Origin of the sequence: Mixta sp. Marseille-Q2659 (assembly GCF_940807255.1) — a bacterium.
Classification (GTDB): Bacteria; Pseudomonadota; Gammaproteobacteria; order Enterobacterales; family Enterobacteriaceae; genus Mixta.
In genome coordinates this window covers 1-57,671 of the sequence record NZ_CALNWY010000022.1, presented here as the reverse complement: position 1 = coordinate 57,671, position 57,671 = coordinate 1, and the positions used below count along the sequence as shown (strand labels likewise).

50 protein-coding genes and 7 pseudogenes (1 of these 57 running past the window's edge) are annotated in these 57,671 nt (G+C 52.1%); 33 read left to right on the top strand and 24 right to left on the bottom strand.

Going from position 1 to position 57,671, the window contains the following annotated elements; genetic code table 11:
* The 13 genes and pseudogenes from traU to P3C52_RS15035 all read left to right on the top strand — a co-directional run.
* On the top strand, positions 1-696 hold the 3' portion of the coding sequence (gene traU / locus P3C52_RS15095; protein WP_249894778.1) for a conjugal transfer pilus assembly protein TraU. Its footprint begins 312 nt before the window's first position; 696 of the gene's 1,008 nt are visible here — the last part of the coding sequence; the start codon falls outside the window, past its left edge; it ends in the stop codon at positions 694-696.
* 10 nt (positions 697-706) lie between these two features.
* Positions 707-1,147: a type-F conjugative transfer system pilin assembly protein TrbC gene (gene trbC, locus P3C52_RS15090; protein WP_275555787.1), complete on the top strand. Its 441-nt coding sequence runs from the start codon at positions 707-709 to the stop codon at positions 1,145-1,147.
* A 55-nt stretch (positions 1,148-1,202) separates the two neighbouring features.
* Positions 1,203-3,047: a conjugal transfer protein TraN gene (locus P3C52_RS15085; RefSeq protein WP_275555786.1), complete on the top strand. Its 1,845-nt coding sequence runs from the start codon at positions 1,203-1,205 to the stop codon at positions 3,045-3,047.
* Positions 3,048-3,049: 2 nt separating this feature from the next.
* Entirely contained in the window at positions 3,050-3,823 is a 774-nt protein-coding gene (traF, locus tag P3C52_RS15080; protein ID WP_275555785.1) for a type-F conjugative transfer system pilin assembly protein TraF, read from the top strand.
* A 3-nt stretch (positions 3,824-3,826) separates the two neighbouring features.
* The gene (gene trbB, locus P3C52_RS15075; RefSeq protein WP_275555784.1) at positions 3,827-4,393 is read left to right on the top strand and encodes a type-F conjugative transfer system pilin assembly thiol-disulfide isomerase TrbB; all 567 of its coding nucleotides are present in this window, start codon (positions 3,827-3,829) and stop codon (positions 4,391-4,393) included.
* The gene (locus tag P3C52_RS15070) at positions 4,393-5,760 is read left to right on the top strand and encodes a conjugal transfer protein TraH (RefSeq protein ID WP_275555796.1); all 1,368 of its coding nucleotides are present in this window, start codon (positions 4,393-4,395) and stop codon (positions 5,758-5,760) included. Before trbB ends, P3C52_RS15070 begins: the two co-directional genes overlap by 1 nt.
* Complete coding sequence (gene traG, locus P3C52_RS15065; RefSeq protein WP_275555783.1) at positions 5,760-8,600, top strand: conjugal transfer mating-pair stabilization protein TraG; 2,841 nt, start codon at positions 5,760-5,762, stop codon at positions 8,598-8,600. The genes P3C52_RS15070 and traG overlap by 1 nt, the downstream gene beginning before the upstream one ends.
* A gap of 18 nt (positions 8,601-8,618) precedes the next feature.
* Entirely contained in the window at positions 8,619-9,146 is a 528-nt protein-coding gene (locus P3C52_RS15060; protein WP_275555782.1) for a hypothetical protein, read from the top strand.
* 68 nt (positions 9,147-9,214) lie between these two features.
* Positions 9,215-10,126, top strand: a pseudogene (locus P3C52_RS15055) (DUF6012 family protein).
* Positions 10,127-10,299: 173 nt separating this feature from the next.
* Positions 10,300-12,459, top strand: a complete 2,160-nt coding sequence (gene traD / locus P3C52_RS15050) for a type IV conjugative transfer system coupling protein TraD (protein WP_275555781.1) — start codon at positions 10,300-10,302, stop codon at positions 12,457-12,459.
* A gap of 8 nt (positions 12,460-12,467) precedes the next feature.
* Positions 12,468-17,582: a MobF family relaxase gene (gene mobF / locus P3C52_RS15045; protein ID WP_275555780.1), complete on the top strand. Its 5,115-nt coding sequence runs from the start codon at positions 12,468-12,470 to the stop codon at positions 17,580-17,582.
* A gap of 5 nt (positions 17,583-17,587) precedes the next feature.
* The gene (locus P3C52_RS15040) at positions 17,588-18,100 is read left to right on the top strand and encodes a hypothetical protein (protein ID WP_275555779.1); all 513 of its coding nucleotides are present in this window, start codon (positions 17,588-17,590) and stop codon (positions 18,098-18,100) included.
* Between the two features lie 378 nt (positions 18,101-18,478).
* Positions 18,479-18,808, top strand: a complete 330-nt coding sequence (locus P3C52_RS15035; protein ID WP_275555778.1) for a hypothetical protein — start codon at positions 18,479-18,481, stop codon at positions 18,806-18,808.
* Here the strand turns inward: P3C52_RS15035 and P3C52_RS15030 are convergent.
* On the bottom strand, positions 18,786-19,604 hold the full coding sequence (locus P3C52_RS15030; RefSeq protein WP_275555777.1) for a DUF4225 domain-containing protein: 819 nt from the start codon (positions 19,602-19,604) through the stop codon (positions 18,786-18,788). The genes P3C52_RS15035 and P3C52_RS15030 overlap by 23 nt on opposite strands.
* Before the next feature lie 374 nt (positions 19,605-19,978).
* Here P3C52_RS15030 and P3C52_RS15025 point away from each other — a divergent pair, with 374 nt between their 5' ends.
* The 3 genes from P3C52_RS15025 (at position 19,979) to P3C52_RS15015 (ending at position 23,059) form a co-directional block, all read left to right on the top strand.
* Positions 19,979-20,233, top strand: a complete 255-nt coding sequence (locus tag P3C52_RS15025) for a RepB family protein (RefSeq protein WP_275555776.1) — start codon at positions 19,979-19,981, stop codon at positions 20,231-20,233.
* A gap of 285 nt (positions 20,234-20,518) precedes the next feature.
* Positions 20,519-21,451, top strand: coding sequence for a plasmid replication initiator RepA (gene repA / locus P3C52_RS15020; protein ID WP_275555775.1), 933 nt, complete (start codon positions 20,519-20,521; stop codon positions 21,449-21,451).
* A 1,071-nt stretch (positions 21,452-22,522) separates the two neighbouring features.
* Positions 22,523-23,059, top strand: coding sequence for a hypothetical protein (locus tag P3C52_RS15015; protein ID WP_275555774.1), 537 nt, complete (start codon positions 22,523-22,525; stop codon positions 23,057-23,059).
* A 99-nt stretch (positions 23,060-23,158) separates the two neighbouring features.
* Here P3C52_RS15015 and P3C52_RS15010 read toward each other — a convergent pair whose 3' ends face one another.
* The gene (locus P3C52_RS15010) at positions 23,159-25,774 is read right to left on the bottom strand and encodes a TrlF family AAA-like ATPase (protein ID WP_275555773.1); all 2,616 of its coding nucleotides are present in this window, start codon (positions 25,772-25,774) and stop codon (positions 23,159-23,161) included.
* A 725-nt stretch (positions 25,775-26,499) separates the two neighbouring features.
* Here P3C52_RS15010 and P3C52_RS15005 point away from each other — a divergent pair.
* A complete protein-coding gene (locus P3C52_RS15005; RefSeq protein WP_275555772.1) occupies positions 26,500-27,489 on the top strand; it encodes a tyrosine-type recombinase/integrase in 990 nt (329 codons plus the stop codon).
* A gap of 54 nt (positions 27,490-27,543) precedes the next feature.
* On the opposite strand, the pseudogene P3C52_RS15000 reads toward P3C52_RS15005, so the two are convergent.
* Positions 27,544-27,946 (bottom strand): annotated as a pseudogene (locus P3C52_RS15000) (Rpn family recombination-promoting nuclease/putative transposase); the annotation flags it as partial.
* 369 nt (positions 27,947-28,315) lie between these two features.
* Between P3C52_RS15000 and P3C52_RS14995 the strand changes: the two are divergent.
* The 7 genes from P3C52_RS14995 (at position 28,316) to P3C52_RS14965 (ending at position 32,796) form a co-directional block, all read left to right on the top strand.
* Positions 28,316-29,182, top strand: coding sequence for a ParA family protein (locus tag P3C52_RS14995; protein ID WP_343252024.1), 867 nt, complete (start codon positions 28,316-28,318; stop codon positions 29,180-29,182).
* Positions 29,182-30,210 (top strand): ParB/RepB/Spo0J family partition protein, encoded by a 1,029-nt coding sequence (locus tag P3C52_RS14990; protein ID WP_275555770.1) that lies wholly within the window; start codon positions 29,182-29,184, stop codon positions 30,208-30,210. The genes P3C52_RS14995 and P3C52_RS14990 overlap by 1 nt, the downstream gene beginning before the upstream one ends.
* 278 nt (positions 30,211-30,488) lie before the next feature.
* Positions 30,489-30,644, top strand: a complete 156-nt coding sequence (locus P3C52_RS14985; RefSeq protein ID WP_275555769.1) for a hypothetical protein — start codon at positions 30,489-30,491, stop codon at positions 30,642-30,644.
* Positions 30,641-30,979, top strand: coding sequence for a hypothetical protein (locus P3C52_RS14980; protein ID WP_275555768.1), 339 nt, complete (start codon positions 30,641-30,643; stop codon positions 30,977-30,979). The genes P3C52_RS14985 and P3C52_RS14980 overlap by 4 nt, the downstream gene beginning before the upstream one ends.
* An 817-nt stretch (positions 30,980-31,796) precedes the next feature.
* Positions 31,797-32,048 carry an antitoxin MazE gene (locus tag P3C52_RS14975; RefSeq protein WP_275555767.1) on the top strand — a complete coding sequence of 84 codons (252 nt, stop codon included), beginning with the start codon at positions 31,797-31,799 and terminating at the stop codon, positions 32,046-32,048.
* On the top strand, positions 32,042-32,374 hold the full coding sequence (gene mazF, locus P3C52_RS14970) for an endoribonuclease MazF (RefSeq protein ID WP_275555766.1): 333 nt from the start codon (positions 32,042-32,044) through the stop codon (positions 32,372-32,374). Before P3C52_RS14975 ends, mazF begins: the two co-directional genes overlap by 7 nt.
* Positions 32,375-32,418: 44 nt before the next feature.
* On the top strand, positions 32,419-32,796 hold the full coding sequence (locus P3C52_RS14965) for a hypothetical protein (RefSeq protein WP_275555765.1): 378 nt from the start codon (positions 32,419-32,421) through the stop codon (positions 32,794-32,796).
* 132 nt (positions 32,797-32,928) lie between these two features.
* On the opposite strand, the gene P3C52_RS14960 is transcribed toward P3C52_RS14965, so the two are convergent.
* The 4 genes and pseudogenes from P3C52_RS14960 to P3C52_RS14945 form a co-directional block, all read right to left on the bottom strand.
* Positions 32,929-33,129, bottom strand: coding sequence for a hypothetical protein (locus tag P3C52_RS14960; RefSeq protein WP_275555764.1), 201 nt, complete (start codon positions 33,127-33,129; stop codon positions 32,929-32,931).
* A gap of 36 nt (positions 33,130-33,165) precedes the next feature.
* Positions 33,166-33,390 carry a hypothetical protein gene (locus P3C52_RS14955; protein ID WP_275555763.1) on the bottom strand — a complete coding sequence of 75 codons (225 nt, stop codon included), beginning with the start codon at positions 33,388-33,390 and terminating at the stop codon, positions 33,166-33,168.
* Positions 33,391-33,781: 391 nt separating this feature from the next.
* Positions 33,782-34,460, bottom strand: a pseudogene (locus tag P3C52_RS14950) (integrase core domain-containing protein).
* A gap of 616 nt (positions 34,461-35,076) precedes the next feature.
* Positions 35,077-35,943 (bottom strand): RepB family plasmid replication initiator protein, encoded by an 867-nt coding sequence (locus tag P3C52_RS14945; protein ID WP_275555762.1) that lies wholly within the window; start codon positions 35,941-35,943, stop codon positions 35,077-35,079.
* Positions 35,944-36,366: 423 nt separating this feature from the next.
* Here P3C52_RS14945 and P3C52_RS14940 point away from each other — a divergent pair, with 423 nt between their 5' ends.
* Together P3C52_RS14940 and P3C52_RS14935 are read left to right on the top strand one after the other, a co-directional pair.
* Positions 36,367-36,738 carry a peptidase gene (locus P3C52_RS14940; RefSeq protein WP_275555761.1) on the top strand — a complete coding sequence of 124 codons (372 nt, stop codon included), beginning with the start codon at positions 36,367-36,369 and terminating at the stop codon, positions 36,736-36,738.
* A 412-nt stretch (positions 36,739-37,150) separates the two neighbouring features.
* Positions 37,151-38,029, top strand: a complete 879-nt coding sequence (locus tag P3C52_RS14935; protein ID WP_275555760.1) for a restriction endonuclease — start codon at positions 37,151-37,153, stop codon at positions 38,027-38,029.
* 41 nt (positions 38,030-38,070) lie between these two features.
* Here P3C52_RS14935 and P3C52_RS14930 read toward each other — a convergent pair whose 3' ends face one another.
* The 6 genes and pseudogenes from P3C52_RS14930 to P3C52_RS14905 all read right to left on the bottom strand — a co-directional run bounded on the left by P3C52_RS14930 (position 38,071) and on the right by P3C52_RS14905 (position 41,126).
* The gene (locus P3C52_RS14930) at positions 38,071-38,487 is read right to left on the bottom strand and encodes a type II toxin-antitoxin system VapC family toxin (protein WP_275555759.1); all 417 of its coding nucleotides are present in this window, start codon (positions 38,485-38,487) and stop codon (positions 38,071-38,073) included.
* Positions 38,484-38,690 (bottom strand): annotated as a pseudogene (locus tag P3C52_RS14925) (AbrB/MazE/SpoVT family DNA-binding domain-containing protein). Before P3C52_RS14925 ends, P3C52_RS14930 begins: the two are co-directional and overlap by 4 nt.
* Positions 38,644-38,889, bottom strand: coding sequence for a hypothetical protein (locus P3C52_RS14920; RefSeq protein WP_275555797.1), 246 nt, complete (start codon positions 38,887-38,889; stop codon positions 38,644-38,646). Before P3C52_RS14920 ends, P3C52_RS14925 begins: the two are co-directional and overlap by 47 nt.
* Positions 38,890-39,761: 872 nt before the next feature.
* A complete protein-coding gene (locus P3C52_RS14915) occupies positions 39,762-40,355 on the bottom strand; it encodes a serine acetyltransferase (RefSeq protein WP_275555758.1) in 594 nt (197 codons plus the stop codon).
* A 186-nt stretch (positions 40,356-40,541) separates the two neighbouring features.
* On the bottom strand, positions 40,542-40,832 hold the full coding sequence (locus P3C52_RS14910) for a helix-turn-helix transcriptional regulator (RefSeq protein WP_275555757.1): 291 nt from the start codon (positions 40,830-40,832) through the stop codon (positions 40,542-40,544).
* Positions 40,833-40,847: 15 nt separating this feature from the next.
* Positions 40,848-41,126: a type II toxin-antitoxin system RelE/ParE family toxin gene (locus P3C52_RS14905; protein ID WP_343252023.1), complete on the bottom strand. Its 279-nt coding sequence runs from the start codon at positions 41,124-41,126 to the stop codon at positions 40,848-40,850.
* Positions 41,127-41,669: 543 nt separating this feature from the next.
* On the opposite strand from P3C52_RS14905, the gene P3C52_RS14900 reads away from it, so the two are divergent.
* Together P3C52_RS14900 and P3C52_RS14895 are read left to right on the top strand one after the other, a co-directional pair.
* Complete coding sequence (locus tag P3C52_RS14900; protein ID WP_275555756.1) at positions 41,670-42,647, top strand: plasmid segregation protein ParM; 978 nt, start codon at positions 41,670-41,672, stop codon at positions 42,645-42,647.
* Positions 42,640-43,059: a plasmid partitioning/stability family protein gene (locus P3C52_RS14895; RefSeq protein WP_275555755.1), complete on the top strand. Its 420-nt coding sequence runs from the start codon at positions 42,640-42,642 to the stop codon at positions 43,057-43,059. Before P3C52_RS14900 ends, P3C52_RS14895 begins: the two co-directional genes overlap by 8 nt.
* Before the next feature lie 153 nt (positions 43,060-43,212).
* Here the strand turns inward: P3C52_RS14895 and P3C52_RS14890 are convergent.
* The 4 genes and pseudogenes from P3C52_RS14890 to P3C52_RS14875 all read right to left on the bottom strand — a co-directional run.
* A pseudogene (locus P3C52_RS14890) lies at positions 43,213-43,983 on the bottom strand (DUF4113 domain-containing protein); the annotation flags it as partial.
* A gap of 37 nt (positions 43,984-44,020) precedes the next feature.
* Positions 44,021-46,246 (bottom strand): P-loop NTPase fold protein, encoded by a 2,226-nt coding sequence (locus tag P3C52_RS14885; RefSeq protein ID WP_275555754.1) that lies wholly within the window; start codon positions 46,244-46,246, stop codon positions 44,021-44,023.
* A 1-nt stretch (position 46,247) separates the two neighbouring features.
* Positions 46,248-46,526 carry a hypothetical protein gene (locus P3C52_RS14880; RefSeq protein WP_275555753.1) on the bottom strand — a complete coding sequence of 93 codons (279 nt, stop codon included), beginning with the start codon at positions 46,524-46,526 and terminating at the stop codon, positions 46,248-46,250.
* A 45-nt stretch (positions 46,527-46,571) separates the two neighbouring features.
* Positions 46,572-47,192, bottom strand: coding sequence for a DNA-binding protein (locus P3C52_RS14875; protein WP_343252022.1), 621 nt, complete (start codon positions 47,190-47,192; stop codon positions 46,572-46,574).
* A gap of 664 nt (positions 47,193-47,856) precedes the next feature.
* Between P3C52_RS14875 and P3C52_RS14870 the strand changes: the two genes are divergently transcribed.
* Together P3C52_RS14870 and arsH are read left to right on the top strand one after the other, a co-directional pair.
* Positions 47,857-48,192, top strand: a complete 336-nt coding sequence (locus P3C52_RS14870; RefSeq protein WP_275555752.1) for a helix-turn-helix domain-containing protein — start codon at positions 47,857-47,859, stop codon at positions 48,190-48,192.
* Positions 48,189-48,911 (top strand): arsenical resistance protein ArsH, encoded by a 723-nt coding sequence (gene arsH / locus P3C52_RS14865; RefSeq protein WP_275555751.1) that lies wholly within the window; start codon positions 48,189-48,191, stop codon positions 48,909-48,911. The genes P3C52_RS14870 and arsH overlap by 4 nt, the downstream gene beginning before the upstream one ends.
* Before the next feature lie 63 nt (positions 48,912-48,974).
* Here the strand turns inward: arsH and arsC are convergent, their stop codons facing one another.
* The 3 genes from arsC to P3C52_RS14850 all read right to left on the bottom strand — a co-directional run bounded on the left by arsC (position 48,975) and on the right by P3C52_RS14850 (position 51,181).
* A complete protein-coding gene (arsC, locus tag P3C52_RS14860; RefSeq protein ID WP_275555750.1) occupies positions 48,975-49,403 on the bottom strand; it encodes a glutaredoxin-dependent arsenate reductase in 429 nt (142 codons plus the stop codon).
* 49 nt (positions 49,404-49,452) lie between these two features.
* Complete coding sequence (locus P3C52_RS14855) at positions 49,453-50,736, bottom strand: arsenic transporter (RefSeq protein WP_275555749.1); 1,284 nt, start codon at positions 50,734-50,736, stop codon at positions 49,453-49,455.
* A gap of 91 nt (positions 50,737-50,827) precedes the next feature.
* A complete protein-coding gene (locus P3C52_RS14850; RefSeq protein ID WP_275555748.1) occupies positions 50,828-51,181 on the bottom strand; it encodes a metalloregulator ArsR/SmtB family transcription factor in 354 nt (117 codons plus the stop codon).
* Between the two features lie 224 nt (positions 51,182-51,405).
* Between P3C52_RS14850 and P3C52_RS14845 the strand changes: the two genes are divergently transcribed.
* A complete protein-coding gene (locus P3C52_RS14845) occupies positions 51,406-51,903 on the top strand; it encodes a GNAT family N-acetyltransferase (RefSeq protein WP_275555747.1) in 498 nt (165 codons plus the stop codon).
* Between the two features lie 33 nt (positions 51,904-51,936).
* On the opposite strand, the pseudogene P3C52_RS14840 reads toward P3C52_RS14845, so the two are convergent.
* Positions 51,937-52,119 (bottom strand): annotated as a pseudogene (locus P3C52_RS14840) (aquaporin); the annotation flags it as partial.
* A 72-nt stretch (positions 52,120-52,191) separates the two neighbouring features.
* Here P3C52_RS14840 and P3C52_RS14835 point away from each other — a divergent pair.
* Positions 52,192-53,360, top strand: a protein-coding gene (locus P3C52_RS14835; protein ID WP_275555746.1) for an IS3 family transposase whose coding sequence is annotated in 2 segments (ribosomal slippage) — positions 52,192-52,441 and positions 52,441-53,360 — 1,170 coding nt in all. Because the reading frame shifts where the segments join, the coding sequence is not laid out codon by codon here.
* Between the two features lie 10 nt (positions 53,361-53,370).
* Here the strand turns inward: P3C52_RS14835 and P3C52_RS14830 are convergent.
* Together P3C52_RS14830 and P3C52_RS14825 are read right to left on the bottom strand one after the other, a co-directional pair.
* Positions 53,371-53,649: pseudogene (locus P3C52_RS14830) on the bottom strand (carboxymuconolactone decarboxylase family protein); the annotation flags it as partial.
* A 20-nt stretch (positions 53,650-53,669) separates the two neighbouring features.
* Entirely contained in the window at positions 53,670-54,479 is an 810-nt protein-coding gene (locus P3C52_RS14825; protein WP_275555745.1) for an SDR family oxidoreductase, read from the bottom strand.
* Positions 54,480-54,789: 310 nt separating this feature from the next.
* Here P3C52_RS14825 and P3C52_RS14820 point away from each other — a divergent pair, with 310 nt between their 5' ends.
* Positions 54,790-55,740: a GlxA family transcriptional regulator gene (locus P3C52_RS14820; RefSeq protein ID WP_275555744.1), complete on the top strand. Its 951-nt coding sequence runs from the start codon at positions 54,790-54,792 to the stop codon at positions 55,738-55,740.
* Between the two features lie 490 nt (positions 55,741-56,230).
* On the opposite strand, the gene P3C52_RS14815 is transcribed toward P3C52_RS14820, so the two are convergent.
* Positions 56,231-57,121, bottom strand: a complete 891-nt coding sequence (locus tag P3C52_RS14815) for a YfjP family GTPase (RefSeq protein ID WP_275555743.1) — start codon at positions 57,119-57,121, stop codon at positions 56,231-56,233.
* Positions 57,122-57,671: the final 550 nt, after the last annotated feature.

Here is a 57,671-nt window from a genome sequence, read left to right as displayed (position 1 = left end):
GGCTGCATGGTGAACATGGGCGGCTTTAACATCAATATCCCGAACACCGGCACAGGCACCGGCACGAAAACAGCGAATGAGCACCCGGGCACGTTCTATCACGTTCACTGGTACAAGTACCCGCTGATCTCCTGGCTCAACATCATTACCTCTGAGATGTGTATGCAGGGCGGGGAGTATGACATCGGCTACCTCTCGGAGCTGGACCCGACCTGGCAGAACGACAACCTGGCGCTGTTTCTGAACCCGGAGGTAATGCTGTTTGCCAACCCGATTGCGCAGATGGCCTGCGCGGCGGACGCGGTGGCGGCCGGGGTGAGCAAGCCAATTGATGCGCTGTTCTGGTGTGCCGGCTCGCACGGCTCGATGTACCCGTTTACCGGCAACATTGTGAACGAGTCCAGCGGGCTTAACAGCGGGGCGCTGCTCTCTGAGCGCATGGATTTCAAGCTGCACCGCGAGGGACTCATCCTCGATACCGTGCCCTATAACACGGCCGTCTGCTACGAGTACCCGTCTGCGATCATGCCGAAAAGCCGCTACCGCTATCAGATGGTGAACACCATCCCGGACGTGGCGGCGTGTCATCCGTTCGGGCGCAACGTGATGCTGTGGCAGACCGGCAAGGAAATGCCGAACAGCAAAAAGAACTACGGCTATCTCATCTGGAAAAAGCGCAACTGCGTCGTGCTTTAAGCGAGGACATATGAGGAAAACACGCAACACGCTGCTGCTTGTCGCCGGTCTTACGGTGGCGCTGGCCGCCCGGGCCGAAGACGCGCCGCAGGGCACGCAGGTCGGCAGCACAGAGAATGAGACAGCCTACTTTCTGTCCGCTTCAGTGCCGGAAAAAGAGCTGGCCATTCTGATGAAGGCGGCCGAAGCGCGGGACATCCCGGTGTACTTCCGGGGGCTGGTCGGCGACAGCATGGAGCAGACCGCGAAGTACATGATGTACATGGTCACCACCTACCGGGTTCGTGGCGTGCAGATTGACCCGGTTCGCTTTGACCGCTACGGCGTAAAGAAGGTGCCGGCGCTGGTGAAGAAGTGTGGCGAGCACTTCGACATCGTGTACGGCAACGTGGCGCTGAACCAGGCACTGGGCATGATCAATGAACGCGGTGATTGCCGTAACAAGTCCTGACCGATCCCACTGCCCGCTGCGGCGGGCAGTTATCACCCCATTACCGGAAATCCAGATGAAAAAAGCAACCCGCACCCTGCTGCAGGGCCTGCTGCTGACCTGCCTGTCTGCCGGCGCACTGGCGGCGTCGATGGATGCCTCAAATCAGGAAGGCATTAACGCCGGCAGGGCCGCTAATGGCACAACCAGCGCCGACCCGAACAGTTATTTCGAGAATTACAGCGCAGACGCGCCGCAGCGCGCCCTGTATAGCGACCCGACGCAGATGTCCACAAACATCGACGTGAAGGGACAGACGGAACTGAGTGAGTCCGACCTCGGACAAACCGCGCGCGAATCCTATGTGAACAACCCGGCGGACACGCTCAGCTACGACTCTGACATGATGAAGTACAGCGACGAAATTCGCGAAAACGCCAATGCCATTACCGGCGTGAACGGCAGCCAGTGCGTGGCCCAGGAGCTGAACAAAACCACGTACACCACACACCGTTGTGAAATGGCCAATAACCTGACACAGGCCTGTACACGTAAGGCAACCATCGTGACAACCGGTTCACGCGAGACGTACAGCACGAAACTGGTGCTGAATGCCGGCAGCGTAACCGGCAAACGGATGAGTGATTACTGGGTGCAGTACGACGTCACGGTGCCTGAAAGCGGCACCGTGAGCAGCGGGACATGGGAACTGTTATATCCGAGAAGCAGCAGCTGGCACGGCGATCGCCTTGATTATTCTTTCCAGGTCATGGGAAAAACGGTCCGCACAAAGATTAACAATTCCGGCACCTTCAGCATCGCCGCTCAGCAGGTGAAGGCAGGTCAGGTTATCAGCATGCGGATACGCTACAACACCGACGGGCATTACGATGAGGGCCGGGAGGGAATGATACAGCTGATAACAAAGGGCTGGATTGTTCTGCGCATTACCCTGCCGATGGAGGCTGTCAGGGATACGGTTGTACCGACGCTTCAGTGGACCAGCAGCTGCCCGGCAGATATGGGGGATGCCGTGAAGATGAGTGAGGTCTGCAGCGACCCGGGCGGCACCCGCTCTGTGACCGTTGGCGGCAAGGCCTACAGCCTTTACAGCGACTGCTGGGGCTACACCACGCAGTGGAACGTTTTTGAAGACGACACCAATACCTGTCAGGCGTACATCAACGATCCGAACTGCAGTGAAGGTACACGCACCTGTACCCGGAAAATCGGCAACCTCTGTGTTTACAGCAAACTGACTTACCAGTGCGCGCACACCGTAAAGAGCACCGGCTACATCTGCGGCTCGGAGTTTTACTGCTCTGACGGCAGCTGCTCGGCGATGCAGGCGGGCCAGAACCAGAACTTTGAGGCTGCTGTGTCGCAGCTGGCTGCGCTCGCAGCGGCAGGCAAAGACTTCGCGGGCATGGACCCCAATTCGGTGACGGCCTTTACGGGCAAGGCAATGGCATGTCGCAAGAGCGCGGCCGGCTTCAGTAACTGCTGCAAAAGCGGGGGCTGGGGTCAGGACGTGGGACTTGCGCACTGCAATACCGAGGAAAAAGAGATTGGTACCGGCAAGGAGAAAAAGCTGGTCGTGAAGGTGGGCTCTTACTGCTCGAAAAAGGTATTCGGGGTCTGCCTGCAGAAGAAAGAGGGCTACTGCGTCTTCGACAGCAAGCTCGCCCGCATTGTGCAGGAGCAGGGGCGCCGTGACCAGCTGGGTATCAGCTTCGGTTCAGGTGAAAACCCGGACTGCCGGGGAATAAAAGTGGCTGAGTTGCAGGGCATTAAGTTTGACCACATCGATTTCAGCGAATTTTACGACGATCTCAACAGCAACATCAAACTGCCCGATCAGGACGCACTGAATCAGCGCATTACCTCTGACATCCGGAACAGCCTCAAATCAGGAGACTAAGCGTGAGAAAACTTATCGGCCTGACGCTGCTGCTTGCGGTACTTCCGCTGCACGCAGCAGAGGAAAAAAAGCCCGACGGCTACCACTACGACCCGGCAGTCGGCTGGTACTGGTACAACGAGCCGGTAAAAAAGGATGAGGAACAGCCGCCTGTGCCGCCCCCCGCGCCGCCGCAGGAGACGCCCACGCAGAAGATGAAGCGCCTGCAGGCGTTTCGCGACAACCTGATGAATGAGGCGATGCTGCACCCCTCCACCGAGAACATCCGGCGCTACAAAATCGTGCAGGACTGGATGGTGAATCAGGCCAGCATGTTCGCCTCGCGCTGGGAAAAGGTGCTGCTGGATAACCCCGAGCTCGACTACAGCCTGAAGCACCCGTTCTACAACGGCACTGCCAATATCCAGTACACCGAGCGTCGTCAAAAGCAGCAGGCGGCCATCCGCTACGTGAACCAGCGCTACGGCGTGTTTTTCTTCTATCGCGGCAACGAGCCGCTGGATAACCGGCTCGGCGGGGTGGTGAAAGAGTTCAGCGAGCAGTACGGCCTGACCGTTATCCCCGTCACCGTGGACGGGCGCGCGAGCCCCGACCTGCCGGATACCCGGCAGAACAACGGGCAGGCGGAGAAGATGAAGATCGAACACTTCCCGGCCATTTACCTGGTCGAGCCGCGCACGAAGAAATACCAGCCGCTGGCGTACGGTTTCATCACCCAGGATGACCTGGCCAGGCGCATGCTCAACATCGTTACCGATTTCCAGCCCGAGGACTGAACCATGATTTCGAAACTCTTTGCCGTACTGCTGATGCTTACGCCGGTACTGGCGGCGGCCAGCACGATTGATGACATTGCCCGCCTGGAGCAGGCGAAAGAGGGCGCGGACGCGCCGGCGGAAAGGCAGCCACAAAGAGAGGCGTCTGCAAATAAGGCGCAGGGCGCGCAGCAGCAAGCGCCCACGAAGCCGGTGTGGTATCACCTGAGCGACGGGCGCAGTGTGGATGTGGGGCACTGGCAGATCGTGCATTTTGTCCGATCTGACTGCCCTTACTGCCACCGTTTCAACCCGACCCTGAAGTCAGTGTCTGAGCAGACCGGCATCGGCGTGTTCGTCTACAGCTTTGACGGTAAGGGCGACGCGGTGTTCCCGAACGTGATGCCGGTAAACGACGCTATTCTGAAGGACTTCTTCGCCGAACTGCCACAGGCAACCCCCACCGACTTCATTATCAACACGCAGTCGCTGGTGACCATCCCGCTGTCACAGGGGGAAATGAGTGAGGATGCGCTGAAGCAGCGCCTGGATGAATCCTTTGCGCTGGCCGTGCGTCTGGGGGTGCTGTGATGAACAAATTTACGCTGAATGCCGGCATCGTGGCCGGTCTGCTGTTCTCCGCTGCGGCGGGTGCGGACGTGCAGAACGACATCAACAAGTTCTTTAACGAGATGGGCGGTGGCGGAGGAAACTACACGCAGGCGGCCGCGTGGCAGGGGCAGTCGGCGGGCTACCTTACCGGTGGCAACCTGTTCATCCGCACGCCGGTGCGTAACATCCAGCTGATTTCTGTGACGCTTCCGGATATCAAGTCGGGCTGCGGCGGCATCGACGCCTATCTCGGCTCGTTCAGTTTCATCAATGGCGACCAGATTAAAATCATGGGCAAGCAGATACTCAGCAACGCTGCCGGCTACGCCTTTGACCTCGGGCTCGAAACCATCTGCCCGCAGTGTAAGGCGGTGAAGGACTACCTGCAGAAGCTTGCGGCGGACACCAACAACATGAACATTTCCACCTGTCAGGCTGCGCAGTCCATCGTCGGCGGCCTGTGGCCAAAGACGCAGGCGGCCAGCGCGCAAATCTGCCAGGACCTCGGCACCAAGCACGACGTGTTCTCCGACTGGGCGGCGTCCCGTCAGGGCTGCGGTGTCGGTGGAGAAACCAACAGCGTGTTCAGCAAGGCGACTGAGGAAGAGAAGAAACGCATCCCGCGCAACCGCAACCTGACATGGGAAACGTTCACAAAACTGAACCAGTTCTTCAGCAACGACCGCGCGCTCAAGGAATTCATTATGTCGATGGTCGGCACGGTGATTTATGACGCGAACGGTAACCCGACGTTCCTGCAGCCGCGCGGCGGCAGTGAGTCGATGTTCAACACGCTGCTGAACGGTGGCACCGAGAAAATCTACCGCTGCAACGATAACACCACCTGCCTGTCACCGACTATCGCGGATCTGACCCTGTCGGAAGACGAGGGCATGACCGGCCGGGTGCGGGACATGCTCAATGACATTTTTGATAAGGCCCGCAGCGATACGGCGCTGACCGAAAGCGAGAAGGCGCTCATCAGCAGCACCCGCGTGCGTATCCTGCGCTACACCATCGATTCCGCGTCGGTGGGCATGGATCAGAGCGTGGTCAGCAGCCTGGCGGAGTACATCGCGGCCGACATGGTGATGTCCTACATAAACGGCCTGATTGACGTGGCCGCGAGCGGCGCTGCCGGCACGCTCGATACTGAAGAAGAGAACAAGCATTTTCGCGAGAACCTGCGTCAGGTGCGTAACGAGCTGAGCCAGCGCGTCACGCGTATTCAGGTGCAACAGAACGGACTGGCTGAGTACGATCGCAGCCTGTCCGAGACGCGCCAGCAGCTTTCTTCATCCGTCTCTGACAGCGTGCTGTCGAACTATCAATTCGGGAGTAACTGATGGCACTTGATATCTGGGTGGTGAGTTCCGGTGGAATGATCACGATGGGCCTTAACGCCGTGGCGACCATGATGGAAAATGAGGGCTGGCACAGCACAATTTGGGTGGCGGAGATGCTGGGCATCGCTTTTTGCGTAATGACCTATCTGCGCACGCACAACATGACCGCTATGTTCGGGTGGGGAATGACGTTTGTGATGGTGACTGCGTTGCTGCTGACGCCGAAGGTGACAGTGGTTGTGAATGATCTGACCGCGCCCGAAAACATCGGGCGGGTGGATAACGTGCCGGCGGGACTTGCAATGCCGCTGAGTATTATTACCGGGGTCGGGTACACGTTAACGACCTCGTATGAAGATATCTTTCACTTCCCGGACGAGCGGGCCTACACCAAAACCGGGATGCTGTTTGCCAGCAAGCTGCTACAGGACAGCTTCACCATCGACAGCCGCAACCCGGTGCTGGCCTATAACATGGGCGAGTACACCAAAAACTGCGTGGTACCGGACATCATGCTGAACCACAAGTACAGCATGCAGGACGTGATGGAATCTGAGGACGTGCAGGCACAGATTTTCAGTAACCCCAGCCCGCTGCGCGGCGTCTACTGGCGTGACGCCACCGGTACCACATTTATGTTCTGCCGGGACGCGGCACCGCGCCTGAAAAACTTGCTGACGGCGGAGAGCAATAATACAGGCAGCACGTTCATGGCCCACGCGGTCCGCATGCTACCGGGAAACCGGGCGCCACAGACGGTCTATGCCGAGCAGCTGGCGGGCTCTTATGAATACTTTCTCGGCAGCAGCAAGTCGGCACAAAGCATTATGATGCAGAACATCGCCGTCGCGGGCCTGCGTCGCGGGCTGAACAGCTACGTGAAGGGTATGAACGACACCGCATCAATGGTGGACATCGCCTCCGAACAGTCGCTGATGAAGCTCAGGCTGTCGCACGCGGTAAGTTACACCATCGCAACGGAGGTGCTGCCGCAGCTGCATACGGTACTGCTGCTGTTCTGCATCTGCATCTTCCCGGTGATGGTGCTGGCGCTTTATGTGCGGGAAATCGCCTGGTCGGTTATCAAGAGCTACCTGAACTTTATGGGGAGCCTGATGCTCTGGCCGGTGATGTTCGCCATCTTTAACTTTGCCGTGAACTACAGCACGCAGAACAGCTTCCACGCCACGGGGCCGACGTTGTCCAATATGAACCGCCTGATGGAAACCAGCACCACCACGGCGGGCATTGCCGGCTGGCTGATGCTCTCCATCCCGTTCCTGGCATTCCGTCTGTTCACCGGGCTGGGTCAGGGCTTTGCGAGCCTCAGCTCCAGCCTGGGCAGCGCGCTCAGCAGCGCGTCTGCCGCGGATTCCGGCGCGGTGGCATCGGGCAACATGAGCGTGGGCAACGTGCAACTGGATAACATCAACGGGCACAAAACGGACCTGAACCGTGTGTTTCGCGAGGGCAATACCACGATGCAGCTGGGCAACGGTGCCATGCGCACCATGACGCAGGAAGGACAGACGGTGTATGACGCATCAGGCGCAACCAGCCGGCTGCCGGTCGATCTGCACCTTGACCGCAATCTGGCGAGTGCTGCACAGCGCTCGGTGCGTGACAGCATGGCGCAGACCGAAATGGCGGCGCAGGGGTATAACCACTCGGTGCAGGAAACCGGCTCGCAGCTCAAACAGTTCCATGAGCAGTTTGGCAACAGCGACTCGAAAACGCTGTCGGCTACAACCGGCTTAAGCGTGACCGATGCCGAGCGTGTGAACAAAATGCAGAACGTGGCGCAGGACTATGCGACCCGCAACCATATTAGCCTTAATGAAGCGTACTCTGAGCTTGAGGATAAAGCTCGCAATGCTTCGGTTAACACAGGTGCGCGAGTCCAGGCAGGCATGGATTCAAGTAAATCACTGTGGGGTAAAGCGGGAGAGTGGGCGACTGGTGCCTCATTGAAAGGGGATGTGCATGCAGGCACAGAACTTAGTGCGAGAACGGGTTCGACCTCACAGACTTCTCAGGGAGGGCAAAGTGGAAACGACAACTCTCAGACCATTTCTGCACGCGAATCGCAGGACTTCAGCCAGGGCATGGACGTGCTGCGTAATTACAGCACAACCTACAATGGCCAGCACGTTGATAACAACGCGTCCGGCCTGATGAACCAGATCTCCTCTGGTATCACCACCTCTGACAGCAGGTATGCGCAGTACACGGCCAGCCAGGCGCATACGCATGAAATGCAGAAAATGGCCTCTGAGACTGAAACGCTCAGCGCAGGCGCGCGCGACAACTACACGCAGCAGTTTGTGCAGTGGGCAATGCAGCGTTCGCCGGGTAATGCCGAAACCATTCTTACCAATACGTCAGATGAAAACGTTCAGAAACAGCGTGACGGCCTAGTTCAGGAGTTCTTTGCAGAGAAGCTTCAGGGGCGTATTGAGGGGGATTATGCGCACAACTCCGGTAACACGGGTGAAGGCATGGGCGCACCGGCGAATACAGCAGGTGAGCAGTTCGGCAGCGCATATAACAGTGCAAATCAGAGCATTGAAGCGGGCGTGGCCAGAAATAATATTCGTACTGATGTGAACGGTGAGGTTGAAGCTCAGCAGACCTTAGTTAACACTAAGGCAAATGATGTCCAGAATAAAATTCACGACGGCAGAAGTTCTATTGAAGAAGGGAAATCTAGCAGGAGTGAAGATTATCAACAGGCTGAAAGAAAATATACGGAGCAAAAACATCTCGCTGATGCATCGCAGGACAACTTTTTAAGTAAAAGTCTTAGCGATAAGCTCCACAGTGATGATTTGAAAAAGTAATTGTGGCGAGGTATTAGTATGAGTGTAACGTACAGTGAGATTAAGGAAGAGGTAAAGCAAGTCTCATTATTAATTAGTTCTTCTAATGAAGTTGTCCCAAGCGTGTTTTCTTGTTTTAAAAATATGATTTTGCCGATAGGTTTGTATTTTATATTTTACTTTCTTTGTCCATTAGGCGAGCTTTTCGATAAAAATCTATGGCTGGGATTGGGAGTTATGTCGGTGTTCTTTTGGTTTTTTATCTCATATTTTTTGTATGGATATAGCGTGTTGTTTTCTATGCTTCCTGAAAGCGCATTTGAAGATTACAAGATACTAAAAATATACAAATCCAAAGCCAAAAAATACTATGCTGTATGGATTTTTATGATTTTGGTTTCCGGTTTTCTTTCGCTCTTTACCATGTTCAATGTAATAGCTCTTGCTGCGATATCGCTTCTTTCAACCATAGTATTAGCAATCTCCTTTAGTCTGGATGTATCGCGATATCAAATTTCCGCTATTTTTGGTGCTGCCTCTGCGATTAAGCAAAAAATTAACGATTGATTCATTGTAATGATAATTGAGCATTTTTATGCTCAATTATTCCTTTTTAAAACAGTTGCGAGGATGACATGCTTATTCATCTGACCCCCTCTTTTTTTCTTAACTACTCCAATATTTCTGTTGATTTAATTGATGTCGAAATACCTGAGCTGGGCCTGCACCTGCAGGCTGAAAGAGATATTACCGTTCGGTTCCCGTCACCTAATAAGCGCCTGCATTATGTCTGCCGTAAAAAAGGCCGTAAGGCCATTCACGGCATTCTGCTGAATACGGATGCTTACGTAACGGATATTACCGTGATTACCCGCTAGCTGGTGCAGGGCGATGTGTCTTTGCACCGGGTGCATATGCACATCGCGGGTGCAGACGATGCGGCAACGGACGTCATTCACCTCTGGAGTGACGTCCGGAATACACCGTTCCGGGATAAATCTCCTGACCTCACCAAAAACTGGATCCCGGCATCCTGTCAGCCCCGCCTGACCGTAAATGCCGGCGACAGGCCGTCCGTGCGTGAGCCGGCTATCTGGCGTCTCGCCGACCCGGCCGGGATTATCCGGCAGCAGACGGAATTCTATACTGCCGCGACCGTTGAACCTGAACGCCTGTTTTCGCCTTCCAGAAACAACAGCCGCCTGCCGGCGCCGGAAGACGCTTTTGACTGCAAAGTCCGCGACTACGCTGACACGCTGCGCGTGCTTTACGCCTGTCCGGGCGTGACGGTGTGTCCGGTTAAAGAGCATGAAGAGCTTATCGAAAGCGACATGAAAGAAATTGGGGAACTCGATGCGTTTACGTCGATCATTCAGCCCGTGCTGCAGGAAGCTCGCGCGGTATGCCCGGTGTTTTTTACCAATACCACTAACCTGATGAACGGTATCCGTCGTTTTTCCGCGCATTTTCGCGCCCTGTCCGGTGCCGAAAAGAAGCTTGTTGAGTACCAGATTAACCAGCCACTGTTTCAGGTTTCAGACCGCTGAGACCGCCCGCCGCACAGCCTGACGCGCCCTGCGTCTGGCGGAGGAGGCGGAATATCACGTCAGCCCATCCGGGCACGTTCACACCGTAATTAAACCCCGTGCAGCTACCTGCCTGGCCTGCGCCTGTCCGCAACCCTGCACGGTTGTCACTGTTTCCACACAAAGGACTTTCAATGAGCCTCAACGCCCGTGACTTCACCCAGGGCGGCCAAGTGATGAAATACATGATCGGCATGTTTGTGCAGATCATGAATATCGCCTCCTACTGGGTTGTGCTTTTTTCCGCGCTGGTATTTTTCGTCTGGATGCTCCTGCGGCTCACGCTGCAGGAGTTTATACACGGCAGCGCCTACTGGCTGATCAAGTGGTTCATCATGCCGCTGTCGAAATTCTCCGGTGGCACGTCAAAAAACGGCTGGACCTTTCATTTTGAACGGCCAAACGGCGAGGTGGTGGCGTTTAAACACACGGCGACCCAGGTGATGAACGACCCGTACTTCATTCTGATGGGGGAGAACGTTAAAGACGCTGCGTTTTACGGCTGGGGCATTTCAACGTTCTTCTTTGTCGCCGCCATTCTCGGTATTACCTGGTTTCTGGGCAGTAAAGGGGCGAAGCAGCGCGAGAGTGAGCTTACCGGCGGCCGTATTCTTGCGACAAGCCCTGCTGTCGTGAATCGCCTGCTCAAAAAAGCCGGTGTGATGTCCCCGCTCAGCATCTGCGGCCTGCATATCCTGAAAGACTCCGAGATGCAGAACTTTGGCCTGCACGGTACCGTGGGGTCGGGCAAGAGTACCGCGCTGAATGACCTGCTGCGCCAGCTTCGCGAGCGCGGCGATCGCGTCATCGTGTATGACAAAGGGAACAACTTTATCCCGACGTTTTACCGTCAGGATAAAGATCTCATTCTCAACCCGTTCGATGCGCGCTGCGCACCGTGGGACCTCTGGGAAGAGTGCCGGACGGTGGGTGACTTTGAAAACTTCGCCACCTCGCTGTTGCCCGACAGCAGCGGCAGCAGTGACCCGTTCTGGGTGCTGTCGGCCCGTTCGCTGTTTGTGGCCACCGCGCGACGCATGGCACGCGAAAAGAACCGCAGCATCGGTGAGCTGCTGAAAAAGCTGATGTCCATCAGCCTGGCGGATCTGCGTCAGTTCCTGGAAGGCACGGACGCGGCCAACCTGGTGGATGGCAGCATCGAAAAAACCGCGATGACCATTCGTACCATTCTCACCACCTACGTTCGCTCGCTGCGCTACCTGCAGGGTCTCGATCAGGCCGGACGCCGCCCGTTTAACATCCGCGACTGGCTGCATACCGAAGACGCGAGCGGCGACAATCCGTGGATTTTTATCTCCAGCGACGGCCAGAACCACAATGCGCTGAAGCCGCTGCTGAGCGCGTGGCTCTACATGACCATGTCCGGCATTCTCGGCCTGAAGGCCGACCGCAATCGTCGCATCTGGATCTTCCTGGACGAGCTGCCGTCCCTGCACAAGATGCCCATTCTGCCGGAGTTCTGCGCGGAGGGCCGTAAGTTCGGCGGCTGTACCGTCGCCGGCCTGCAGAACTTCCCGCAGCTGGAAGAAACGTACGGCACCAACGCGGCCAAATCCATCTGGGACCTGCTGAATACCCGCGTCTTTTACCGCGCGCCCAGCGGCTCGATTGCGGACTGGGTACAGAAGGAGATTGGCGAGCAGCGTCATAAGAAGTTCAAGGATCAGTACAGCTACGGTATCGACATCATCCGTGACGGCGTGCAGTTCTCCAAAGACGAGATTAACGAGTTCCTGGTCAGCTATTCCGACGTGCAGAGCCTTAATGACCTGGAGTGCTACATCACCCTGCCGGGCGAGTGGCCGGTGGTACGCATGAAGCTCTCCTGGAGAGCCTACCGCGAAATCGCTGAGGGGCGCATTCCCCGCGATGTGGAAGACGTGTTTGACCCGGACATCGAGGCGACGCTGACGGGCGAAACCAGCGACAACCAGGCGGGCCAGATTGTGGGCAGGCTGTTTGGCGACGCGGCAGCAGCGGCAACCGCTGCAGACGAGCAGGGAGCCGACCGCGCTCAGGCCACCGCGGGAGCGCAGAGCGCAGCGGCGCCGGCTGAAAGCGCGACAACCCCCGCCGAAACGGCCTCAGCGCAGTCAGCGCCGGACGAGAAGGGCGGCCGTGTTACAACGTTGCCGCCCCCCGCCGCGCCTTCTGACGTGGCACCTTCTGCGCCGGTGGCACCCACTGCGCCGGCGCAGCCTGAAGCAGAGAAATCTCTGCAGCCGCTGGATGTTGTTAAACACCGCGACTTCGACCCTGACGATCGTTTCTGAGGTAAAGCATGCTGTCAGTCTCTTCAGTCAAAAACGCCGGCAAGGCCGGCGCCTACTATACCAGTGAAGATAACTATTACTTTCTCGGCGAGCAGTCCACGGAGTGGTACGGCACAGGTGCGGAAAACCTGGGCCTGGAAGGCCCGGTAAACCGCGATACCTTTGTGGCGGTGCTGGAAGGTCAGCTGCCGGACGGCACCGATATGCGCCGCATGGAGGGCGGGGTTAACAGACACCGCCCGGGCTATGACCTGACGTTCTCGGCACCCAAAAGCGCGTCGGTACTGGCGCTGGTGACCGGCGACACCTTCCTGGTGGATGCCCATAAAGAGGCGGTGCGGCGCACGCTGGACGAGGTGGAAAAGCTGGCCACCACGCGCACCATGACCGACGGCATCACGGAAATGGAGAAAACCGGCAATCTGGTAATTGCCACCTTCATGCACGATACCAGCCGCAACCTGGACCCGGCGATGCACACGCACGCGGTCATTGCCAACGCCACGCTCTCGGAAAACGGCTGGAAAACCCTTTCCACCGATATCAACGGCAAACAGGGCTTTACCGACGTGGTGTGGGACGAGCAGGTCAGCATCGGCGCGCTCTATCGCGGCCATTTCCGGTCGATTATCGAGCCGGCGGGCTACCAGACGGAAGACACCGGCCCACGCGGCGAATGGGACATCACCGACGTGCCGGTAAAGCCGTTTTCCTCGCGCCGCCAGGAGATAGTCGATCTGGTCGGCGAGAACGCCACGGCGAAGCAAAAGAGCATGGCGGCGCTCGACTCCCGGCAGGCCAAACATTTTGAAGATCCCGAAACGCTGCGCGAACACTGGCAGTCAGTGCTGAAGGGTACCGGTTTTGACGCGGAGACGTTCAGGCAGGAAGTGGCGGCGCGCCGCCAGACGCTGGAGGCAAAAAGCGCCAATGAAGAGAAAAAGGTGGCCACACCTTCCTTGCTGGACGGTGCGGTGCGCGAGGCGATTGATCGCCTGTCCTCAAAAAGCGTGCGCGTGACCTACGACGACGTGATGACGAGCGTGCTGAATCACGTCCCGGTTGAGCCGGGTGTGTACGGTCAGGCCCGCAGTGCCATTGATAATGCCATCGGGCGCGGTCAGCTGATCGCCGTGGACAAGAACCAGACGTTATTCACCACTGCAGCCCACGTCCGCGACGAGGCGCGCCTGGCGCAGCTGGCCGCAGGTCTGGTGGAGAAACGCGGCGGGCTTCTGGCGCCGGCGGGAGAAAAGGGCGTTCTGGCGCAGGTGGCTGACGCCGATCGTGCCGTGTCGCTCATCGATGTGCGCGGCGGCACGCAGTTCATCAGCGATCTGAACCGCAGCATCATGGCGATGGCCGGCGAAAACAAACGGCCGTTAATCGTGGTGGCGGCCGACGGGGCCGCGCGAAAGCGCCAGCAGGCCACCTTCGGGGAGAAACCCGGTGTGACGCTGATGACGGCGGAGGAGATGAAAACCGCTGAGCTGCCGGCACGTTCGCTGGTACTGGTTGCGGAGGCCGAGCGGTTTAATACCTCCGGGCTGCACGACGTGCTGAAAGCGGCCGCGCAGCAGGAGGGCACCACGCTTGTGACCGACACGCACGCCAGGCGAACGGCGGGCTTTGCGTCCGACGTGCTGAGCAGCGCGGGCGTGAAGCAGTTCACCGCCACCCCGAAAACTGAAAACGTACGCGTGACGATGGTGCAGAAGGACACGGTAGAAGACCGGCTCAGCGTGGCGGCGCGCTACTATGCACAGGAAAAGGCGCTGGGGCGTCCGGTATCGCTGCAGGCGGGTAACGCGCGCACGCGCGACCAGCTCACGGCCCGCACCCGGGAAATCCTGACCGATGAGGGCCAGCTCGGACGGGTACTGGGTGAGGCCACGGTACGGGTGCCGGTGTGGCTTGACGCCACCAACCGCAACGACCGCAGCGTGTACCGCGCGGGCATGGTGCTGGAGCAGCACGAGGGGCCGGGGCAGAAGTCGGTTTTTACCATTACGGGCGTCAGCGAGCGTCACAACCTGCTCACGGTATCGGACGAAAAGGGCCAGAAGCAGGGAATAAGTATCAGCAGCATCGACAGCCATTACCGCCTGTTCCGGGAGAAAAAGCTGGAGCTGCGTGAGGGAGAGCAGCTGCGCGCCACGGCTGAGCTCGGCAGCCGCGCCGGCAGCGGCGAGCGGCTGACCGTCACCGGCGTGAAGGAAGGACGCTGGCTCTTTAAGGATGTCATCACGATGGAAAACGCAAAGGGTGAACGCGTGAAGCTCGATCGCAACGCGCCGCTCTATGCTGACTACGCCTACGCGGAGTCCTTTGGCTCCACGCGGCGCACAGAGAGCAGCGTGGTGGCGGTGCTGGCGGGCAAGGAGGTGAACGACGCGACCGTCAACATGCTGCGCCGCAGCGGCTCAAATGTCATCGCGTTCACCCCGCTGGACGAGGCGACCATCGGCCGACGGCTGGAGGAAAACCGCCCGGTGGTGAGCGTGACGCAGGGCATCAAATCTCTCGCCGGGGAAAGCGACCTGACGGACGCGCTGCGTGAGCTGGAGTCGCGGAAGATGTCACAGCCGGAGCGTGCGATGCGGCTGGCCATTGAGAAAGCCACCGGCACCGACGTCACGTTCACGGGCGTCCGGGCGCTGGCCGGAGTCATCAACGCCGACCGCAGTATCACGCCTGAGCGCGCGGAGGAGGAGCTGTCGCGCTTGGTGCAGCGCGGCGAGATATTTGAACTCAGTGCGGAGCAGGGCGCGGCAGGCAGATATATCTCCCGCGAGAACTTTGAAAACGAAGTGTCCATCCTGCGCCACGTCGCCGAAGGAAAAAACAGCGTGAAGCCGCTGCTGGCAGGCGGGCTGAGTGAGGAGAACGCGGCGGGTCTGACGGAGGGGCAGCGCGAGGCGGGCAACCTTATCCTGACCACGCGTGACCGCTTCACCGCCATTCAGGGTTCCGCCGGGGTGGGTAAAACCACACAGTACCGCACCGTGGCGGCGGCGCTGGCCGCCGTGGAGGACGGCCCGGACATTCGCGGCCTGGCACCCACGCACCGCGCCGTCAGCGAGCTGTCCGGCGCGGGTATCCCGGCGCAGACCATCGCCAGCTTTCTCAGCGAAAGCAGCCAGTGGCAGGCCGCCGGTCAGGCGCGTGACTTCAGCAACACCGTCTTCGTTATCGATGAATCGTCCATGAACGGCAACGCCCAGATGGCCTCGCTGATGAACGTGATCGCCGACGGCGGCGGCCGGGCCGTCCTGAGCGGTGACCAGGACCAGCTGAAGTCGCTGGAGTCCGGTGCGCCCTTTGCACTGGCGCTTGAACGCAGCGCGGCCGATGTCGCGGTGATGAAGGAAATCGTGCGTCAGATCCCCGCGCTGAAGCCCGCCGTGGAGGCGGTTATCGCCGGCAACGTGCGCGAGGCGGTGCGGATTACGACGGACACCAGCCCGCAGAGCGTGCCGCGCCAGCCGGGTGCGTACGTACCGGAAAGCAGCGCAATGGACGGCAGCAGTCTGACGCAGGCGGCAGGTGAAGAGGCCGAAAAACCCGACCTGACCGGAATGATTGCCGACGACTACGTCGGCCGGACGCCGCAGGCGCGCGACAACACGCTAATCGTTACAGAACTCAACGCCGACCGCGAGGCCATAAACAGCGCAGTACACGCGCGGCTGCAGGCGCAGGACGTTCTGGGTGACGGTGTCACGGTGCCGCTGCTGGTACGCGTTAATAACAGTAATGCCGATCTGGGCCGGCAGAATTTCTGGGAGGCGCAGGAGGGCAACGTGGTGCGGCGGGGCGAGCAGTATTACCGGATCGGCGAAACAGACGCAGAAAGTGGCGTGGTGCGCATGGCCGGGCTTGACGGCGCGGCTGACCGCTGGGTCAGACCTGCAGAGCTGCGTAAGGAAGAGGTGGCGGTATTTGAAGAGGTGACAAGGGAAATCAGCCCGGGCGAAAAAATCCGCCTGACGGCAACGGATCGTGACCGCAACGTGCGTGCCAGTGACATGGCCGTGGTGTCAGGGATTACGGAGGACGGGAAAATTATGCTTGATACCGGCAACCGGCAGCTGTCATTTGAGCCTGCCGCGCGCTATGCCGACCGCCATATGGACTACGGCTACGCCGTTACCACCTACAGCTCGCAGGGCGCATCGGTGAAGTATCTTATCGGCCTGTTTGGCGAAGAGGGCGCAAGAGGGCGGATGGCGGCGCTGGACAGCACCTACGTACAGCTTTCCAGGGCAAAAGAGCACGTTCAGACCTACTTCGACAACCTGTCCGGCTGGGCGACGAAGGTGGAAAGTAAAAGCGGGCGGCGCCAGACGGTTCACGATGTGCTGATGCGGGCGGAGGATGTGCGTGCGGGACAGGAGGTGCAGGCGTGGGATAAAAGCCTGCCGGTGTCGGGTACGCGCCTGGCGGACCGGGTTGACCAGGACCTGACGGCGGACGCGCGCTTTATGGCGGGTAAAACGCCGGAGATGCTCTGGCCGGTTATCAACGAGCACGGAAGACAGCGGGGCAACTGGCACGTTCCCGTGTCGCCCTCCAGCGGTGAGGTGGATTTTTCTGCCGCCCATTATGAAGGGGCAGCGGACGGCAGCCGCATCGTGCTGCAGCGCGGGGAAAAGCACGGAAAGGTGCTGGAAGCCGCGGATATTGCTGAGGCGCTGCAGCTGATGAAAGACAACCCGGACAGCCCGGTGGTACTCGCGGCTGAACACAGTGAGCGTCACGATGACAGGCGTGCGCCGGCAGCGGCAGAATCGGGAGGTGAGGAACTGGACAGTCGCGAGGCCGAGGCGCTGGAGAAAGCCGTTAAAGCGGCGCTGGGACAGGAGGAGAAAGAGCCGGAGCCCGTCACGCCCGATGAGGCGCGGAGCGCACCGGATGACAGGGACAGCGAACGCGAGGCTGCGCTGGAGGCCGCACTGGAAGAGCTGCGTGAAGAGGAGGCATTCGATTACCGCGACTATGATCTGTCGCCGGAGCGGGAAGACTGCGCCACGATGATGAACGACGAAGTAAACGTCATGCGCCATGAGCGCAGCGAACCCGAGCCGGAGTTTGGCCATAAATCCCAAAAAACGCTGGAGTAGACCCTATGACATTACTGCTGATTGCGGCCACCGTGGCCGTTTCCCTGATGATGCTGATGGCGTGGCTGCCTGAATTCAGGGCTGAAGGCGCGCTGCTTCGGCGCTGGAGTAAGGGGGGCGGCGAGCCCCGCTGCAGTGAAGCCGTGCAGAGCGTGGTGGAGGCATTTATTCAGGGCTTCTCAGGGACACATAACCTGACGCACGCCGAAACGGCACGCATCCGGGAAATGAAGAGCCGCCCCGGAATGATGCCTGTGACCCTTCTGCTGCACCCGCAGCTGGTGAGACGTGAAAAAGGACGCTTTGCTCGCGGACGAAACCTGACTGCTGTGTTTGTGGCCACGGGTGTGAGCGCGCTTATCATGCCACCGCTGGCCGGCATGGCCATGCACAACATGAACCTGTGGCTGCTGCCCTTTCTGAACACGGCAGTGTTCTTTGCCGGCCTGCAGCTGCTGCGCTACGCGTATTCAGATTTAGGGCTGATGAACGTGCTTGTTACAGGCAAAGCAGGCTGAACAAACGGCCTGCCGCCCTGCGGTTGGCCGGTCCCTCGCGTCCTGGATTGAAAATCCCGCACGCTCATGACCCTCGGAGAAACCAATGCGAATACCTGTCCTGTCGGGGATATGCCCGAGCTTGCTGAGTACAGTCTGCAGCACAGATATTCACGCCGGGATACGGGCAGTGGATGCAGGTTGACATAACGTCTTACCCGTCCGTAACGCCGGTAAGGGGGGGCAATCATTAGAAACCACGGTAGTGATTTATTTAATTGATTTTCAAGAAAAATTATACATCCTGTTCACTAAAAGTGACAGGCGGTATTGTCAGTTTATTTCATGTATACTCGCTATGTGGCTTTGTAAAAATTTAAGGATGAAAGGTGGAACGTTATGAAAGTGAGTGAAGAAGCTCTGTTGAGGTCTGGCTTCAGCTATTCTGATCTCCAGAAAGTTAAAAACAATATGGAAAACTTTGGGGGAACGCTTGAAGAGATTGTCCATGACTTAGCAAAACGATTTACTATAGCTAAGTGGATTACTATTGTTGCTTTCGCTACCCTGCTGTTCACATCGGTTTTATCAACAAAAAATAACACCCTCTCTCTGGCTTTTGCGCTAATTGTAGGATTGCCTTTAGTGTGGTATTTAACGCCCGCCAGACTAGCATTTAAAGCCTGGCGGTATAAGAATTATGCTTCTAAGATTGAGAGCGATCGGTAATTGTCATTAGGTCGAAAATAACTTTGGCTTTTACGCCATACCCAACTATTTTCATGGTTAGCTTTGGACGGCTTAGTGTACTTACCTTCCGGTAATAATCTATTGGGATATAGCGAAACAATCGCCATGCTTCGGGCTTTTTTATTAACCCAAAAATGCTGTAGGCATTCGCAATAAGTGAGACTGACTTATACGCTCCTAACCCGCTATTGGGGCTAAATCCCATAAATTCGGCAGTAGACATGGCTGCATCAGCAGCAAACCCTTCAGATGTCGCATCATGTAGCACTTGATGGCTAAACTCTTTGCTCAATCCATTAAAGCCATCTGTGACAAGTACTGCCCCAGCCAGCATACCCAACGGGTTAGCACTGGCAAGGAGAGTCGTTCCCAAAGCTATCTCAGCCCCTGAAAGTACTACATTCACAGCGGAAATTACATACCCAACAATTTTGTTATTTTCACGAACGAATTCTACCCTGGCGTAAATCTTTGCTGCCTTCGTGCGCAGCATTCTGTCCTGTTCCTGAAGGTTTGCGGTTTCTGCCCTCAGTTTTTGGACACAGATAATACACTCTTCATCTGTTTTCGCTTGCCTGGCGGCAGCAAATTGCTGTTCAACGACCTGTTTTATTTCCTGAACGAAATTTATACGGGTCAGACCATCTCTGAGATGATAAGAGGATAAAGTATTGGCCGTGTTGATTAGCTTCCGGGCTTCCAGATTAACCATTGTCTCGGCCCAGGCTTTATTTCTTCCACCAGAGTTCATCATATTAAGCAATGCCGCATCCATTTTTGCTCTCCCTGTATATTATATCGTCAGTAATACCCGATTAATTTCAGCTATCAACGCTTTCACATCTTCGCCCGACAGGCGAAAGGCCAGATGATAAGCATATTGCCCGATTGCCGCTACTGAAGCACGTTCATACCAATATGCTGGGCATTATACGTTTTCATTACCGGAAGAGATTCTGTATGGAGGGTTAAGAATATTAAATTTAAACACAAATAATGCATCACGTCCTTAGCGCCGTTTTTACATCATTGATCCTCGGGGCCGAGCAGCTCGTTCGCCAGCGGCTGTGAGGCATCACAATTAAAGCTTATTACTGATTTGGCTTATGCTATGCTGCGGAAAGTCTTATTTTGCAGCAGGGTACGAGCATGAGCCCCCGTGATTCAGTAACATCAGCTCCCGAGAAGAAACACACCCGTAACAGAGAACAGCCAACTCCTCATAAGGACCGCGTTCGCGCCTATAAGGCGAGGAAACGTGAAACTCATAAAGAGATCAGCGTTTTTGTCAGGCCGGAAGTGAAAGAGGTTCTGGTAAAACTTTGTGAGTTAAAGGGAATAACGCAGGCCGACCTGCTTGAAATGATGATTGAGGCTGAGGCGCGGAACAGTGAATTGCTGTAACCGGGGTGACGTTATTGCCGAAAGTGTTTCTGAGTGATAGATTACGGACAGTTAAGAATTGATGGCTGGCCACACCATAAGGTGGCAGGGATCTGAGGCGGTATAACCAAATCAGAAAAGAAAAAACCCCGATAATCTTTCGAGTTTGGCGACGCGAGTAAGATTACCGGGGCCCTAGAGAACCGCATAGAACGATTGCCCTATGCGGGGAGTATAGAATTATGCCCGGAAAAAGACAATTCGTTCTGTGCGTACTCCTGCTGTGCAATTTAAGCGCAGGGCGGGGTGGTTAAGCTCATTTCTTCTCAACAGGCTAGCCGGCCTGATAATCGCCACCGTGGCGTTCATTCCACAGCATGCAAATGCGCTAATCCTGAGTGGTTTGCGCCAAAAGGCTACCGACGCCTGCCCGGACAGATGGGGCATGCCATGAGTAGGCTTGTAGTGAAAGACAAGCGCACGGGTAAAATGACGCTGCGCCAGCGTATGTCCCGCCATCCCTATTTTGTCCAGTTGCGCGACGTCGCAGGACGTAAACGTGATTTTCGTCCGGAAAAACAGGCGCTGTATGACGCCATGTGGCCGCTGTGCGTTCAGCGCGCAGATCTGGCCACGTCTGTGGTTACCTTCAACGGCAGCAGACTGGCTGACGAGCTGAGCCCGAAAGATGAGCAGGGCAACGTTATTCCGGAAACGCGCGTTGAACCCAGCCGGCTTTCCCGCCTGTTTGAGGAGTGGGAGCGCTACGGCCTGATTGAAAGACCGGATCTGGAAATGGACCCGGTGACGGGGTACTGCATGCCGCGCCATATCGTGCTGACTGACCAGTTCTGGCAGCTGTGCGGTATCGACATGGATAAATTTCTGGCGGAACGCAATGAGCGGCTTGCTGCAGAAGCCGACGGCATCATTGAGACGGGCACACACGCTTCCGTTCGCTCTGCCCGCCGGCGCTGGTATGAAAACATGCGCATGGCCACGCTGATAAGTCGCCGTGAAAAGGCCTCAAAGCAGAAGCGCCGCAAGCGCCTGAGCAAGTTGCCGCTCGATGACAGGCGTAACGCGATGGCCAAGCTCTTGCGCACGCGTCCGGCCCATGTATGGCGAAGTCTTTCGCCTGAAGATTTTGACCGCCTGGTCTGGAAATGTCTTCGACAGCTGGAGCTGGGCCTCGACTACGAGCCCGCGCTCTCCGAAATACCTGATATCGTTCACTGACACCGCCCTGCTATTTTTACCGCCTTAACTGGCGGTAAAGTCGTTTGTGCCGCGCCCGGAATGCCCGTATCTGCATCGGTATTTGCTCCCGCAAAACCGCAAACGAGGCCAAAAATGTGGCCCGTTTTTTTTAACCACAGTTACCCGCAATCAATATCCTGACTTTACCGGCATACATAATCACGGCTATGCGCAAGACAGTCCTGACTTACGTCAGAAAGAAATAATCTAAATAATAAATAAGGTATTCATGCGGCCATTCTGCGTGGATAAATGTCTTCTCTTGCTGCGGCCGCAGGCGTCCATGCCGCTCATATCCTCAGGTAGCTCCCGGCGGTAAACGACGGGCAAAAAGCAATAGTTACAACATTCAATAATCCTGTCATTTAACCCCCCGAATCGGGCAAAACATAAAACACCGAACTCCACCCAGACCAGACCTGCGCCGTACCTGAAGCCTGGTTGCCCTCACTGAACAGCCCCCGCCGCGCCGGCCCGGAGGGCCGGTACTGCAGTGGCTGATAAATGAGTGTTGTAACTAATTGATCGGTGTTGCTGTGAGTAGTGTTGCTGGAAGATTCTTTTGTCTCCGACCGTCAAGCTTATTAATAGCTGACAGGCCGCTGCTTTAACGGCGTCTGGCAGGACGTGGTGGGCTTTGCGCAATATGGGGCTTCAGGAAGCGGCTGCGCCGCGCTGCCGGCGCCGTTCAGCTGCTGGATGGCATTTGGTGACATCTGTTGGCGCCTTCATGCCGCTATGCGGCATATAGAGGCTGACTGCGCACTGCTCGCCAGCCTGTCAACTGCATAACGTTAACGCGAGCCAGCCTGAATGTATTTATTTAATTCGACTCCCTGCCCTTCGCGAAAATCGAACTCATACGTGCAGCCCTTCGCTGCCAGAACGTGATACAGCTCGTAAATAAGGTCGCGATTTGAACCTTCACCTACAGCGACCTTCTCAAGAGCAAGCCGTGATGAAGGCAAGAGATCGCGGGCATAAGGTCTATATAGTAAGCATCGACGGAGATATGGAATTGGTCGTCAAGGATAATGATCACTTAATCTATTGTCGGGCATTGACGTACTACTTCATTTGGTTAACAGAGATGATGCTGATTTTGCAGAGCTGTCCATATTCGCTGACAGCGTCCTGGCACTGCCCCGGGCAGACCTTGTTGCTATGGCCCGAGAAAAAATTGAAGAGACTGAATTCAGCGCTACTTCCTATGAGAGTATCGACCCTGAAATAGAAGAGATTAAGATAACCATTCTAGAGATTGCTGAGCTGCGACTGATAGAAGTCAGCTGGGATGGTGCAACCTATAATGCCGAATTTAGTGTAGGATTTAACGCCATCCATTCATCCACAGATTATTCGCATGCCATTTATGATAGAGAAGATGGCGTTCATTACGGGATGGAGTACAGTAGCCACCTTTATACACATGATGAGCATTTCTCAGCCACTATTGAGATCAGCTTTAAACACGGGCTGAGGAAAAATGCAAAAATTATATATCTAAAGTTTTATGAAACAATTTTTTATATTGATATCGATTCTGTCCAATATATTCGAGAAATAGTTAAGGGTTATGATGAGTGAACTCATGCATCAATTAGATGGGGTTATTATGATGCGCTTGCCGATTCAGCCATTTCTTAATGAGACTGCATTAAATACCTGCAGTCTCATATCACTTTTTTAGTTTAACCAAGAGCTATATACATTTCTGCGTCTCTCAAATGCTTCTTTACCACCTTCCATGACTGCTATAATCTGTTCCTGAACATCTTTGCAGTCAATTCCTCCACCTATAGCATTAATTTTTCCATCAGAATAAACACATGAATAAACGCATTCTGCATCTCCTAGAACTGGAATGTTAGCGTTGTGTGTTGCGAATATAAACTGTGTATTTGGTTTCATTTGACGGATAAGTTTTATTACATCATCGTAAATAGTCTGGTTGTCAAGATCATCTTCAGGTTGATCGATAATGATAATATCATTATTTTTCTGATTAAGTACAAAAAGCATAAGAGCAGAAGCCCGTTGCCCCAGAGAATGCTGGATAAGAGGTTTCCCTCTGAACTCTATAGAATAAACATTAGGTGGTTGCCAGGTGATCATATCCAAAATGTTTGCAATTAAATACTCATTGAAGGTTTTGGCTGAAGTTGTCAGAGATGCTATTACATCTCGATTTTCCCACATGTCGCCAATATCACTTATTTTCTCCGCAATGGCTTGAAAAGTTTGCTCTCTTAATTTACTACCATAAAACTTTTCTTTAATGAAATTACTCATGCATTTTTTATCGGATTTAAACGTGGCTGATATTTTTAAAGGTGTCTCTGCGCTATTTATTACTTCAAGCATCTGCACTATTTGATTGAATTCCTTTTGCCATAATTCATTCAGAGATATCAGTTTAGATTTGAGTTGTTCTTCCAGTGTCATTTTTTCAGATTCAGACTTTGTTAATTCTGCAATATTATTATTCGCTTCATCAATGTCTGACTTTAATTTTCTGAATTCCGTTGTACTTATTTTATCAGCGCCAGCTTGCTGTAACTCTTCTGATAACTTTCTTTCTATTTCCGCGAACTCATCATTTAAAGTATCTTTGTTATTCGTAAAGTCACCAGCTATTTTTTGAAGGTGTGAAAGGATGTTTCGGCCTTCAGAAAGAGATGTGTTCAGATTTTGAATGCAGTTTATTATCTTATGATATTCACCATGGTAAGCATCGATTATATCTTGGTTTTCACATGAAACATGGTTTGCATCCAAGGTAAGGCTTGCTATGGATTCCGTTAATTTTTGCTCAATTTCCGTAAGGATTTCATTTATTTTTATGTTTTTTTGATTGATGTATTTCTCGTCTCTTTCATAAGTCGTATGCTTTTCAAGTTTATCCTCGACATTATATTTTTTATAAAAACTCAATTTAAACTCTGCATCTGAAAGTTTTGATTTCCAGCCTTCAAGTTCTAATGCATTATTAGTTAGTCTCATTATTTTACGCAAAAGATCCTGTACTTCGATGCCTTTATCTTCAATCTCTTTGCGTATCGGGTCAAGTTTTTCCCCAGCCAGTTTCTGTATGAGATCTTTTTCAAAGCCTTCCCCTGTGTTAGCCAAGTCTTTTTGGCCAAAATAAATAGGGTTATGAAGTATAGTCTCTCTGATAGATATTCCAGGCTGCATTTCACCATTGACAATCACTTCAGGATCTCTGTCAAAAATGCGTGTTATTTTATATTCGACACCACGCCGACAGACTGCATCTATAGTTATTTTCCCTCCACTTTGTAATAGTTTTTCTACTAAGTTTTCTTTATATGTTGTTTCTGAAGATTTTTCACCAAATGGTATGCCGAGCGCATAACGTACACCCTCAAGGATTGAAGATTTTCCGCTACCACGGATTCCAATAAGCGTGTTGAGTTCAGATGATAAATTTATCACTGTCCCTCCAAGCGTACCCGCCCCCTCAAACGAAATTTTACGGATATGACTGTGCTGAATCTGAGGCTTATCGGGTCTGACCCGACTTCCAAAGTCACGTAGGGCAAACTGGAGAGCTTCAAAAGTGCAATCCCCAAGCTTGATGTAACTGGCCACCGCTCTTGATGCCATATCATGAAAATTTTTTGCATCACACCCCTGAACCTCAGCCGGATATCTTTCCCGTAACTGCGCCTTGATGATTTGACGGGTATCATGCGTCATTACTTTCTGAAAACCAAGAACGCGTCGCCGGACCTCCTCTTTTTCAAATAATTCTTTTATCAGAGCAGGCTTTAACCCCCCCCATAGCCCATTGTGAGCTTCTACGTGTGCAAAAACTATGAAGTAATCAAGGTTATATTTATCCAAAAGGTCTATCGTTTGCTTTATATTATGGTTGGATCTTGCGTTTTCGTTTTCAAAGTTAGCTATTCCTGCGAATGTGGAAGTAAGAAAAGACTGTATATGGTTTGTTTGTTCTTTATTGGCATACCATAATTCGGAAAAAACTATAAGAGTGTGGACTCCTGCGTTACCGTCGTGAACTGAAAGCTCAACGCCAGGAAGTATCCCAATCCCTTTTTTTTTAGCTTTCCTTTTTATTTGTTTAAATTCATCTAAGTCAAATTTATTATGATTTGTTATTATACCCATCCCTATTCCAGCGTTTTCCAAGGCGCTTACATAACTATTTATGTATTCATCCGGCTCACCTTCATACCGGAATTCTTTATCGGCGTTAGTATGAAGATGGAAATCCACTTTTACCCAGCAACTTCCATTATCAAATACAGGAAACCTCATTGTTCACCTCTTATATACTTGAATATATTTCTCTGTGAAAATAAAATTTATAGAATTTTCTTATTGATTTTAACTGGTGCGCGATAACTTTTATAGACTGTTTATTCATCCACCATTTCAAGGTTCTTTGTGAGAACCGCTTTTTCCGGTTTCTGCATTTCCGGAAGGGAAGCGTCAGTGAGGCGATATTTCGCCTTTACACCATCATCTTGTGTCTGCCGGCTTTTCCAGGCCTACTATTTAGGCATAAAAAGCTCCTGCGAGGGTCCTTTTCCTGTGCGCCCTGCCTGCTGTTTTGTTCCGATTTATGGGATATATCCCGAAAGTGGAAAATGACGCAGGACCGCTCCGCGGATTATTTCGATGGCCCGCACCCGCCAGACGGGCGAAAGTGAGCAGAATAATAGCAGGCGTCGCTACGCAAAATCTGAGAAAGCCGCAGGAGTCACCCACAAAATTTTACGTAGCGCTGTCATTCATGATAAAGATTGCGTGGCCGCTTTCGACTGTTACGCAAGCAGGGCAAGAATTAAATCCCTGTATCCAAATGTGAACTATTTTTTCCTCGTACTTATTTGCGTTAATTCCTAAAAACTAAACAATTCTCTACTTATTAAAATGTCTCTTTGAGAAAGTAGCTTTACGAAAGACGCTCGAGCAGTGATAATCCTAAACAGATTTCAGCGTGTGGCCATACGTCATACCTCATCAGATTCTGGACAAACATGACTGACTCAGTTGATGACAGTTTCATTCCGCATGAGCTGTCTCTTTCATCTGCACAAGACCAAGATGCGTTTGCCCTGACAGCGATTAACAGCAGTTCGTCGCTGAATCCCGCTCAGGCTTATCTTATTGGTCTGTCCTCCGCTGCCAGTCGACAGACAATGAAATCTTTTCTGAATATCGTGGCGGGTATGCTCGGCTTTACTTCCCTGCAAAGTTGCGCATGGGGTAGCCTGCGCCGCCATCATATTCGGGGTCTGCTGGAAATGCTTCAAGTCAGCGGCAGGGCACCCGCCACCATCAATACCTATTTATCTGCTCTGAAAGGAACTGCCCGCGAGGCATGGATGATGAAGCAGATGGATACGGAGAGCTATCAACAGATCTTGGCTGTGCGCGCGGTGCGGGGAAGCCGTCTGACCCGCGGTCGTGCGCTGGCGCCGGAAGAAATTCATGCCTTATTCCGCAGTTGTGAAAAGGATACGGGCTGCAAAGGACCGCGTGATGCCGCTATGCTGGCGGTCATGCTCGGTTGCGGACTGCGCCGTTCTGAGGTGGTTGATCTGGACTATGCCAGCATCCTGCATAAAAAGCAGGCTTTAATCGTACGGGGTAAGGGTAATAAAGAACGCCTGGCGTTTATGCCGGAAAAGGTATGGCAACGCATTCATATATGGACGGAAACGATCCGGGGCGAACAGGAAGGGCCACTTTTCACCCGTATACGCAGCGGTGACGATGTCACTTTTCAGCGCATGACGCCTCAGGCTGTTTATCATATCCTTGGTCAGCGTCGGGCTGACAGCGGCATAGATGAATGTGCGCCGCATGATTTACGCCGTACTTTCGCTTCAATGATGCTGGATAATGGAGAAGACCTGATAACAGTCCGGGATGCAATGGGACATGCCAGCGTCACTACTACACAAAAATATGACCGTCGCGGAGATGATCGTTTGCGTAAGGCTGCGGGCAAACTGAAGTTTTAAGGCCCAGTACAAGTACAGAAGGACTTAGCGCGGGCTGTGGCCTGCTCCCCGTAGTCAGTGCAGTAAACCCTGCAGCTCGTCTTTAGAAAGACCGGTTATCTCCATAACGGAGACCTCATCAAGGCCACGTTTCAGCATATTAGGGGCAATTTTAAAAGCCGCTTCGCGTTCACCTTCAGAGCGGCCTTGTTCAAGGCCTTTTTTTAATTCCTTTCTGTTCCAGCTGTTGTGCAATGGTCATCAGCTCGTCTCCATGTTGCGACACGCGCTGTACCATGTCGCGGACAAAGGCTTCAGCACCGTAAGATTCGCCCGTTTGCAAAATATAGTGTATCGGGGAAATTACCTGCGGCGAAGTGAGCTAGTTTTCCATCAGTAATGTCGCTAGCCGCTCGGTCAATTCTGCCAGATTACGTTGATGACTATGCTTTTGCAGCAGAGTCAGCGCCGCCATGCTACACAGTTTCAGCAAAGTTATTATCCAGATTATATTGGGGGCGGAAGCCCCAGGCTCTGCCATCCATTATCCACGTTTTTTCACTGTTCAATCATGCTGTTAATTAATATTTCGCATGCGAAATAAATAGGGAGTCAGTATTGATATGCAACATGGGTTGCGTATAATCGATAACGCACCGTGGTAACCTTTACCATATACGACTGACAGGAATCAGAAAGCTGTTTCCTGCCCGGCAGAACGCCTGACTCACAGGAGTTATCATGACGGAACTTACTGATTTACCGCGCTTTTTTCTGAGCATTATGCTGCTCATGCTTTTCCGCCCTTTCTCATTCATTTCGCATGCGAAATTTTAAGGACAATGATATGACTCTCAGCGCTGCCTCGTCAGGGAAGCTTATTGTGGTATGTAGTCAGAAAGGTGGGATTGTGAAATCCCAGTCCACCAAAGAGGTGGCGTTTGACCTTCGAATGATGGGCTTTTCCGTACTTGAAATCGATCTGGACTGGACAACTGGCCTGACAGAACGAACATTCCCTGATGAGCTTCCTCTGGCCATTGAACGCGAACCGCTGAGCCATGCTTTTACGCCTGGTGAAGCAAATGCCTATCAGCTGTTTTTCCCCGATACGACTATTACCCCAATAATCCTTCCGGACGGCCGTCACTTCATCGGTGCCACCAGTGAGCTGAACGAAATTAACTACCGTAATTCTGACTGTATGTTTGATTTTCGGGACCGGATCAATGAGCTGAAAACCCGATACGATTTCATTCTGGCAGACTCTGCGCCATCCTATTCAAACGTTATGATTGCCAGCCATATGTCAGCAGATTATCTCATTATTCCAACTCTGCTTGAGAAGCAGTCGCGTAATGCGGTTGGAAAGCAGCTGACCTACATGCAAAAAATTAAAAAGAACTATAATCCAGCCCTGCAGTTTCTGGGGGTCTACATTACTCAGGCGACGGTGACTAATTACAATAAACCACTTAAAGAGGGCTATCTGGGTCAGGTAGAAACGCACAACCTCTTGATGCTAATAGAAATACTGGAATCAAAAGGATATTCGGAAGAGTTCATTCTGGCATGTATCTCTTATATGCCGTCTGCGGCAAAAGAGGCGATTGAATTAGGTTTGACGTTCCATGAGTACGATCCCAAATGCCGGCCGGCTGTTCAGTATGCAGAAATGACCCGGAAAATTGTTCAGCTGACAGGAGCGCAGTGATGGCCAGAAAACCATTTAAAAGCCGTTTGCAGGAACAACAATCAGAACGTCCCCTGCCAGCGTCTGTACGTGGTATCGGGCAGGTTATCGAAAATAAGCAACCGGCTACAGAAAAGCGGGATCCGACATCACATCAGATTATGACGGGTATTGCCAGACCTGAACTTGAAGCCGCCGGGCAGATTATTCGCGTGCCCATTGACGATGTTTATGCCGAAGAACAGGTCCGGCCCGAAGAAGACTTTGATGAGAGCGTTATCCAGGGAATGGAAGAAACCTTTGACTCTGTCGGTATTCTGACCCCGCCGCGATGCTTCCCAAGAGATAAACGAGGTTACCGGCTTTGGCTGGGCGAAACGCGCTGGAGAACAGCTAAAAAACGCGGAGATCAGTACATCGATATTTACGTCGGTATCCCGCCAGAAAGTGATAAAAAACGGATCATTGGCCAGCTCATTGAGAACCTTCAGCAATCGGGACTTAAGCCTCTTGCCACCGCTGCCCAGTTTTTGAAACTTAAAAACGAGCATGGCATGACAGGAGAGGAAATCGCAAAAACTGTCGGCAAGCCAACGGCCTTCGTCAGTAAACACCTTCGTCTCGTTGATGCGCCTGCCGGCGTGACCGCATTACTACGGGACAAGATTACAGCGGACGTGGACCTTGCTTATACACTAACCCAGTTGCATGAAACTTCGCCTGAGGATGCCGAACGGTTAGTTAAAGCAGCCCGGCAAACAGGTATAACCCGCAAACAGGTAAAGGAAGCATTGGAAAGAGCGAAAGGCCGCACCAAAATTTCGCATGCGAAATCTGAGCCGCCAGCCTCGCCACCCATGCAAAAATCCGGGCAAACAAAAACGGTCAGAGACTGGCTTGTCGCCGTTGAGTTTGACGGGCAGGCGGGTTTTATCCTGACTGAGCGTGCACCGGACGCAGAAGGCTACGTCTGGATTAAACTGGATAACGGGGAAGCTTCGGTGGAGGCCGCACGGCTTACAGTTACGGGGCTGCGTCCCGCGAAATGAAGCCGACCCCTTTTTCTGTAATGGCTACGCATTTCCGTGGCCAGATCGTTAAACACTGGGCGCTTCAGCAACCGGGTACTCAGGCGGAAAACGCGGCGGCTTTAACCGAGGCTGCCATACGCCTGGGTTTTGTAAACCGCGACAGACCTGTCCCGGGTTCTGCTCTGGCTGAATGGGCTACCGTCCCCGAGAGTACACCCGTTTGGGCTGCTCAGACAGCACTAACCCTACTGATGAACGCAGGATGGACGCCTGACAGTGACCAGGAATGGTGTGGCATGGCCGCACTGATTTTCAGAAACAGTAAAAAAAGCCCACTTGAACAGCTTCTGCAGTGCCTGCCGGCCGGAGTCATTAAGCGGATTGCCGCCGGCTGGCTGGCTGCTGCTATTGAAGAGGATGCGCGTTATCGCGCCAGTCGTAAACTCATATGACCTTTACTGAACTCGATACGCTCATCACCGGGTCAGGCAGACGTTCTATCGCATCTGCCTTGATCGCATTTCTTGTAGACTCACTGGATCATGGGTCTGACGGGGTAGACCTTGATGAATTCGAGAAGCAAACCGGCTTTATACGGACAAATATTACCCGCGTCGCAGGTTACCTGCAGGCCAGTAATCTGATCTGTATTCTTTACTACCGTGAATCGGACAGCACAAGTAAACGCACCTTTGTCGAAACAAATACGTATGGACGCTGGGCAAAACAACATTACCGGCTAACGCCTGTTTTAAAAACGTTGTACCGGCGAAATGAGCTGACATGATAATTTCGCATGCGAAATTATCATGTCGTGCCGGCAATAAAGAGCTCTCCCTGCTTTTTATTGTATCTTTCAGCCATACCAATCTGGTTTTGCACGCTGCTTAATCATATTAATGTCTTACAGAAGGTTATTTAATCTGTGCAACCGGAATAATTAACCTGCGAGTGCCTATGCACGCACGAGAAAGCGGTTCAAACTTCATCCACCTAGTCGGCTTCTTAACCGGCAAACCAGACACTCACTATCCTGCTACTGTTAAGACGATCCATAACCGCCATCAGCGGCGCGTTGTCAGTCCGTGGCTGCCATTCATCAAATAAGTTAAGCTGCGTCTGCGGTCCCACCATCGGCACAGGGGCAGCTTGTTGGCGAGAACGAGCTTACCAGTTAGCAGAGGAAACGCCGACTTTAATCCTTGATAACGATACGCTGGATGAGGATATGGCCGGCAATGAAGAAGAAAGTGAGGATGAATCCAGCAGCGACATCTGTTGAAAGATAACGAAATTGAGGTGGAAGAATACGCCGGCAACATGCCAGCAGAAGCAGCGAAATACCGAACCGTCAGAACGTCAATGCTTTACAGCGCCACATAAGCGGGACAAAAGGATATGCAAAGCAGCTATGAATATAATAGTAACATTTAAGCTGCATTGGTCCGGCCGATAATATCTGCGAAGGTATAACGCAGGCATGACTCGCAGATGACAGTTAAAAGATTAGGATCATGGTTCCAATTATTTCGTATATACAATGTTGATACATAGATTATGCAATGATACATTGTATCTACATTGTTTATACAGAGCAGTAGAAAATGCGACAGACGATTAAACGCTGGGGAAACAGCCCGGCAGTAAGAATCCCCAGCCAGTTAATGGCCGCTATGGCGCTGGATGTAGATGCTGAGGTTGAAGTTAATGTGATTTTAGGCAGTGATAACCGCCCACAGTTGGTAATCAAGCCGGTGACTCCTGCGCCCACACTGCAAGCCTTGCTGGCAAAGGTAACGCCTGAAAATATTCACAGCGAAGCGTTTACGGATGAGGTCGGGAAAGAGGCATGGTAGCTAAATATGTACCGGACTCAGGTGACGTCGTATGGATGCACTTTGATCCACAGGCCGGCCATGAGCAGGCAGGCCACCGCCCCGCGCTGGTGTTGAGTGCAAAGCAATATAACGAGATGGTAGGTCTTCTGGTTTGCTGCCCAATGACAACGAAAATTAAGGGCTATCCGTTTGAAGTGCAACTGGACAGCCAGCCCGGTTCGGCAGTACTGGCCGATCAGGTTAAAAGTCTGGACTGGCGCGCACGCGAAGCAACGAAAAAAGGACGCGTGACAGCGACCGAACTGGAATCGGTCCGGGTAATTTCCCGGCTGCTGATAGGGTGATGCAGTGGAACCACGCTCCTCCATCTTTAAAAAGTGGGGTGCGCATGAAAGACGAACAAAACATCAAGCCGGCAGTAGTGGTAACCAAGACTGGTGCAAATTTGATGAAAAACCTCTTTCAGGTGCAAATCACGCTGGAAAAAAGCTCCCGTTTTCTGCCGACATTTTATCACATGATAAGGCGTAGACTCCTGCGAACAAAAGCAGGAGTGGTCTTCGCCATTGCACTTACGGCGACAATTCATCTGATGCCCCTAGGCAAAAAGCGTAACTATAAGCCGCTCTGTCGGACGGCGTTCCTGTATCAGCCGATTACTCATATTTACCATAACATTAAAAACGCCCTCAGTGCGTTTCTGCGCCACTCTACCCGAAAGACAGACCTTTTCCCTGTCCGAACCCCCGAAAAACGCCCCTGCTAATTTTTAAGCGCCTGCACAGGCATGCACGAAATTGAATGGCGGGGATTACACGCGGATGTTGGGGCGAAGCGGGGATTTCTATTGCATAACTCGATGGCTAACAATATATCTGAAGACTGTAGGATATTGCATTTAATCCTTTGGAAAGCTTTCCCTATATTCCGTGTGATGCCGAGCCAGTTCTCTTTCAGCTTCATCAGGGGAAATAATTCCTTCAGTGAGCTTCGCTTTGACCTGCTCGTATTCAGCAGTAAAATAAAGAGTTTCATCAGCTTCCTTGAACACATTCTCAGCTTCCTTAAAAGCCTGCATCCATAATTCTTTATCTGTCATTTAGGTTCTTTCCTTTTAAAACAGCTTATTACGATATTATTTCTTCGATGGCATGAATCCTTTCCCATCAGAACTACGAGTAAATGCTGCCCCTTTGTTATTTTTCGACCACTCCAGACCATCCTGAAACGTTTCGAAGAACAGATGATATTCCTCTTCTTTTTCATGCTTAAGGTCGCGGCTATACCTGTCCATCAAAGTATCAAATCCATTATGGGTATCTAGCCCCATAGAGTCGCAGAAATCTTCCCAGCCAGACATATAATTTCTCTGTTTGATAGCTTAAAAGGATACTCTATAAGTTATTGAAATTTTGGACAAGTAACCAGATCATTAATCAGAAAAATGCGAAGGCTAACGGTAGCGGCAACTATGAAAATCAGTATTATTCATAACGTAATGCGGTTGCTTGCGGCACTGTAGGTCGTTCCGCATTGTCTGGTCACCATGTCGATTAGTGCTGATTCCCATATAACAACAGCTTTCTCCTCATCAGAACGGTAAATGGGAGTACAGTTTACTATGTAGCTGTGAAGCGTTGGCCGGCGTCTTCAGACGCGGCATAAAAAGAGATCGGTAAAGCCACACTATTAAGAGCGTAGATTCTTATCCATCTGTCTATTTGACCTACCCCCAAGATGAGATACGGCTTTCAGTTAGTAATGTCGGATCCTTCATTCTCAGAATTACCCTTTCTCCGGCCCGCCGCAAATTCAGGCGGGGTCTGATAATTCAGCGTGGAGTGCGGGCGGCACTCATTATAATCCTGACGCCATTCACTGATGGTTCTCCTGGCATGACTTATGTCGCTGAACCAGTGTTCATTCAGCCATTGATCGCGAAAGCGTCCGTTAAAACTATCAATAAATCCGTTCTGTGTCGGCTTGCCGGACAGGATAAGCCGCAGCTCCACGCCATGCTCAAAGGCCCATTGATCGGGCGGCCACTGGCAAGTGCATCCATAACAAAATCCATTGACCAGGTCAGGTTCGGCACATCCGGGCGGAGCAGCAGCAAACGTTCTGTCGCCAGCCCTTTGCGACATCGTCTGCGTTTACCCCCAGGCCACTGAGATGATAAAGCCGGTACGCGCGCTTGTGATTAACATGAAGCCCTTCGCGGCGCAGCAGCGCCCTGAGTCGGGCGCTATTTTCCTCACACGACTTCAGGCGCTTAATCCCGGGTACCTCCATACCGCCATACTTTTTACGCCAGGTGTAAAAGGTGGCATCGGAAATGGCGTGCCTGCGGCAGAGTTCACGGGCGAATACCCCGGCTTCAGCCTCGCGGAGAATACTGATGATCTGTTGGTCGGAAAAACACTTCTTCATGGAGATGTCCTCATGTGGCTTATGAAGACATGACTAACATTGGGGTATGTTAATCTATTGGGAGCAGATCAACGCGGGCAAAACCTTCACGTGTCTGCACATTGCACTACTTGTCAAATAAATATGTACTGTATTCATCTTTTCTCTAAGCGCACTGTGGTTGCTTTGTTCTTTTAATATGCTTGCAAGACTGTACCCGTTAATCAAGACACAGAGGAACTATGCAGAAATAACCCAGCCGCTCCGCCTGCCAACATGTGCGCTGTCGGGATAGCTCGTAAGATTTATGTCCGACCATGTGTGCTGGCAGGAAGACAGGCCTGCTGAACAGGGTCTGCATGTGTGCTGTAGGGATGTAGGTCGAATCCGGAAAGAATACGGTGAGCTTGAGAAGATAATATCGATAAGAAAATGTGTGCTGTCGGGTAAAATAAGCAGGCGTCCCACCAGCACACACTGTCGGCTTGCTGACGGTGGCAGAAATACAGGCTCAGGAAAGGCTTGCTACTCTCACAGGCAATCACTTCCCGTCAGCACACATACATGGTGAACACATTTCAAGCATCCCGCAGCACATCTATGACCGATGCAGGCCTGAGTCCCACCAGCACACATTTTAAAAATCAACAGGCTTCAGCTTCGGGTTACGTTTATGAATGATCAAATAATTTTCACGTTCCTTACGAACCAGTGAAAATTCCAGATAACCAATTTTCTGCAGCTGTTCAAGGGCTTTTTTAATAGTACGATTCTGTTCGCTAACCGAGCTGGTCAGGGAAAGGCGTTCGCGTAAACGTGGGAACCCAACAGGAACAGGATTTGCCGGCAGGCTTTCGATGAAGGTATAAATAGCCTGAGCCGCCTCTTTCTTGGGAAGAGCTTTGATGGCGTGCTGTTGCAGCAGCACACGGTAATCAAGCTGAAACAGCTCCCAGAGCTTTTCATCCGCTTCAAGCTGAACAATATCCTTATCCGCGTCAAAATACCCCGTCTTAAGAAGGCCGGTTTGATAACTTCCCCGTACGTCTGCGCCACGTTTGAACGAAATGGACTTATTACGAAGCTTACCCAGCGATTCATGAATGGAGCTGCGCAGACGGGCATCTATACGCTTTGCCGAAAAGCCACATCCTTTGGCGAATTCCGTGAATTTGAGTTCGATTTTGTTAGAATTCAGGCCGTACTTGCTAAACGCATAGATAACTCCAATCCACACTTTGAAGTCACAGTCCATGTTGAGCCGCGGACCGGCAATATTGATATTGTCATAGCCTTCTGCCCGCGCGATTTCCAGCTGAGAAAAAAGCTCGGAAGCATCAACAACATTGTTATCGCCTTGGGATTTAGTGGGCTTCGGGACAAAAACGCCGAGTCGCATAAGAGCAACAGGCTGAACGGTGTTGTTTGAATTAACTGTGAGCTGTTTTTCTTTACTGATCATGTCGCTATAAAGCGCATCAGATATAAATGACTTATCTGTCATTGGGTTATCTCGTTTTTTAGAAGAGAATTTTCAGCTGTAGATGAAAAGGATCTTTATCCCGTCAGCACACACTTTACATCCCAACAGCACACATTACTAGCCCGTCAGCACACATTAACTTCCCGCCAGCACACATTAACTTCCCGCCAGCACACATCTGCATCTGCTTTAAAGCCAGACGCAGAGCGGCCTGCGCGTTACGGGGATCTATTAGGTACTATAAGGATCTTATTGGATATATTATTGGATCGTGCCTGTGGACTTGTGGATAACAGTCATCTAGAGATAGAAAAGCTGTTGTCGGAGCCGACTAACGCGCCTGCGGCTTGTTCAACTACTCAGGGGTTCACAAAGAATTTGTGAACCCCTGAGTAGTTACTTAAAAAGACTATTTTCATATTATATGTTAATGCGAGGCAGCAAATGGCCTTTCAGAACCCCGCACAAAACTTTGCAGAGCAGCGGCTCAGTCTGGGCGATCTGTTCACGCTGTCACCTCATTTAACGTTTCTTGTACGCAGCGACAGTAATTATCCTGAAGCTGACATTATGCAGGGCTCCGTTCTTGTCATCGCTCGTACACTCATATCTCAACACAGGCATATCATCGTTGCAGAGGTTAACGGAGAGCTTGTGCTTCGCAAACTGCTTATAAACCTCGTTCCAGCTCTTCAGGAGTTAAAAGGCGATAAAACCTTAGCCTGCTTGATGAAAGCTGTGGCACAAGAACATGCGATCTGGAAAAGAGACAACAGCCCTTACCTGTTCTGTAATGTGTTACCTCAGTCGGTATAAATTTAATAGTCCTGTTGTTTCTTCCGTCTAATCAGTCCAGGTTGCCAGATTGATTAAAATCCATTTCATAATCCGCTGATAATCAGATTCAAGCTGTCCGCCATAAACAAACGCATCGCTTCCGTTAGCAAAACGGCCGTCAGCTTAAACCGGATACAATGCGGCGACGGCAACCTCTGAAGGCTCATCCAGATGGCGTTGCAGCGTTTAGAACTTCACAGCGTATATCGTTCCGATGTTAAATTCATCAACAGGCGAAAGGCCAAGCCTGGTCCGGTGTTGACGTGGCGCCTAGCGCCAAAACACCAATGCGAACCGCGGCTGCGTGCGCTCTACAGAAAAACGCCATATTAAAGATCGGTGAACAACCTGCGTTTCTGGTCGTTATAATGAGAAAAAACAGGAGGCTGACGTGAAACTAAAAATGCAGGATCTGAGACTCTTTAATCTAGTTTTTGAAAGCGATCCGGGCTATATCCTTGATTTCTCTAACCGCACACTATCAGTTTTTTTTGATGAAGAACTGAACATCGATATTGATGATGAACTTTATCTGGAAGAAGAAGCATCGAAAGCTAAGCGTGTCAGATGTTTATTGAAAAAGGTGGATCGTGAAACCGCGCTGCGTGTGCTGAACGCACTGTGGCAGCATAAAACAGAGTGCATGCCTGATCAGGCTGAGCAAAGCCGTAATGACTGGCAGGCATTAATTTCCAGACTGGAAAATACTGACGCTGATACTGCCAGAGGTGATAAACCTGTCCAGGTCTGGCACGGTATTGACTGGTCTTCCCTTGTGGCAGAAATGAACGCAATGAAAGCTCTGGCGCCTCATCCCCGTGGTTTCCGGTTTGAGAGCTGGCTTGCTGGGCTGTTCAGTGCCTTTAAGCTTGCTCCCCGCTCCTCTTTTCGGAACACAGGTGAACAGATTGACGGCAGCTTTCGGCTGAATGATGAATTCTATCTGATGGAAGCTAAGTGGCATCAGAACAGGACGCCTGCAGCCGATCTACACGTTTTTGAAGGAAAGCTCAGCACCAAGGCGACTTGGACACGAGGCGTGTTTATCAGCTGGATGGGCTTCACTCCCGAAGGTCTGACTGCCTTCGGTAAAGGGAAACGGGTTATCTGTGTCAGTGGTTATGATCTTTATCATTCGCTCAGTCACGGGATCGCACTGCCAGACCTTCTTGAAGCCAAACTCCGGCATGCGGCTGAAACGGGAGAGCCCTATGCTGAATTCGACAAACTCTATACACTTAAAGACAAAATACCCGGCACGCTGAAATAATCTGCCGGGATATTTCATATATTACCGCTGAAGCCTGTAACTCACTTTACCCAATCTTCCAGCGTCAGTCCCGGTACCCGCTCAAACTTTCTTACGTTATTGGTCACCAGAACGGCATCGATGGCGATGGCGTGCCCGGCAATCGCCGTGTCGTTGGGGCCGATCGGCGTCCCGGCCAGCCGCAGCGTGATCCGGATGTCCGTGGTGGTATCCACCGCGGCCCGATCCCAAGGCAGGATGGCATCGAGGCGGGCGCAGAAGGCGTCAACCAGTTGAATATGGCGTGGCGAGGCTTTCGGGCTGGTGGCCCCGAAGCGCATCTCGGAATAGGTGATGGCCGAAATCACGATGCGGTGGTTGCGCAGCACCGCCTGCTCAAGGCGCTTCAGTACGGCTTCCGGCTGCTCCCGCATGATGAACGAGCAGATACAGGTGTCCAGCATGTATATTTTGTTCACAGGTTAAATCGTCCTTCGTCGCTGACAATGTCCTCACGCTCCGCCATAAAGTCCGGGTCTGCCTTATCGAGCTACGCAAAAGAACCCAAGGTCGGGCGGACGGGACGCAGAATGATGCTGTCCCCTTCTCGGACGATCTCCAGTTCGCTGACGCCTTCAAAGTCCATATCCCGGGGAAAGTCGGCGCAGGACAAGCTCGTCATTAACTGTAGTAATGATGATATTGCCATTCTGAGGCGTCAGGCTGCAATCTACGGTCAGCAATGAACCTTTCACTATTCCAACATCCGGATAATCGCTGGCGCTGCGCATCAGGTAGGTTGAGTACGTGGAGAGGCTGATCATATCGCCCAGATTAAGCTGCTTTTCCTCATAGTTCTGCGCCGGATTCTGAAATGCCATTTATTTTCCCTATATCAGCTTGTTGATGTAGATTTTAGCCTGCCGTGGCCTGCTCTTATCCCAGAATTACCGCGATCACTGCAGTCAGAATATGCAGCAGGGCCGGCAGTATCAGACCACCACTGTGCCGGCGAGCGCTACAGAAAATCATCCCAACTGCGAACAGTTCTACCAGCGTACTGATATGCTGATACTGACCGTTTATTCAACTTAATAGCAGTCTATTAAATTATGTCATCACAATAGATCCATAAAAGATTTGATAAAGCTTGGTACTACGGATCGCGCGGATATTTACGTAAATTCTTATCAGCTTTTAAAAAGAACAGCAGGGACGATATATTAGCCCTTCCTGACGCCTTCATTTTATACGACCGAGCTGAAATAGCTCGCAAAGACGGGACTAATACAAGAGAGGTGCGACTCGCCTGGCGTTCTGCCATTCTCGACTGTATTGCTGACTCTGAAGCCGCAGAACAGCTGCGCCAGCGCGTTGCAGAGCATCATCTACTAAGAGAATCATTAAACATTAGTCCTAAATACTGGCACGAGGGATGGAAAACCGGAGAAGTCCTGCGATACACGGCTGGGCATGATTCAGCAAAGCACAAGATCCATGCGCATATAAGTCGGGAATCGGGAGAAAAAGGGCCGCCGCCACAGCAGATGCAGGCTTTGGTGTATCTTGACCTGTCCCGACAAGATCTCACGGCATATCCTGCGTACGGCATTTTCAAAGGGGTACGACGGCCTTATTGGCGCTTCGCCGGATTCAGAGGGATATTTTCTTGCTGCTTTCAATGACCGTGCAGTTAGAAAACACTTATGACCCGTGCCTTACGCTGCACTACAAGCCGGCACCGGCCGGCCATTCATTTTGAGCGTATAAACATCGTCTTTTCTGAGTAAACGACACTATTAGCAGGCACATCTTTATTGACGAATGACATTGCCCCGATCGTCACATTATCACCGATAATAATATCTCCGATAATGCAGCTATGGGCGCCAATATCAACGTTATCGCCAATAATAATCTTTCCTGACGTATCGATAGAATCCTTCCTTTCGATCGTGGTGTTCTGGCGCAGCTTGATATTTTTTCCGATAATACTTTCAGCTCTGACGACTATACCTACATAGTGATTTACCTTCATGCCCGGGCCTATGAACGCCTCCAGGCTGATATCCGTACCGTATTTGCGTAATAACTTATTATTTATCCTGCGAGCCCACTTTCGTAGCCGTGGCGAGCTTTTTGTGTGCATGTAGTTAGCCAGACGCCACCAAAAATAGAAGTTGTGCTTATAACCGAATGCTACCCGATGAAAAACCTTAAACCATGAAAACTTCTTTTTTCCGTCCCTGTTCAGGACTTCTATACGCAAACACTCTTTGAAGTGTTCATAAGCATTTACATTACTAATAACTTCATTTAATGAGAGAGAAGCAGTCTGTTCAGTCATCTTAATCCTGACGCTAGGTCTTATAAAAGTAAGGAAGCAAATTAGATAATATCGATTTTGCTTTAAATTAAATAAAAATGCCTCTAAGAATAAAGGCGCGAGCATTTAGTTATTGGGACTCAAGGGGTTCGGAAATCTTCAGTTGATTTACGCGAGCTTCAGGTGTCCGGTAGGCGATGAAGAGGGCTAAATTACGATCTCGATATCGCAGCCTAAGCGATTCAGGCACTTCATCATTTTGCGCTCAGATAAGTTGGTAAAATCCCCGCGAAGCAGATTAGAGACTTTTGACTGACTGATACCCATGCGCTCCCCGGCAGCAGTCTGAGACAGGTCAAGCCGGCGGATATTTTTGATGATTTCTATCGCCAGGCCAGATTTTACTTTTTGTTTTTCAGCGTCCTCTAGGCCAAGATCAGCATAAACGTTGCCAGACCCCATTTCAACAGCGATGCCATTAATGATTTTGTTTACCATTCTTTATTTCTTGGGCTACAACAGCAGCCACTTTCTAATGATTTCCATGTCTTCTTTTGGCGTAGCAACCCTTTGCTTACTCTTTTTCTGGAAGGCGTGAAGCACAAACACAGCCTCTTCAAACTTGACGGTATACACAGCACGATAGGTGCCACCAATATCGTTCTTAACGACTTCCAGAACACCAGCACCGCCAAAGCCTTTCAGAACCTTAACATCATTATGCTTTTCGCCGCGCTGGGCAAAGTCCAGCGCAAAACCAAAGAAACGCTGCATTTCTTTGGGCAAAAACAATAAATCTTTCTTGCTGCTGCCAAGCCATACTCACGAGACGGTAACAAGGCAGGTTAGAGCTGAGATTATGGCGAAGCTGTCTGTAATGAGATCAGGCGCGTGTGGCTGAAGAACCTGGCGTTACCCTCAGTATCTATAAGCGTTATAAAAAAGCATAGGGGATATGCTGCCCGTGATGACGGGGTTTGCCAGCCGTATACTTACTTGATGACAGATGCTGCCGGCGCTTCATTAGGAAACGAGCAAAACATCCTGCTGTGGTTACCTGTCATGCTTCATACAAAAAAAGATTAGATTATTTATATGTCACGTATATATCTTTTTTATGGGCGCTAAATGATGTCTAACTTGCATTTAACTAATTTGAAAATAATTATATGATATATATTCATCATGAAATACGAGTTTAAGAATCATCATTGCTGCTTTACAGGTGGGGGTATGCCTGGTACTATCCAATTTGTGTCATATATATTTCAACTTCAGATTGTATTGGAGTTCCAGCTGAACTTTAACTTTTAACCCCTTCTGTGAGGTTTTGCGATGCGTATTTTTGTTGATGACGGCTCTACTAATATCAAGCTGGCGTGGAAGGAAAATGGTGAGGTTAAAACCTTTATCAGCCCTAACAGTTTCAAACCGGAATGGTCGTTGAATTTGTTTGATGATGGTCAGTCTGCAAACTATGAAATAGAAGGTGAAAAGTTCAGCTTTGACCCAGGCAGTGCCGACGCAGTCGTGACGACAGAAACACGCTATCAGTACAGCCAGGTAAATACAGTGGCAATCCATCACGCACTGCTGCAGTCAGGCATCGAACCACAGGTGATAGATGTTGTTGTGACGCTACCGCTGTCTGAATATCTGAATGCTGATTTCCAGCCCAAAACTGAAAACATTACCCGCAAGAAAAAAAGCGTTAAGCGTGACGTTGTTCTGCAGGGAAACAGGCAGGGTTTCACCATCGACAAAGTCACTGTTCTGCCTGAAAGTATTCCGGCAGGCTTTAACGTCCTGACCGGGCTGCAGGACGATGATTCACTGCTTATCGTGGACCTGGGCGGTACCACCCTGGACGTTTCGCATGTTCGGAGCAAAATGTCCGGCATTACGAATACCTGGTGCGATCCTAAAATTGGCGTATCCATTATCACTAACGGTATCAAAAACGCACTCGCCGGGCATACGCGTATCAGTTCTCTTCAGGCAGATAACATCATCGTTCACCGTGAAGAAAAGGCCTGGATTGAACATCGCCTCCCGGATGCCAAATTGCGTCAGGCCGTGATGAACACGATGGAAGAGAAAGAACGCATTCTGACGAACCGCGTAGTGGATACGCTCGACCGCTTTACCGGCTATACGCATGTAATGTGCGTAGGCGGCGGTGCAAAGCTAATTGCCGATGCTGTAAAAAAAGCAACCAACGTGCCCTCAGATCGCTTTTTCACGAGCAACGATCCACAGTTTGATCTGGTGCTGGGCATGCTGGAAATGAAGGAAGGCAGCGCTAATGACTGACAAATCCTCACCACGTAAAATCGCGTTTAACCTGTATCCGGATGAACAGGCCGGGGACAGGTTAGCGGTCGATTTGCTGGATGACACGCGCCTCAAAGAGCGGGGACGCGCCATGCGCGCCTTTCTGCTCACCGGTGCCGCACTGGCGTCCATTGATCGCCGGCTTCCCAATCTGATCGCTGAGCTGGCAACCGAAAACGTTACGCTGCAGGACATCCAGCGTATTATCAGCAGTGTGATCCCGGATGCATTTACGCCGGACGATTCGGTGATACAGGCATTACTGACAAGGCTCGGTCCGGCTGCCAGTGCGCCAGACTCTGCTCAGGCAAAAAAACCAGTACATCAGGAAGATAAAAACGTCGCCGATACCCGTGCAAACAGCGCCAGGATGTTTCCGGATGACGAATGATGGGCCTGTTTTTTTCCACATGATTAAAACAGGCGCCGGGCTGCGCTCAAAGAAAATCCCCTTCGCTGCAGTCCGGCAGCCTGACGCTTAATGTGAAAACTTTTACCTCTTCCTGAACTGAGTGGCATTCCTTCAGATATCCAGTAAACATCCTTAACACAATTTTGCTACCGGTATATCTTTCCAGTTCGTTGTCCAGGCCTGACTTAGCATCTCCCGTTTCATCTTCCATTCAGGATCAATCCCTTTACCTGCAAAGCCAATGCTGTAGCGACCCGAACGATTCATGGTATCCAGCAGGTTCATCAGGGCCTCGCTGCCAGGACGCGGTACCTCATCATCAAACAGGTTCAGCTGCGCCACGCCGTTCGGGCGTAGTTCGCTGAGCATGATGCCGGCTTTCGCATAGCGATAACCCGGGCGCCAGATAGCGTCCAGGGACTTCACCGCCGCCTCAGTAATGTTTCGCGTGTCCTGCGTGCCTACGTGCAGCTTTACGAATGCCGTGTTGCTGTATCCGGCTTGGGTGGTGTCGAAGGGCGACGTACGGATAAAAACCGAGACGTGATGACAGAACTGGCGGTCCTCGCGCAGCTTTTCCGCCACACGCTCGGCATAGGCGCAAACCGACTGACGCATCGCATCGTATTCGGTGATGCGCTCGCCAAAGCTGCGGCTGACGACTATCTGCTGCTTTGGTGGGGGCGCATCTTCCATCGGGATGCAGGATTCGCCATTGAGTTCACGTACCGTGCGCTCAAGTTCCACGCCAAAGTTTTTACGAATAAGGGAAGGGGAAGTGCGCGCCAGATCGAGCGCCGTAGTCACGCCTAGCAACTGCAGGCGCTTTTCAAGCCGGGAGCCCACGCCCCAGAGTTCGCCCACGGGCTGGCGTGAAAGCAGCGCCTCCGTCCGTTTGGGGTTACCTGAGCAGAACTCAAATATAAACATGCCAGAGTCGTCAGAATGACTTTTTAAGCTCGATAGCAGCCCTGACTTCTTTTACCAGATCGGGGAACTTATCTTCTAAGTCAATGCGTTCCAGTCTTCTCAGGATCTTACCCTCTCCTCCAAACAGATGAGCTATTTCCCTTATATCTAGTGCCAGATAGTGTCCTGTTGCACTGGAGATAATGTGAGAACGCAGGCTTAGTAACAACATCAGAAACGTTTTATCACTGTTAATTTGTTGAGCAATCCAGGAAATAACTGTTTCGGGACCTGCAATATCCTTCCAAGCCCAGATAAAGCCACCTAGCTCACCCTCCCGCTCAAACAGAAATTCCAGTTCACTGTTGTTGAGGCGTTTGCAAAAGCGATGACGAACAGACCTCAGTTCATCATCTTTCAGTACACGCTCATGTTTCGGCTTTGCCCGATTACCAACCAGCCCATTATTCCATAGCAAATCGCGGATATAATGTGAAATCCAGACGCAGGCGTTTCCTTTCATCGTAAGTGAAAGCAGAGTTTCCATCGTCTTTGCCCGGTCGATATCCAGTATTCTTTTCAGAAGGCGATCAGCCACTCTGTTTACATCAAGGTCATACTGGGAAAACCAGCGATTTCTACGGCGATAGCGTCCATGTATTTCATCTCCCTCATCGAAAAAGAATCTCAGCAGACCAGAACATTCTGCGGCTGTACGCTCGTTTATCATCGGCCAGGTCAGCTGACTCATGATATGTTCGAACCAGGTACGTGAGGACACTCCATTGCTGTTAATCCTGGACAGGAGTTCCTGCGTCATCGCCGTATATTCTTCGGGATGACTACTTTTACGGAAGAGTTCATCAAAATACGTGGGTGGCAGAACGTTCTGAGGTGATGAAAATGCAAAGTAATAACGCCAGTATACTGTGCTACCCAGACGGCGATTTGCTGTCATCATTGCTTTCTCTTCATCGCCTGTTGGAGTGAACAACGTATGTACAGTAGTCTGGAACCCCGAAATTCCCGGCACCCAGTGTTTCAGGCTGTTTACAGATTTAGCTTCTGAAGATCGAAAACGAGACAGGTACTCAACCAAATTTTCAGTCAGGAGTTTTTGTTCTTCCTCACTTACACTGCCGTCACCGGATTCCACGATGGCCCGTTCTGTAAGATATTCTTCTGTCCAGTCATACAATCCGGGGTTGGTGGTGCGGATCAACTGCAGAAAGCACAAATCCGGCAAATAAACGTAATCACGTATTCCGCTGTATCTGAACCGCAAATTATTCAGAGCCAGCTGTACTTCACGGGGTGTTTTCAGTGCAGCACCGTAGATATTTGTCACCCTTTTCAGTTCATTGATAACTTCTTTGTCCGGAAGGCTGCCGTTAACCGTTTTATATAACCCGACAACGCCGGAAAGAAATTCACGCCGCAAATCGAAAGATTCTGGTCTCGGCAAGCTGAACGAAATCTGTACGATTTTCTGGAGATAAAGTTCACCATCTTCAACGCCAAGCCCCCTTTTTATAGCCTGCGACAACACGGCTTTGTCATAACACAGGATGTAACGGAAGCGCGGAAAATCGGCGACGGATTTAACCAGGCGTACAACCTCAACAGCCTGCGCGGGCTCCAGCCTGTCCAGATCATCGAGCAGTACAATAAAGCTCAAATCCAATCCAATAATTTTATCTGCGATTTGGTTGCGCAGCTCCGCTGCGGTTTTTCCCTTCTCTTTAAGCCACATAGTGTCAGCCAGAGCATCCAGTGCGCCGCTGGCATCTGGCATGCCCGGGATCATCGCCGCAACCTGAGCCAACGGAGACAAGTACCGTGCAGTCACTCTCGTGTAGTCCATGATTACTCTGGCGGTCCGGGTCAAAGCTTTATTACTTTTGAGGCTTTTCTGCTCATCAGGAGAAAGACGGCGCTCTTCCTCAGCGGCAATAATACTCGCCACCGGTATCAGCAGCGATTCCACCAGACTGGTCCCGGAGCCCTCAAGCCAGGGGGAAATATTCAGCACAAAGGTATTATTCTTTTTCTTTTTTTCCAGCTCCGCACGCAGCAAGTTCAGCAGACTGGTTTTACCCGAACCCCAGGCTCCCTCAATACCAATAACAGCGCTACCCTCGCGACCGATGTCCTGAACGGACTGTGCCAGCTGTGCAGCGACATAGCGGAAGCCATAGCGATCCTGCTCCTCGCAGGTAACGGACTGATCCAGCCTCATTGCGTTAATATCAGTCATTTTACAAATTCCCGTAAATACAACTCAGGCTTTCCAGCGTCTGATGCAGCTCCCCGCGTTCGCAGCGCGCCACAAAATCCCCGGCCAGCACTGCAAACCCCTCTTCTGACATAAACACCCGCAGCGCATACAGTCCCGGGATCACCTCGCCGACCGTGGTGGCACGGGGCGAGAACATCACGCCATGCCCCTGCCAGCCCTGCGAAATGACGCCCGGATGGTGGTGATACACTGTCAGCAGGCGCAGCAGCTCGGCGAACGGTTCCCAGCCAAACGGCATAACAAACTCGCTGCCGGTCACGGTCAGGAACAGGCGGGACGTCTCTCATTTTGCAACCTTCCCGCCTTTCGGCTCCGCCCGGGCGAGTGCCAGCAGCTCGGCCTGCAAGGTGCGGTTTTCTTCCCGGGCGCCCTTCAGCTCCGCCTTCGTTTCCGCCAGCTGCGCCGTCAGGTGTTCACCGGTTGCCGTCAGGCGGGCCACCTGCTCGCGCAGCGGCAGCGCCTCATTCCGCAGTTCCCGGACGTCCTGCAGCAGGCGGTCACGTTCGGCCACCACCTCGCGCAGCACCGCCAGCTCGCTCTCAAGCCGGGCCACTGCCGCCTGCGCCTCCTCCCGCTCCCGGTCGGCCTGCGCAATATCCGCATCAGCCTGCTCGCGCGCCGCCAGCGCCCCGGCGTCGGCCTGTTTTACGGCCGCCTGCCACAGCAGCCTGAGCTGGCCGGTCAGCAGCTGCGCCAGCTCAGGCGGCAGAGGCGTGGTCTGTTCAGCGGCCTGCTCACGCTGGCGGGCGCGGAACGCGCGCATCACCGGAGAGATATGCGACAGCGAACCGCCGCCAAGGTGCTGGCGGACCTGCTCGTTGGTCGGGTTCGGGTTGCCGGCGGCGATGAGGGCGGCGGCGGCGTCCTCGATACGGCGGACGGTTTCAGGGGGCAGTGTGTTCATGATGGGCACCGGGTTAATAAAGGGTCAGTGAGCGGATTGTACGCTGTGGGGAAAAAATAAACAATACACATAATATAAAATATACATACAATACATATAATACATACACTAATACCATACATACAAAACATACTCGTTTTCCCGGTCAGATCCGTTTTCTGTCATAGTCGGTGGCTGGCGCAGCAGCATGAAATTCAAAGAATTAAGATTCAGAATCCTTTCTCCGGAGCCGCGGCGGGATCCGAAAAACGGGTTAAAATGGCAGAAGTCAGAAGATGAGAATAATTCAGGCTGTTTTTTTGTTTTACTATTTAAATCAATAACATGATTATGGTTTTGCTCGTGTATTTCCAGTGAAGGGAAGTTTTCGGAAGTCAATGAAGTGAGCCATCACAGTATTTAACAGCTGCCCGATGAGGGCCGGCAGCTGTAAAGATAATGTCATACCGTTCTGTGGGGGGGGCCGTTTTCCATATAGCTTGCGGATATAACCAGTGCGCTGTTTAAATCGTCGTTTTACTTTTATGTCCGTAATTTCCATGATGCTCAGGCATACGCGTCCGGTTCAGTTGCATATTTCAGGAAAGTAACGCTCCTTTTCCTGCAAAAACTTTTACGTCAGAAAAATTTCCATTATTCTGGAATTATAGTTAACGGAGGCAGCATGGATATAAAAACCGCAGCCAGCGCCCTACGGGAACTGGGGCACCCGACGCGTCTTGGTGTTTACCGGGAGCTGGTCAGAGCGGGTCATGACGGCCTGCCGGTCGGCGTTCTGCAGAAGCGCCTTGGTATTCCGGCCTCCACGCTCAGCCATCATATTTCTGCGCTGATGTCCGCCGGACTGATAAGCCAGGAGCGGCAGAGTCGCACCCTGTTCTGCAGACCCTGCTATGCGCAGCTCGAGCAGCTGATGGCCTTTCTGACGGAAGAGTGCTGCGCCGGCGGCAGTGGCTGCCGCCTGTCTACCGAGATTTCCCATAAAGAGACTCCCGTGTGAATAACGTAAATGATGTCCTGAACAATATCGATCCGACTCTCCTCGATGCGCCGCTGACGGAAGAAAAACTGAAGGCCGGAGAGGTGGCGCACCCGCCCCGTATTCTGATGCTCTACGGCTCTCTGCGGGAACGCTCTTACAGCCGGCTCACAACCGAAGAGGCTGCGCGCCTGCTGACGGCCATGGGTGCGGAGGTAAGAATATTTAATCCGTCGGGCCTGCCGCTGCCCGACGACGCCCCGGAGACGCACCCGAAAGTCGAGGAGCTGCGCAAACTGGTGCTCTGGTCAGAAGGCATGGTCTGGTGTTCGCCGGAGCGTCACGGTGCCATGACCGGCATCATGAAGGCGCAGATTGACTGGATACCGCTGACATCAGGGGCGGTCCGCCCGTCGCAGGGGAAAACCCTGGCCGTCATGCAGGTCTGCGGCGGCTCGCAGTCGTTCAACGCCGTTAACCAGATGCGCATTCTGGGGCGCTGGATGCGTATGATCACCATCCCGAATCAGTCATCCGTGGCAAAAGCCTGGGCTGAATTTGAGGAAGATGGCCGCATGAAGCCTTCGCCATATTATGACCGCATCGTGGACGTTATGGAGGAGCTGCTGAAGTTCACCCTGCTGACGCGCGGGCGAAACGATTATCTGACCGACCGCTACAGCGAGAGAAAGGAGAGTGCCGCGCAGCTCTCGGAGCGGGTCAATCAGCGCAGCATATAAAAAAAGCCGGCAGATGCCGGCTTTTGTTTTTCACACCCGCTATACCTGCAGCCTCATGCAGGGTCAGTGGCTGACGCGGTTACCGTGTTCATCAATGACCATTTCTCCGTCCTCTTTGGTAAACGCTCCCTGCTGCGGGTCGGGCAGAATGTCCAGAACCGCTTCGGACGGGCGGCAGAGTTTCGTGCCGAGCGGGGTCACCACCACCGGGCGATTAATGAGGATGGGATGAGCCTGCATGGCGTCGAGCAGTTCATCATCGCTGAACCGGTCTTCTGCCAGTCCCAGCCGCTCATACGGTTCGGTGTTTTTGCGCAGCAGGGCACGTACGCTGATACCCATGTCCGCAATCAGTTTTACGAGTTCATTACGCGGCGGCGGTGTCTCAAGGTACAGAATTACCGTGGGTTCAGTGCCGCTGTTGCGGATAAGCGCCAGAGTGTTGCGGGACGTCCCGCAGGCGGGATTGTGATAAATGGTAATGTCGGTCATAAGCGGTTCTCCGTTAAGGCGCTGCGCAGACGCAGCCCCGGGGTCAAGGTTAAACAGACAGGCGCAGGGCCAGCGCGGCCAGCGTGACGAAAAGCACCGGCAGGGTCATCACGATGCCCACGCGGAAGTAGTAGCCCCAGCTCACGGTAATGTTTTTCTGCGCCAGTACGTGCAGCCACAGCAGGGTGGCGAGGCTGCCAATGGGGGTAATTTTCGGGCCGAGGTCGCAGCCGATGATGTTGGCGTAAATCATCGCTTCCTTCACCATGCCCTGAGCCGTGCTGCCATCAATGGACAGGGCACCGACCAGGACGGTAGGCATGTTGTTCATCACCGATGACAGAAAGGCCGTCAGGAAACCAGTGCCGAGTGCGGCAACCCAGACCCCGTGCTCCGCAAACCGGTTCAGGGCGGCTGAGAGGTGATCCGTCAGGCCGGCGTTGCGCAGGCCATATACCACGAGGTACATACCCAGCGAAAAGATGACGATTTGCCAGGGCGCGCCTCTCAGCACCTTACGGGTGTCAATTACCTGCCCTTTCCGGGCAACCAGCCAGAGAATAAATGCCGCCACCGCTGCCACCAGGCTGACCGGGACGCCAAACGGCTCCAGGGCAAAAAAACCGGCCAGCAGCAGAAACAGCACCAGCCAGGCGGCTCTGAACGTTCGCATGTCACGAATGGCTTCCCGTGGCGCCTTCAGCTTCGCCAGGTCATAGGTGACCGGGATGTCTTTACGGAAAAAGAGGTGAAGCATTATCAGCGTGGCCACCACGGAGGTGATACTGACCGGCACCATGACGGATGCATACTCGCTGAATCCCAGACTGAAGAAGTCCGCGGTGACGATATTCACCAGGTTCGACACGATAAGCGGCAGGCTGGAGGTGTCCGCGATAAAACCTGCCGCCATGACAAATGCCAGCGTGGCGCCGCGGCTGAAGCCCAGCGTCAGCAGCATGGCGATAACAATTGGGGTCAGGATAAGGGCCGCCCCGTCATTGGCGAAGAGTGCCGCCACCGCCGCGCCCAGCAGAACGATATACGTGAACAGCAGCCTGCCTTTACCTCCCCCCCAGCGGGAGACATGCAGCGCAGCCCACTCAAAAAAACCGGACTCATCGAGCAGCAGGCTGATGATAATGACCGCAATAAACGTGGCCGTGGCGTTCCAGACAATCTGCCAGACAGCCTGAATATCACCCGGGTGTACCACGCCGGTCACCAGCGCCAGCGCGGCCCCGATAAACGCACCCCAGCCAATACTGAGCCCCTTTGGTTGCCAGATAACCAGCACCAGCGTCAGGACGAATATCGCACCTGCCAGAAACATATCCTCTCCTTTGAAATACAATAACCGGTTAAAAACGATGTCATGCAACAGCCCTCATATTCGAAAAAACGAATATGTAAGCGCAAAATTTTCAGATGCAGACAGGTTTGCCGTTGGGGGTTGCGTTATCCCGTTCAGCCTGACGGGTCATCTGCAAAAGCGCATCCCGCTGACAGAGATAAGCCTGCTCAATAACGGCTGCCGCCCAGGCCGGCATATGTGGGGAAAGCCGATAATGGATCCACTTCCCCTCGCGCCGGTCATGCAGGATGCCCCTTTTTTTCAGCAGGGCAAGATGACGGGACGTTTTCGGCTGGGATTTCTGCAGGACAGCAGAGAGTTCACAGACGCAAAGTTCACCTTTTTCACGCAGCAGGAGGATCAGAGCCAGACGGGTTTCATCAGCAAGAGCCTGGAAAAGCATAAGGGGGGTAAGCGGTGGCATATTAACTCCTGTTCAGACAGGAGACAGTGTGACGGTAAAGAAAAAGTTTAGCAATTATATATATGGATAAATGCATATGAATCGGCCAAAGTAGAGGTGCGGCTCATGTAATACGACAGGATGACAGCACTGTCCGGGTTCGCTGCCCGGTTCGCCTCTAAAATCCGTGGCCGGTGCCATTTCTGTCAGCTGCTTAATCTAACCTCAGAGACGGAACAGTTAAGATGGCAAAAGTCAGCATAAGAAAGATGAACGATGAGGACTGGAATGCAGTCAGGGAGATTTATCAGGAGGGGATTGCTACCGGCAATGCCACCTTTCAGGTGGCTCCACCGGAATGGCAGGAATGGGACAGCAGTCATCTCAGGGAATGCCGTTATGTTGCCTGTCTTGAGAACAGTGTGGCGGGATGGGCTGCATTATCTCCCTATTCCCGCCGGAATGCATACCGCGGCGTTGCTGAGCTGAGCATTTATGTCGGTTCCGGCTATCAGGGTTCCGGAGTGGGCAAAGCACTGCTCTCGGAACTCGTCAGGGGATCAGAAAAGGCCGGATTCTGGACCCTGCTGGCCGGCATATTTCCGGAAAATCAGGCAAGCATTGCCCTGCATCTTGGCCAGGGGTTCAGGGAAGTGGGCTGCCGGGAAAAGATAGGGGAAATGCATGGCGTATGGCGTGATGTTCTGATTTTTGAACGAAGAAGCCGAGCGATCTGTTACTGAACATGCCCCCGCTGAACGGAGGCATCCAGGGTATCAACGTGATTCCACGGAGACGGTTTTGGGATCCTGCATGATGAACTGACTGCAGAAGACGGCGGCCAGACCGCCGCACAGCGGAGCGCACCAGTACAGCCACTGGTTATCCCAGTACCCCATGGCGAAGGCCGGGCCGAAACTTCGGGCGGGATTCATGCTGGCACCGGTCAGCGGGCCGCCTGAAGTGGTTTACTGAATTTGGCCACCTGAACAGAGGTGATATGCTCACCTCAGAACATTACAGGTGCCTCAATGAAAAAAAGAAATTTCAGCGCAGAGTTTAAACGCGAATCCGCTCAGTTGGTCCTTGATCAGAACTACACCGTTGCAGCTGCGGCCAGTGCTATGGATGTGGGTCCTTCTACCATGACGCGATGGGTAAAGCAGTTGCGGGATGAACGACAGGGCAAAATACCTAAAGCCTCCCCTATAACCCCAGAACAGATTGAAATACGTGAGCTGAAGAAAAAGCTACAACGCATTGAAATGGAAAACGATATATTAAAAAAGGCTACCGCGCTCTTGATGTCGGACTCCCTGAACAGTTCTCGATAATCGGGAAACTCAGGGCGCGTTATCCTGTGACCACTCTCTGCCACGTGTTCGGGGTTCACCGCAGTAGCTGCAAATACTGGAAAAACCGTCCTGAAAAACCAGACGGCAGACGGGCTGTATTACGCAGTCAGGTACTTGAGCTACATGGCATCAGCCACGGTTCGGCCGGAGCAAGAAGCATCGCCACAATGGCAACCCAGAGAGGCTACCAGATGGGGCGCTGGCTTGCTGGCAGGCTCATGAAAGAGCTGGGGCTGGTCAGTTGCCAGCAGCCGACTCACCGGTATAAGCGTGGCGGTCATGAGCACGTAGCTATCCCGAATCATCTTGAGCGACAGTTCGCTGTAACAGAGCCAAACCAGGTGTGGTGCGGTGATGTGACCTATATCTGGACAGGTAAGCGCTGGGCGTACCTCGCCGTTGTTCTCGACCTGTTCGCAAGAAAACCAGTGGGCTGGGCAATGTCGTTCTCACCGAACAGCAGACTCACCATTAAAGCGCTGGAAATGGCATGGGAAACGCGCGGCAAGCCCGCCGGAGTAATGTTCCACAGCGATCAGGGCAGTCATTATACAAGCAGGCAGTTCCGGCAGTTACTGTGGCGTTGCCAAATCAGGCAGAGTATGAGCCGACGTGGAAACTGTTGGGACAACAGCCCGATGGAACGCTTCTTCCGGAGTCTGAAAAACGAGTGGGTGCCAGTGACAGGTTATATAAACTTTAGCGAAGCTGCTCATGCGATCACGGACTATATCGTCGGGTATTACAGCTCGCTAAGGCCGCATGGCTATAACGGTGGGTTACCCCCAAACGAATCGGAAAACCGATACTGGAAAAACTCTAACTCGGTGGCCAGTTTTTGTTGACCACTTCATAACCCGCTTTTACTGCGAGCGGGGTATGCGCGGCAAGGCAGTAATCACAGCCGCTTTCTTCACTGACAGCGAGGTTAATGGCTTCACGTTCGCGCGCGGTAAGGCTGCTTTTTCCCAGAACCGCATTAAGCTGTAAATTCTGTTCAAGAAGATCGGGCGCATTGCTGCCGATGGTAAGATACGCGTTCGGAACCTTGCCCACTGCCTGTCTGATGCTTTTGAAAAGCGCCGCAGCTTTACCACTCGCCTCGCTTTCCGGGGCTGAATATAAACGATTCATTTTGGCCTCTTTCGCTCGCCTTAAATTTTTGAAGAGGAAGACTGATAACGAGTTGCGGGCACGTTGTGGGAAAAGTCTTCAATAATTGCCTGACGCGCCTGTTCCCAGTTTTGCAGACGGCTTTCATCATGCAGGGAAGGAATGGTAATCAGCTCACCAAGCTGGAAACCGGCAAGAGCCGCATCAACCATATCCTCTGCCTGCATAACAATACCCGGGTCAAGCTGGCTTAACGGCAGACCACCGTTTTCCCAGAATGGTGTTGCAGTAGCACTGGGCAGCACTGCCTGAACCTGAATGCCTTTATCAGCTAATTCGCGATGTAATGACTGGGTAAACGCCAGCACATAAGCTTTACTGCCGCCGTAAACGCCGTTTAAGATTTCAGGTGCTATTCCGACAATAGAGGCAATGTTGATAATTGCCCCTTTTCCGCGGTTTATAAAACCAGGAACGACGGCATAAGTTAGCCGGGTAAGGGCGGTTACGTTGAGATTGATCATCGTGGTCATCTGCTCAACATTACTGTCTATAAGAGAAGTGTGGGTGCCAACGCCTGCGTTATTGACCAGCAACGTTATGCTGGCGTCATTACGTAGTTTTTCTTCGAGGGCAGCCAGTTGCTGTGAATCGTTCAGATCCGCAGCCACGACTTCTACATTACACTCGGTGTCACCAGTAATGTGACTGGCCATCTGATTAAGCCGGTTATGATTGCGGGCAACAATCATCAGGTCATAACCCATTCTGGCCAGACGGGCTGCATAAATAGCGCCCATACCGGTTGACGCACCCGTTACAACGGCCGTTCCTTTTGAAGATTTGTTCATTTTACTCACCTCGATATGATGTGTTGGATGAGTTGAGATTACGGGAAGGAGCGGCAAAAAAACGGACGCAGAAGGGTACAATTTCAGACATTTTTTCTGCTGCATGAGGTATTAATATGTTCAGCAACCCGGCCTTGTCATTACGCTTAATATTCGGATATCAGGCCGAGACATCATGAATTCTGATTGTTCACTTATTGTCTTTGATGGATTATTGGTTATTCCTGACAGGGTGAAAGCATCCAGTTTGTTGAGGTGCTGCGAAACTGAGTCAGAATCACTTAATCTTGATTAAAAAGAAGGAAGTTGAATGCACCGGGTAGGGCTTATCATCGCCGAGCAGTTCCAGTCCCTTGCGTTATCGACACTAACGATTTTTGAGTTTGCCAATCTGGTGCTGGGCGAAAATTTTTACAGTTGCACGGTATATTCAGAGGCCGGCGGAGAGGTCAATTCCTCTTATGGACTCAGCATCATCACCAGGAAGCTCACTGACGAAGCGGCAGCTGATACGTGGCTTGTTGGTGGTGTGCTTATGCCAACGAAACTGCCTGCCACAGATGGCATAATAAATTTTTTACAAAACCAGACCAGCCACGCACGGCGTGTTGCAGGTATCTGTACCGGAGCTTTTGTGCTTGCACAGGCGGGATTGCTGAGTGAAAGACGTGCTACTACTCACTGGGCACATGCGCACAGCATGAAGGTTTTGCACCCGGCAATCAGGACTGAAGACGATTTGATATACATCATTGATGATCGAATCTGGACCTCAGCCGGCATGACGGCCGGGTTAGATATGGTGCTGGCCATGGTTGAAAAAGACCATGGGACAGAACTGGCCCGTAATATCGCGCATCGTATGGTGATGAATCAGCGCCGTTCGGGTGGCCAGCGCCAGCATTCTGAATTGCTTGCATTGTCGCCTAAAAGCGACCGCTTACAGATAGCGCTGGAATATGTGCGGCAAAATCTCAACAAGCCGTTGTCAGTTGAACATCTTGCTGATGCGGTACATGTAAGTACCCGTCAGCTTAATCGACTGTTTCTGAATGAGATGGGGAAATCTCCGGCCCGGGTAATTGAGCGGTTGCGGCTTGAAGGCGCGCGACTGATGATTGAACAGAGCCGACTTTCGCTGGACGTGATTGCAAGGGAGTCAGGTTTCAGGGATCGCCGCCATATGCGTGATGTTTTTATGCGAGGGTATGGTATTCCCCCTCAGTCATTACGTACAGGAAAGAACACGACTGTATCCTGACGCCCTTATCTTTAGCTGAAGCAATATCTGCACAACGTTATTCAAAAAAGCTACGAAGCCAGTGGAAGACTAAGCACTCTATATGCAAGGTAAAAATGACATTCTCATGAATGGGGTTCTACGCGCTTCTACCTCCCATATCTGTACCTATAAACATACTATGCGTCCGCTTCTGGCACAAAGCGGACATTAGCATTAAAAATTCAGTGACTTCTTCCTGCTCCCCAGTGCTGCTGGGTCGTCAACCCTACTGCGCTAACCAGCAAGTTCGGTAATCTTCGCCGGACCGCGTAAGCGCGTTCCGGGTCTGCCAGCTGGGCTCTGATAGTGAAGACACGAGATGCTTACGCGCCCGAGCAATAATCACTTCAGAACTAAAAGTGGGATCGTAAAGCAAGCATCGTGTTGATGCATTCAGTAGCCAAAATAGACATGGCTACTGAATCCTTTTATGACATGGAACATTCAATAAGCGGATAGTTGCCGGACACTAAAATTTTTTCGAGAACCAGCCGAGAATTTTTTTCCCCACGCTCTTTGCTACTTCTACTGCTACTTCAGCTACTACTTCTTTTACTGACTCCCAGGCATCACCAACCCATTCTTTGACGCTTTCCCATACGCCTGTTTCTGCCTCGATTTCCATTTTTTCGTTTTTTATATCTTCCTTTGCCTCGCGGAAAAGTGAATACTTTTTTTCGTTTGGAAGTATCTCGATTATCTTCTCCATTGTTTCAACAATATTGAATTTCCTCGTCACAGAAGCAGTTTGTATATATCGGGTAGATATATCAAAAGCATGACTGATTTCAGTAACTTTTTTATTGATGTTTGCTTCTTGTTCGGCCAGAGGTTTATTTTCTTGCATATCCCAGAAAGGGATTCCTGTTGCGTAGTCGAATATCGGAGCAACGTTATCAACTTGGTTTACAACAAATAAGACCGGGCACTTTTCTTTATTTGGCTCCAATATCTCTTTATACGCTTTTTCAGCTACAGCATATGCTCTGTCATCGGCTTTAATAACCCAGATAACTAAATCCAGAGTAGGAGATAACTCTTTGTAAAGCTCGAAATATTCTTTATCTCTGTCAATGGTTTCTCCAACCCCCGGCACATCAATTAAAACTATCCCCCCGCTGCCATTTTCATTTGACGATATTGTCATTTCCTGTGCTTCTCTGGTGCAGGCAGCTACGTCACTGACTTTTGCGAGATCTTTACCAAAAAGCGCGTTGCACAAGGAGGATTTCCCTACGCCAGTTACACCAAAAACACCCACGCGTGGTGTATATCCGCGGATTTCCCTGGCTTTCTTTTCAACCAGCTCTTTAATTTTTTTTCTGTTCGTTTCGCTTTTTAAATCATGGTTATGTTGCATAAATAGACTCCTTATTATCATTATAAAGTGTGTTCTGTACTTATCTGCCTTTATCGGCATGAAGAACATAAACTTGAGCAGAGCGTGATGGTTTGCTCCATGTTAATTTAATCAAGTCCGCTTCTGGCACAAAGCGGACACTGGTATCAATACCCTGATGGCCACCTCCGGCTCCCCGGCGTTGCCGGGTCGTCGAGCCCCACTGCGCTAACCGGCAGTGCCGGTAAGCTCCGCCGGACCGCATGGCGTTCCGGGCCAGCCAGCTTGGGTCTGATGGCAACGGCAGGGCTCAACCCCTGCAGCCGGCTGGCGCCGGCGCTTCTGCAGGCCGCCGCGTGGCGGCTACCTGTAAGGACCGGACCGGCGAAAAGCCGCCGTCCGGGGCTGTACCCTGTTCATCCCCCGCGTTCTGTTTCGTTTCCCGAATCCCTTCGCCGTGCAGAAACCTGGCACCCGGGCGTCTTCACGCAAGGGTCGCACAGCTAAACGGCGGCACCCGGTCCCTGCGGGCTGCGGCTTTGCCGTTTTCCCCTGCGTTCAGCCTGATGCC

What these genes read in the sequence shown, in the direction of transcription:
- P3C52_RS14920 (WP_275555797.1), bottom strand. Translation starts at nt 38,889, where the DNA reads ATGGCATTTCAGAATCCGGCGCAGAACTATGAGGAAAAGCAGCTTAAT.
- traG (WP_275555783.1), top strand. Translation starts at nt 5,760, where the DNA reads ATGGCACTTGATATCTGGGTGGTGAGTTCCGGTGGAATGATCACGATG.
- P3C52_RS14955 (WP_275555763.1), bottom strand. Translation starts at nt 33,390, where the DNA reads ATGTCTGGCTGGGAAGATTTCTGCGACTCTATGGGGCTAGATACCCAT.
- P3C52_RS14945 (WP_275555762.1), bottom strand. Translation starts at nt 35,943, where the DNA reads ATGACAGATAAGTCATTTATATCTGATGCGCTTTATAGCGACATGATC.
- P3C52_RS14985 (WP_275555769.1), top strand. Translation starts at nt 30,489, where the DNA reads ATGGCCGCACTGATTTTCAGAAACAGTAAAAAAAGCCCACTTGAACAG.
- P3C52_RS15070 (WP_275555796.1), top strand. Translation starts at nt 4,393, where the DNA reads ATGAACAAATTTACGCTGAATGCCGGCATCGTGGCCGGTCTGCTGTTC.
- P3C52_RS14975 (WP_275555767.1), top strand. Translation starts at nt 31,797, where the DNA reads ATGCGACAGACGATTAAACGCTGGGGAAACAGCCCGGCAGTAAGAATC.
- P3C52_RS14960 (WP_275555764.1), bottom strand. Translation starts at nt 33,129, where the DNA reads ATGACAGATAAAGAATTATGGATGCAGGCTTTTAAGGAAGCTGAGAAT.
- P3C52_RS14895 (WP_275555755.1), top strand. Translation starts at nt 42,640, where the DNA reads ATGACTGACAAATCCTCACCACGTAAAATCGCGTTTAACCTGTATCCG.
- trbC (WP_275555787.1), top strand. Translation starts at nt 707, where the DNA reads ATGAGGAAAACACGCAACACGCTGCTGCTTGTCGCCGGTCTTACGGTG.
- P3C52_RS14845 (WP_275555747.1), top strand. Translation starts at nt 51,406, where the DNA reads ATGGCAAAAGTCAGCATAAGAAAGATGAACGATGAGGACTGGAATGCA.
- traD (WP_275555781.1), top strand. Translation starts at nt 10,300, where the DNA reads ATGAGCCTCAACGCCCGTGACTTCACCCAGGGCGGCCAAGTGATGAAA.
- P3C52_RS14915 (WP_275555758.1), bottom strand. Translation starts at nt 40,355, where the DNA reads ATGACTGAACAGACTGCTTCTCTCTCATTAAATGAAGTTATTAGTAAT.
- P3C52_RS14885 (WP_275555754.1), bottom strand. Translation starts at nt 46,246, where the DNA reads ATGACTGATATTAACGCAATGAGGCTGGATCAGTCCGTTACCTGCGAG.
- P3C52_RS14910 (WP_275555757.1), bottom strand. Translation starts at nt 40,832, where the DNA reads ATGGTAAACAAAATCATTAATGGCATCGCTGTTGAAATGGGGTCTGGC.
- P3C52_RS14815 (WP_275555743.1), bottom strand. Translation starts at nt 57,121, where the DNA reads ATGCAACATAACCATGATTTAAAAAGCGAAACGAACAGAAAAAAAATT.
- P3C52_RS15025 (WP_275555776.1), top strand. Translation starts at nt 19,979, where the DNA reads ATGAGCCCCCGTGATTCAGTAACATCAGCTCCCGAGAAGAAACACACC.
- P3C52_RS14990 (WP_275555770.1), top strand. Translation starts at nt 29,182, where the DNA reads ATGGCCAGAAAACCATTTAAAAGCCGTTTGCAGGAACAACAATCAGAA.
- P3C52_RS14900 (WP_275555756.1), top strand. Translation starts at nt 41,670, where the DNA reads ATGCGTATTTTTGTTGATGACGGCTCTACTAATATCAAGCTGGCGTGG.
- P3C52_RS14850 (WP_275555748.1), bottom strand. Translation starts at nt 51,181, where the DNA reads ATGCCACCGCTTACCCCCCTTATGCTTTTCCAGGCTCTTGCTGATGAA.
- P3C52_RS14880 (WP_275555753.1), bottom strand. Translation starts at nt 46,526, where the DNA reads ATGCCGTTTGGCTGGGAACCGTTCGCCGAGCTGCTGCGCCTGCTGACA.
- P3C52_RS14940 (WP_275555761.1), top strand. Translation starts at nt 36,367, where the DNA reads ATGGCCTTTCAGAACCCCGCACAAAACTTTGCAGAGCAGCGGCTCAGT.
- P3C52_RS14980 (WP_275555768.1), top strand. Translation starts at nt 30,641, where the DNA reads ATGACCTTTACTGAACTCGATACGCTCATCACCGGGTCAGGCAGACGT.
- arsC (WP_275555750.1), bottom strand. Translation starts at nt 49,403, where the DNA reads ATGACCGACATTACCATTTATCACAATCCCGCCTGCGGGACGTCCCGC.
- trbB (WP_275555784.1), top strand. Translation starts at nt 3,827, where the DNA reads ATGATTTCGAAACTCTTTGCCGTACTGCTGATGCTTACGCCGGTACTG.
- P3C52_RS15040 (WP_275555779.1), top strand. Translation starts at nt 17,588, where the DNA reads ATGACATTACTGCTGATTGCGGCCACCGTGGCCGTTTCCCTGATGATG.
- P3C52_RS14965 (WP_275555765.1), top strand. Translation starts at nt 32,419, where the DNA reads ATGAAAGACGAACAAAACATCAAGCCGGCAGTAGTGGTAACCAAGACT.
- P3C52_RS14820 (WP_275555744.1), top strand. Translation starts at nt 54,790, where the DNA reads ATGCACCGGGTAGGGCTTATCATCGCCGAGCAGTTCCAGTCCCTTGCG.
- mobF (WP_275555780.1), top strand. Translation starts at nt 12,468, where the DNA reads ATGCTGTCAGTCTCTTCAGTCAAAAACGCCGGCAAGGCCGGCGCCTAC.
- P3C52_RS15030 (WP_275555777.1), bottom strand. Translation starts at nt 19,604, where the DNA reads ATGGATGCGGCATTGCTTAATATGATGAACTCTGGTGGAAGAAATAAA.
- P3C52_RS15085 (WP_275555786.1), top strand. Translation starts at nt 1,203, where the DNA reads ATGAAAAAAGCAACCCGCACCCTGCTGCAGGGCCTGCTGCTGACCTGC.
- P3C52_RS14870 (WP_275555752.1), top strand. Translation starts at nt 47,857, where the DNA reads ATGGATATAAAAACCGCAGCCAGCGCCCTACGGGAACTGGGGCACCCG.
- P3C52_RS14995 (WP_343252024.1), top strand. Translation starts at nt 28,316, where the DNA reads ATGACTCTCAGCGCTGCCTCGTCAGGGAAGCTTATTGTGGTATGTAGT.
- P3C52_RS14875 (WP_343252022.1), bottom strand. Translation starts at nt 47,192, where the DNA reads ATGAACACACTGCCCCCTGAAACCGTCCGCCGTATCGAGGACGCCGCC.
- P3C52_RS15035 (WP_275555778.1), top strand. Translation starts at nt 18,479, where the DNA reads ATGAAAGTGAGTGAAGAAGCTCTGTTGAGGTCTGGCTTCAGCTATTCT.
- P3C52_RS14855 (WP_275555749.1), bottom strand. Translation starts at nt 50,736, where the DNA reads ATGTTTCTGGCAGGTGCGATATTCGTCCTGACGCTGGTGCTGGTTATC.
- mazF (WP_275555766.1), top strand. Translation starts at nt 32,042, where the DNA reads ATGGTAGCTAAATATGTACCGGACTCAGGTGACGTCGTATGGATGCAC.
- P3C52_RS14825 (WP_275555745.1), bottom strand. Translation starts at nt 54,479, where the DNA reads ATGAACAAATCTTCAAAAGGAACGGCCGTTGTAACGGGTGCGTCAACC.
- P3C52_RS15060 (WP_275555782.1), top strand. Translation starts at nt 8,619, where the DNA reads ATGAGTGTAACGTACAGTGAGATTAAGGAAGAGGTAAAGCAAGTCTCA.
- P3C52_RS15005 (WP_275555772.1), top strand. Translation starts at nt 26,500, where the DNA reads ATGACTGACTCAGTTGATGACAGTTTCATTCCGCATGAGCTGTCTCTT.
- P3C52_RS15010 (WP_275555773.1), bottom strand. Translation starts at nt 25,774, where the DNA reads ATGAGGTTTCCTGTATTTGATAATGGAAGTTGCTGGGTAAAAGTGGAT.